This window comes from Pseudomonas sp. AB39(2026) (assembly GCF_059831485.1).
Genome location: NZ_CP195212.1, coordinates 3,081,996 through 3,137,382 on the forward strand (window position 1 = coordinate 3,081,996; position 55,387 = coordinate 3,137,382).

General features: G+C 60.2%; 55 protein-coding genes (2 of these 55 only partly in view). 29 read left to right on the forward strand and 26 right to left on the reverse strand.

Annotated elements, in window-relative coordinates; all coding sequences use genetic code 11:
* The 4 genes from argH to ACSAMW_RS14235 form a co-directional block, all read left to right on the forward strand.
* Positions 1-226, forward strand: the 3' portion of a protein-coding gene (gene argH / locus ACSAMW_RS14220) for an argininosuccinate lyase (RefSeq protein WP_500590844.1). The gene continues 1,169 nt to the left of window position 1, outside the view; 226 of the gene's 1,395 nt are visible here — the last part of the coding sequence; the start codon falls outside the window, past its left edge; the stop codon is at positions 224-226.
* A gap of 9 nt (positions 227-235) precedes the next feature.
* Positions 236-508 (forward strand): hypothetical protein, encoded by a 273-nt coding sequence (locus tag ACSAMW_RS14225; RefSeq protein ID WP_500590845.1) that lies wholly within the window; start codon positions 236-238, stop codon positions 506-508.
* Between the two features lie 76 nt (positions 509-584).
* The gene (locus ACSAMW_RS14230) at positions 585-830 is read left to right on the forward strand and encodes a TIGR02647 family protein (RefSeq protein ID WP_500590846.1); all 246 of its coding nucleotides are present in this window, start codon (positions 585-587) and stop codon (positions 828-830) included.
* Positions 831-903: 73 nt separating this feature from the next.
* Positions 904-3,738, forward strand: a complete 2,835-nt coding sequence (locus tag ACSAMW_RS14235; protein ID WP_500590847.1) for a class I adenylate cyclase — start codon at positions 904-906, stop codon at positions 3,736-3,738.
* Between the two features lie 56 nt (positions 3,739-3,794).
* Here the strand turns inward: ACSAMW_RS14235 and ACSAMW_RS14240 are convergent, their stop codons facing one another.
* Positions 3,795-3,992, reverse strand: a complete 198-nt coding sequence (locus tag ACSAMW_RS14240) for a DUF1289 domain-containing protein (RefSeq protein WP_500590848.1) — start codon at positions 3,990-3,992, stop codon at positions 3,795-3,797.
* A complete protein-coding gene (gene cyaY, locus ACSAMW_RS14245) occupies positions 3,992-4,324 on the reverse strand; it encodes an iron donor protein CyaY (protein ID WP_168083347.1) in 333 nt (110 codons plus the stop codon). The genes ACSAMW_RS14240 and cyaY overlap by 1 nt, the downstream gene beginning before the upstream one ends.
* A gap of 178 nt (positions 4,325-4,502) precedes the next feature.
* On the opposite strand from cyaY, the gene lptM reads away from it, so the two are divergent.
* From lptM to ACSAMW_RS14275, 6 genes are read left to right on the forward strand one after another with little or no spacing between them, the layout of a single operon-like run.
* Complete coding sequence (lptM, locus tag ACSAMW_RS14250) at positions 4,503-4,637, forward strand: LPS translocon maturation chaperone LptM (protein WP_168083349.1); 135 nt, start codon at positions 4,503-4,505, stop codon at positions 4,635-4,637.
* Between the two features lie 8 nt (positions 4,638-4,645).
* Entirely contained in the window at positions 4,646-5,893 is a 1,248-nt protein-coding gene (gene lysA, locus ACSAMW_RS14255) for a diaminopimelate decarboxylase (RefSeq protein WP_500590849.1), read from the forward strand.
* Positions 5,894-5,898: 5 nt separating this feature from the next.
* Positions 5,899-6,729, forward strand: a complete 831-nt coding sequence (gene dapF / locus ACSAMW_RS14260) for a diaminopimelate epimerase (protein ID WP_500590850.1) — start codon at positions 5,899-5,901, stop codon at positions 6,727-6,729.
* A 19-nt stretch (positions 6,730-6,748) separates the two neighbouring features.
* On the forward strand, positions 6,749-7,444 hold the full coding sequence (locus ACSAMW_RS14265; protein ID WP_500590851.1) for a DUF484 family protein: 696 nt from the start codon (positions 6,749-6,751) through the stop codon (positions 7,442-7,444).
* 2 nt (positions 7,445-7,446) lie between these two features.
* Positions 7,447-8,349 (forward strand): tyrosine recombinase XerC, encoded by a 903-nt coding sequence (gene xerC / locus ACSAMW_RS14270; RefSeq protein ID WP_500594044.1) that lies wholly within the window; start codon positions 7,447-7,449, stop codon positions 8,347-8,349.
* Complete coding sequence (locus ACSAMW_RS14275) at positions 8,346-9,041, forward strand: HAD family hydrolase (RefSeq protein WP_500590852.1); 696 nt, start codon at positions 8,346-8,348, stop codon at positions 9,039-9,041. Before xerC ends, ACSAMW_RS14275 begins: the two co-directional genes overlap by 4 nt.
* Before the next feature lie 53 nt (positions 9,042-9,094).
* On the opposite strand, the gene sutA is transcribed toward ACSAMW_RS14275, so the two are convergent.
* The 4 genes from sutA to glnK form a co-directional block, all read right to left on the reverse strand.
* Positions 9,095-9,421: a dormancy-specific transcriptional regulator SutA gene (gene sutA / locus ACSAMW_RS14280; RefSeq protein ID WP_500590853.1), complete on the reverse strand. Its 327-nt coding sequence runs from the start codon at positions 9,419-9,421 to the stop codon at positions 9,095-9,097.
* 94 nt (positions 9,422-9,515) lie between these two features.
* On the reverse strand, positions 9,516-9,938 hold the full coding sequence (locus ACSAMW_RS14285; protein WP_500590854.1) for a secondary thiamine-phosphate synthase enzyme YjbQ: 423 nt from the start codon (positions 9,936-9,938) through the stop codon (positions 9,516-9,518).
* 226 nt (positions 9,939-10,164) lie between these two features.
* The gene (locus ACSAMW_RS14290; protein WP_500590855.1) at positions 10,165-11,499 is read right to left on the reverse strand and encodes an ammonium transporter; all 1,335 of its coding nucleotides are present in this window, start codon (positions 11,497-11,499) and stop codon (positions 10,165-10,167) included.
* Between the two features lie 33 nt (positions 11,500-11,532).
* Positions 11,533-11,871 (reverse strand): P-II family nitrogen regulator, encoded by a 339-nt coding sequence (glnK, locus tag ACSAMW_RS14295; RefSeq protein WP_002555808.1) that lies wholly within the window; start codon positions 11,869-11,871, stop codon positions 11,533-11,535.
* 415 nt (positions 11,872-12,286) lie between these two features.
* Between glnK and ACSAMW_RS14300 the strand changes: the two genes are divergently transcribed.
* Positions 12,287-12,565: an accessory factor UbiK family protein gene (locus tag ACSAMW_RS14300; RefSeq protein WP_168083367.1), complete on the forward strand. Its 279-nt coding sequence runs from the start codon at positions 12,287-12,289 to the stop codon at positions 12,563-12,565.
* A 66-nt stretch (positions 12,566-12,631) separates the two neighbouring features.
* Positions 12,632-13,549, forward strand: coding sequence for a LysR family transcriptional regulator (locus ACSAMW_RS14305; protein WP_168083369.1), 918 nt, complete (start codon positions 12,632-12,634; stop codon positions 13,547-13,549).
* 10 nt (positions 13,550-13,559) lie between these two features.
* Here the strand turns inward: ACSAMW_RS14305 and yghX are convergent, their stop codons facing one another.
* Both yghX and ACSAMW_RS14315 read right to left on the reverse strand, forming a co-directional pair.
* Positions 13,560-14,444 (reverse strand): YghX family hydrolase, encoded by an 885-nt coding sequence (gene yghX, locus ACSAMW_RS14310; RefSeq protein ID WP_500590856.1) that lies wholly within the window; start codon positions 14,442-14,444, stop codon positions 13,560-13,562.
* A 123-nt stretch (positions 14,445-14,567) separates the two neighbouring features.
* Positions 14,568-14,975: an NUDIX hydrolase gene (locus tag ACSAMW_RS14315; RefSeq protein ID WP_500590857.1), complete on the reverse strand. Its 408-nt coding sequence runs from the start codon at positions 14,973-14,975 to the stop codon at positions 14,568-14,570.
* 239 nt (positions 14,976-15,214) lie between these two features.
* Here ACSAMW_RS14315 and ACSAMW_RS14320 point away from each other — a divergent pair, with 239 nt between their 5' ends.
* Together ACSAMW_RS14320 and ACSAMW_RS14325 are read left to right on the forward strand one after the other, a co-directional pair.
* Positions 15,215-16,060 carry a hypothetical protein gene (locus ACSAMW_RS14320; RefSeq protein WP_500590858.1) on the forward strand — a complete coding sequence of 282 codons (846 nt, stop codon included), beginning with the start codon at positions 15,215-15,217 and terminating at the stop codon, positions 16,058-16,060.
* Between the two features lie 127 nt (positions 16,061-16,187).
* Positions 16,188-17,681 carry a YifB family Mg chelatase-like AAA ATPase gene (locus tag ACSAMW_RS14325; protein WP_500590859.1) on the forward strand — a complete coding sequence of 498 codons (1,494 nt, stop codon included), beginning with the start codon at positions 16,188-16,190 and terminating at the stop codon, positions 17,679-17,681.
* Between the two features lie 100 nt (positions 17,682-17,781).
* On the opposite strand, the gene amaA is transcribed toward ACSAMW_RS14325, so the two are convergent.
* Complete coding sequence (gene amaA, locus ACSAMW_RS14330) at positions 17,782-19,074, reverse strand: L-pipecolate oxidase (protein WP_500590860.1); 1,293 nt, start codon at positions 19,072-19,074, stop codon at positions 17,782-17,784.
* Positions 19,075-19,106: 32 nt separating this feature from the next.
* On the reverse strand, positions 19,107-20,600 hold the full coding sequence (amaB, locus tag ACSAMW_RS14335; RefSeq protein ID WP_500590861.1) for an L-piperidine-6-carboxylate dehydrogenase: 1,494 nt from the start codon (positions 20,598-20,600) through the stop codon (positions 19,107-19,109).
* Between the two features lie 247 nt (positions 20,601-20,847).
* On the opposite strand from amaB, the gene hglS reads away from it, so the two are divergent.
* Positions 20,848-22,236, forward strand: coding sequence for a 2-oxoadipate dioxygenase/decarboxylase HglS (hglS, locus tag ACSAMW_RS14340; protein ID WP_500590862.1), 1,389 nt, complete (start codon positions 20,848-20,850; stop codon positions 22,234-22,236).
* A gap of 1 nt (position 22,237) precedes the next feature.
* On the opposite strand, the gene ACSAMW_RS14345 is transcribed toward hglS, so the two are convergent.
* Together ACSAMW_RS14345 and ACSAMW_RS14350 are read right to left on the reverse strand one after the other, a co-directional pair.
* Positions 22,238-24,220: a methyl-accepting chemotaxis protein gene (locus ACSAMW_RS14345; RefSeq protein WP_500590863.1), complete on the reverse strand. Its 1,983-nt coding sequence runs from the start codon at positions 24,218-24,220 to the stop codon at positions 22,238-22,240.
* 155 nt (positions 24,221-24,375) lie between these two features.
* Positions 24,376-25,296, reverse strand: a complete 921-nt coding sequence (locus tag ACSAMW_RS14350; RefSeq protein ID WP_500590864.1) for a LysR substrate-binding domain-containing protein — start codon at positions 25,294-25,296, stop codon at positions 24,376-24,378.
* A 170-nt stretch (positions 25,297-25,466) separates the two neighbouring features.
* Between ACSAMW_RS14350 and ACSAMW_RS14355 the strand changes: the two genes are divergently transcribed.
* Positions 25,467-26,855, forward strand: coding sequence for a NorM family multidrug efflux MATE transporter (locus ACSAMW_RS14355; RefSeq protein WP_500590865.1), 1,389 nt, complete (start codon positions 25,467-25,469; stop codon positions 26,853-26,855).
* Between the two features lie 4 nt (positions 26,856-26,859).
* On the opposite strand, the gene ACSAMW_RS14360 is transcribed toward ACSAMW_RS14355, so the two are convergent.
* Entirely contained in the window at positions 26,860-28,539 is a 1,680-nt protein-coding gene (locus tag ACSAMW_RS14360) for a putative bifunctional diguanylate cyclase/phosphodiesterase (protein WP_500590866.1), read from the reverse strand.
* 246 nt (positions 28,540-28,785) lie between these two features.
* Here ACSAMW_RS14360 and rep point away from each other — a divergent pair, with 246 nt between their 5' ends.
* Positions 28,786-30,795, forward strand: a complete 2,010-nt coding sequence (rep, locus tag ACSAMW_RS14365) for a DNA helicase Rep (RefSeq protein WP_500590867.1) — start codon at positions 28,786-28,788, stop codon at positions 30,793-30,795.
* 14 nt (positions 30,796-30,809) lie between these two features.
* Positions 30,810-31,385 (forward strand): xanthine phosphoribosyltransferase, encoded by a 576-nt coding sequence (locus tag ACSAMW_RS14370; RefSeq protein ID WP_500590868.1) that lies wholly within the window; start codon positions 30,810-30,812, stop codon positions 31,383-31,385.
* 2 nt (positions 31,386-31,387) lie between these two features.
* Here ACSAMW_RS14370 and ACSAMW_RS14375 read toward each other — a convergent pair whose 3' ends face one another.
* From ACSAMW_RS14375 to dadA, 6 genes are all read right to left on the reverse strand, one after another.
* Entirely contained in the window at positions 31,388-31,708 is a 321-nt protein-coding gene (locus ACSAMW_RS14375) for a DUF2845 domain-containing protein (RefSeq protein ID WP_500590869.1), read from the reverse strand.
* A 20-nt stretch (positions 31,709-31,728) separates the two neighbouring features.
* Complete coding sequence (locus tag ACSAMW_RS14380; RefSeq protein WP_500590870.1) at positions 31,729-33,627, reverse strand: acetyl-CoA hydrolase/transferase C-terminal domain-containing protein; 1,899 nt, start codon at positions 33,625-33,627, stop codon at positions 31,729-31,731.
* 183 nt (positions 33,628-33,810) lie between these two features.
* A complete protein-coding gene (locus ACSAMW_RS14385) occupies positions 33,811-34,359 on the reverse strand; it encodes a cupin domain-containing protein (protein WP_168083397.1) in 549 nt (182 codons plus the stop codon).
* 105 nt (positions 34,360-34,464) lie between these two features.
* Entirely contained in the window at positions 34,465-35,535 is a 1,071-nt protein-coding gene (gene alr, locus ACSAMW_RS14390) for an alanine racemase (protein ID WP_500590871.1), read from the reverse strand.
* Positions 35,536-35,607: 72 nt separating this feature from the next.
* Entirely contained in the window at positions 35,608-35,961 is a 354-nt protein-coding gene (locus ACSAMW_RS14395) for a RidA family protein (RefSeq protein ID WP_500590872.1), read from the reverse strand.
* Positions 35,933-37,234, reverse strand: a complete 1,302-nt coding sequence (gene dadA / locus ACSAMW_RS14400) for a D-amino acid dehydrogenase (protein WP_500590873.1) — start codon at positions 37,232-37,234, stop codon at positions 35,933-35,935. Before dadA ends, ACSAMW_RS14395 begins: the two co-directional genes overlap by 29 nt.
* A gap of 156 nt (positions 37,235-37,390) precedes the next feature.
* On the opposite strand from dadA, the gene ACSAMW_RS14405 reads away from it, so the two are divergent.
* Positions 37,391-37,879, forward strand: coding sequence for an Lrp/AsnC ligand binding domain-containing protein (locus ACSAMW_RS14405; protein WP_263261910.1), 489 nt, complete (start codon positions 37,391-37,393; stop codon positions 37,877-37,879).
* 61 nt (positions 37,880-37,940) lie between these two features.
* Positions 37,941-39,254, forward strand: a complete 1,314-nt coding sequence (locus tag ACSAMW_RS14410; protein WP_500590874.1) for an NAD(P)/FAD-dependent oxidoreductase — start codon at positions 37,941-37,943, stop codon at positions 39,252-39,254.
* A gap of 20 nt (positions 39,255-39,274) precedes the next feature.
* Here ACSAMW_RS14410 and ACSAMW_RS14415 read toward each other — a convergent pair whose 3' ends face one another.
* Positions 39,275-39,481 (reverse strand): DUF1127 domain-containing protein, encoded by a 207-nt coding sequence (locus ACSAMW_RS14415; protein ID WP_500590875.1) that lies wholly within the window; start codon positions 39,479-39,481, stop codon positions 39,275-39,277.
* A 159-nt stretch (positions 39,482-39,640) separates the two neighbouring features.
* Between ACSAMW_RS14415 and ACSAMW_RS14420 the strand changes: the two genes are divergently transcribed.
* The gene (locus ACSAMW_RS14420) at positions 39,641-41,068 is read left to right on the forward strand and encodes an aminotransferase-like domain-containing protein (protein WP_500590876.1); all 1,428 of its coding nucleotides are present in this window, start codon (positions 39,641-39,643) and stop codon (positions 41,066-41,068) included.
* Between the two features lie 72 nt (positions 41,069-41,140).
* On the forward strand, positions 41,141-42,694 hold the full coding sequence (locus ACSAMW_RS14425; RefSeq protein ID WP_500590877.1) for a phospholipase D family protein: 1,554 nt from the start codon (positions 41,141-41,143) through the stop codon (positions 42,692-42,694).
* On the opposite strand, the gene ACSAMW_RS14430 is transcribed toward ACSAMW_RS14425, so the two are convergent.
* Entirely contained in the window at positions 42,691-43,827 is a 1,137-nt protein-coding gene (locus tag ACSAMW_RS14430) for an MFS transporter (RefSeq protein WP_500590878.1), read from the reverse strand. The genes ACSAMW_RS14425 and ACSAMW_RS14430 overlap by 4 nt on opposite strands.
* A gap of 75 nt (positions 43,828-43,902) precedes the next feature.
* Positions 43,903-45,396, reverse strand: a complete 1,494-nt coding sequence (locus ACSAMW_RS14435) for an aldehyde dehydrogenase (RefSeq protein WP_500590879.1) — start codon at positions 45,394-45,396, stop codon at positions 43,903-43,905.
* Positions 45,397-45,626: 230 nt separating this feature from the next.
* On the opposite strand from ACSAMW_RS14435, the gene ACSAMW_RS14440 reads away from it, so the two are divergent.
* The gene (locus ACSAMW_RS14440; RefSeq protein ID WP_500594045.1) at positions 45,627-45,986 is read left to right on the forward strand and encodes a cupin domain-containing protein; all 360 of its coding nucleotides are present in this window, start codon (positions 45,627-45,629) and stop codon (positions 45,984-45,986) included.
* Positions 45,987-46,063: 77 nt separating this feature from the next.
* On the forward strand, positions 46,064-46,267 hold the full coding sequence (locus ACSAMW_RS14445) for an I78 family peptidase inhibitor (protein WP_500590880.1): 204 nt from the start codon (positions 46,064-46,066) through the stop codon (positions 46,265-46,267).
* An 82-nt stretch (positions 46,268-46,349) separates the two neighbouring features.
* Here the strand turns inward: ACSAMW_RS14445 and rpmG are convergent, their stop codons facing one another.
* Together rpmG and rpmB are read right to left on the reverse strand one after the other, a co-directional pair.
* Complete coding sequence (rpmG, locus tag ACSAMW_RS14450; protein WP_003457707.1) at positions 46,350-46,505, reverse strand: 50S ribosomal protein L33; 156 nt, start codon at positions 46,503-46,505, stop codon at positions 46,350-46,352.
* A gap of 11 nt (positions 46,506-46,516) precedes the next feature.
* Entirely contained in the window at positions 46,517-46,753 is a 237-nt protein-coding gene (gene rpmB, locus ACSAMW_RS14455; RefSeq protein WP_168083421.1) for a 50S ribosomal protein L28, read from the reverse strand.
* A 391-nt stretch (positions 46,754-47,144) separates the two neighbouring features.
* On the opposite strand from rpmB, the gene ACSAMW_RS14460 reads away from it, so the two are divergent.
* A complete protein-coding gene (locus ACSAMW_RS14460) occupies positions 47,145-48,731 on the forward strand; it encodes an ABC transporter substrate-binding protein (RefSeq protein WP_500590881.1) in 1,587 nt (528 codons plus the stop codon).
* Between the two features lie 12 nt (positions 48,732-48,743).
* On the opposite strand, the gene radC is transcribed toward ACSAMW_RS14460, so the two are convergent.
* A complete protein-coding gene (gene radC / locus ACSAMW_RS14465; RefSeq protein WP_500590882.1) occupies positions 48,744-49,418 on the reverse strand; it encodes a RadC family protein in 675 nt (224 codons plus the stop codon).
* Between the two features lie 159 nt (positions 49,419-49,577).
* Here radC and coaBC point away from each other — a divergent pair, with 159 nt between their 5' ends.
* From coaBC to argB, 4 genes are all read left to right on the forward strand, one after another.
* Entirely contained in the window at positions 49,578-50,789 is a 1,212-nt protein-coding gene (gene coaBC, locus ACSAMW_RS14470) for a bifunctional phosphopantothenoylcysteine decarboxylase/phosphopantothenate--cysteine ligase CoaBC (RefSeq protein ID WP_500590883.1), read from the forward strand.
* Position 50,790: 1 nt separating this feature from the next.
* Positions 50,791-51,246: a dUTP diphosphatase gene (gene dut / locus ACSAMW_RS14475; protein ID WP_500590884.1), complete on the forward strand. Its 456-nt coding sequence runs from the start codon at positions 50,791-50,793 to the stop codon at positions 51,244-51,246.
* 1,235 nt (positions 51,247-52,481) lie between these two features.
* Positions 52,482-53,900 (forward strand): phosphomannomutase/phosphoglucomutase, encoded by a 1,419-nt coding sequence (locus ACSAMW_RS14480; RefSeq protein ID WP_500594046.1) that lies wholly within the window; start codon positions 52,482-52,484, stop codon positions 53,898-53,900.
* Between the two features lie 16 nt (positions 53,901-53,916).
* Positions 53,917-54,822 (forward strand): acetylglutamate kinase, encoded by a 906-nt coding sequence (argB, locus tag ACSAMW_RS14485; protein WP_168083433.1) that lies wholly within the window; start codon positions 53,917-53,919, stop codon positions 54,820-54,822.
* 50 nt (positions 54,823-54,872) lie between these two features.
* Here the strand turns inward: argB and ACSAMW_RS14490 are convergent, their stop codons facing one another.
* Positions 54,873-55,387, reverse strand: partial view of a DUF4124 domain-containing protein gene (locus tag ACSAMW_RS14490; RefSeq protein WP_500590885.1) — the 3' portion only. The gene runs 79 nt beyond the window's last position; the window shows 515 of its 594 coding nt (coding positions 80-594); its start codon lies off the right edge, out of view; its stop codon occupies positions 54,873-54,875.

Here is a 55,387-nt window from a genome sequence, read left to right on the forward strand (position 1 = left end):
CGAAATCGTCGGCCATGCCGTAAAATATGGCGTAGACACTGGCAAGGACCTGGCCGAGATGAGCCTTGAGGAGCTGCGCCAGTTCAGCACCCATATCGATGACGATGTATTTGAAGTGCTGACGCTGGAAGGCTCGGTGAACGCCCGTGACCATGTGGGAGGCACTGCGCCTGCACAGGTAATGGCAGCTGTTATCCGTGGCCGCTCTCTGATCGCCCAACGCTAAGGCCTGACCATGAACGACGAACTCAACGATGAAGACTTTGCCGAGGCAACCCTGACCGAGGCCATCCGCAATCAGCTGGAAAACGGCGCCCCCCCGGCGGCCAAAGCCACTTTCAACAAACTCAAACTGGTGGGATACGAAGAAGACGATATCCTGAACCTCATGGCCCACGTGCTGGCGATCGAAATCGACAACATGCTCAAGGCCGACCGCCCCTTCGACGGGGCATGGTACGAGGCGGCGCTTCGTGCGCTACCTGAACTTCCTGAAGAGGAAGCCTGACCCGTCGAGTGGCCCAAGGGGCATGCCCAAAGTGGTCATGCCCTATCGACGACAACAACAATAGCGAGGCCGCTTCATGACTTACAGCCCGGAATTGATTGCCGAAATCGAATTGCTGTCCCTGTTCAACCTTGCCAATACCCAGGAAGGGTTGAAAGTCCATCATACGGCGGCCCCTGCCGCCATTGCAGCAGCGTTACGGCTGCACGACAAAGAGCTGCTCACCCAGCCCGATGGGGGCTACCTCACCAGCCTTGGCCTTGAAGCTGCCCGACATGCGCAAGCGCTCACCACCATACTGACAGCCACAGAAAACGCCTGACCACGCTCAACCCTGAGCCAAACCAGCCGATAACGCCTGTAGGTCGTTGTCGGCCTGATGGCCTGAGCATGAGATGACCCGTACTCGCGAGATCCGCCCTGACCTGGGTACAGGCATCGATCGCAAGGTGCTGGCCCATTTGCGCCAGCGTTTTCTTACGGTCAATGCTGGTCGCCTTGAGCGCGCCCTGGAAGGGTTCGGCAGCCGCCAGCAATCCGTGCTGCGCCTGTTGCCATTACTGTTCCACGTGAACCACCCCTTGCTGCCTGGCTATGTTTCGGGGTTTACCCCAGCAGGCCTGAGTGCGTACGAGCCCGACGAGGAGACCCTGGCCGAAGCACAGCGCCTTACCCGCTCTTTCAGCTACAAGCCACGTCGAGATAATGCCCCTACGCCTGTTCAGGGTCTCTTTCTGATGGGGAGCCTGGGCAGCCTGGCCCAGGAAGAAGGCAGCGACATGGATGTATGGGTGTGCCATGCCTCCGACCTTGACCCTCAAGCGTGCGACGAGCTGCGACGCAAAGGCCAGGCTATCGAGGCCTGGGCCGAGAGCCAGGGTGCTGAAGTACATTTCTTCCTGATCGACTGCGAGCGCTTCGTTCGGGAGGACCGCGACAACACCCTCAGTTCGGATGACAGCGGCACGACCCAACACTACCTGCTGCTGGACGAATTTTACCGTACCGCCATCTGGCTGGCCGGGCGCACCCCCCTGTGGTGGCTGGTACCCGCCTATGAGGAAGCGAATTATGCAGCCTTCACCCAAGCCCTGTTGAGCAAGCGGTTCGTTCGCCAACAGGACGTACTGGACTTGGGAAACCTGTCACGTATTCCGCCAGGCGAATACGTCGGTGCTGGCCTGTGGCAACTGTTCAAGGGCCTGGAGTCCCCCTACAAGTCCCTGCTCAAGCTGTTACTGACAGAGGTGTACGCCGCGCAGCATCCCGCCGTGCAGTGTGTGAGCCTGCAGTTCAAGCAGGCGGTGTATGCGGGCCGGCTGGCGCTGGATGAGCTGGATCCTTACCTGATGGTATACCGCCGTATCGAAGCGTACCTGCTCGCACGCAGCCAACACGACCGGCTGGAGCTGGTACGGCGCAGCTTGTATGTGAAGGTGAACCGGAAGGTCAGCCTGGCGCGCCCTGAGCGCACCAAGAGCTGGCAGCTATGCGTTATGCAGCAACTGGTGACCGAATGGCATTGGAGCGAGCAACAGATTCGCCTGCTAGACCACCGTAACCAGTGGAAAGTGACTCAGGTCATTTATGAGCGCCAGGCACTGGTGGGCGAATTGAACAACAGCTATCAATTCCTCACGCGCTTTTCGCATGTGCAACAGGCCAGCAGCCCGGCCAGTCGCAAGGACCTCAACGTGTTGGGGCGCCGCCTCTATGCGGCCTTTGACCGGCGTGCCGGCAAGGTTGAACGCCTGAACCCTGGCATTGCGCCCGACCTGGCCGAGCACACCCTTACCTTGGTGGAGGTGCCTGATCGCCGTGAGGCAGGAAAGCGCCTCTGGTGCCTGTATCGCGGCAACCTTGGCGCATTTGAGTACGAGTACCACACACCGTTGAAACGCAGCCATGAGCTGATCGCGCTGCTTACCTGGGGGCACCTCAACGGCATTATCGATACGGCTACCCGTATCGCGCTGCATCCGGGGGCGTCGGACCTGTCGGAGCTTGAGCTGTACCATGTGCTAGGCGCCCTGCAGCGCGCGGTCGCGCTGCCTATGCCGGCTGTCAGCGAGGCACAGTTGCTGCAACCTAGCGTGCCGGTCGAGGTGCTACTGATCGTAAACGTGGGCGTGGACCCGCTCAGGCATCACCGGGAACTCAACATTCTGATGACCACGGAGCGCACCGACTCGCTCAGCTACGCTGCCGCAGGTGACAACCTTGTACTGACCTTGGACCAAGTGACTGTGAACAGTTGGAACGAAGTGCTGTACCACCGCTATGACAGCCGCCACGCCTTGCTCGACTGCTTGCGCGATTACCTCAATGGGCTGTCGGAGCGCGAGGCGCCCAGGCTGCAGGTAGTCTGCTATTGCCACAACCGCGCCCACGCGATCAGCACACGGGTGCAGGACCTGTTTGACACCGCCGTGCAGCTGCTGGCCCGCGACCTGGGGCACCGTTACCTGATTCAGGTCCAGCAACAGTACCATGTGCTGGAGCTTGCGCCCGGCCATGTCCGTCACGTGCCGCTGCCAGGCCTGCCTGTGCTGCTTGACTACCTGGCCAGGCCTCTCAAGCGTTACAGCCCCCTGCATTTGGACACCTATGCCCTGGCCGGCCATGAGCTGTCACTGATATTGCCGCACGCTCACCCTGATTGCGTGCAGGTTTTCTACAGCCCGCAGGGAAACGAGGCGCTAGTGTACGTACTGGATGAATACAACAGCCTGTGGCTCCAGCCATTTGCATTCCATGATGAGGCTGGGCTATTGCTGCCACTGCAACGCTTTCTTCGCAGCGTGGCATATCGGCGCGAAACCCGAATGGCTGCCGATGGCCATCCTGCCCTTGGCACGTTGTACTACCGAATCAACAGCGCACCAGGGCAGCGCCGCACCGTCGAACGCCGCCATCTTTCAGAGCCTGACGGCAGCAGCGGCTTCTACGCCGTGCAAGCCATTCTGCACAAGAAGCCAGGAGGAGCGCCCCGTGTCAGCTTGTTCTGCAACCAGAAAGAATTCAGCGAGGCAGAGCACGGTGACAAGCTGTACCTGGAAGTAGCCCGCGTAATTCTGCAGCAACGGCACGGTACCGAGGGCTACCGCTGCTACATCACAGACCTGGATTTGTCTGGGCTGAGCGGCGACCAGCAACTGTCCAGCAACACCTACCTACGTTACAAGGCCACGTTGGAGGAAGCGTTGAATGGGGCCTTGAAGGGCCTGTGATCGGCCTGAGCTATGCCCAGCCCTACAGCCATGGAAACGTCTGAGCCTGTCACTTTCTAAACGTTGGCCTTGCGCTGCTCGGCCAATGCTCGAATCTCACGCCGGCGCTCGTCGCTGGCCGCACGCCATTCGCGGATATGCTCCACATGGCGATAGCAACCCTGACAATAGCGGTCTTCATCCAGCTTGCACAGGCTTACACAGGGCGACTTCACGGCCGTGCTGATATTGCTGTAGAGGGGTTTGGCGGCCATCAGATGTCGTCGAAGTCCAGTTTTTCGCCAGATTGTTCGAACACAATCCTCACCAGCATTTCATTGAGCAGCTCGTCCGAGGAATCGCACATCCACTGCCGCGACTCTTCGCTGTAATCGAAGTGAAAGCCCCCTGAACGGGCGGCCAGCCAGAGCTGGCGCAGGGGTGCCTGACGGCTGAAGATCAGTTGGGTGCCATTGTCGAAACGCACGGTCAGCACACCGCCGGAGCTTTCCACATCTACATCCAGGCCACTCTCGTCGAACACGTCTTCCAGGGCTTCCTGGGTCTTGTCCACCAGATCGTGGAAACGCGCTTCAGTCAAACTCATGAGCAACCTCAAGTATCGAACGGGCCAGACAACTGCGGCACGATACGAGCAGATCCAGGCGAATGCAAAGACTATCGGCCAATGGGCTGCCGCCCGGCGGGGTGGTCATTTCGTAGGCAAGCTGGCGGCTCGCCGGTATACTCGGGCGCAACTGACGGTTTATACAAAGGATTTCGCCATGAAGCGCCTGATCGCCTCATTCGCTGCGCTTGTCGCGGTTGCCTGCCTCGTGTCCGCCTGTGGCCAGAAGGGCCCGCTGTACCTTCCAGACGACGCCAAACACGACGGCCACAGCCAGTCGCAACACGAATAAGGGTCGATATGAACGCTTTTCAATACCGCGACGGTGAGCTGTTCGCGGAGGGCGTAGCGTTGTCGGCCATTGCCAAGCGCTTCGGCACCCCCACATACGTTTACTCACGGGCCCATATCGAAGCCCAGTACCGCAGCTACGCCGACGCCCTGCAAGGGGTGGATCACCTAGTGTGCTATGCGGTGAAAGCCAATTCCAACCTGGCCGTGCTCAACGTGCTGGCGCGCCTGGGGGCCGGTTTCGATATCGTGTCCGGTGGTGAACTGGAGCGGGTTCTGGCCGCTGGCGGGCGTGCCGACCGGGTCGTGTTTTCAGGCGTTGGCAAAACCCGCGCCGACATGCGGCGGGCGCTGGAAGTGGGCGTTCATTGCTTCAACGTAGAGTCCGCTGACGAGCTTGAGCGCCTGCAGGCGGTTGCCGCTAAACTGAACCTGCGTGCCCCTGTGTCGCTGCGTGTGAACCCGGACGTGGATGCCGGCACCCACCCCTACATTTCCACAGGCTTGAAAGAAAACAAGTTTGGTATTTCCATCGAGCAGGCCGAGGATGTGTACCTGCGTGCGGCGCAATTGCCCAACCTGGACGTGGTCGGGGTTGACTGCCATATCGGCTCTCAACTCACCACACTGGAGCCGTTCCTGGACGCGCTCGACCGTCTGCTGGCGTTGATGGACCGCCTGGGCGAGTGCGGCATTCACCTGCGCCATATCGACCTGGGCGGCGGCGTAGGCGTGCGGTATCGAGACGAAACGCCACCGCCGGTCAGTGACTATATCCAAGCCGTACGGGAACGTACCGCAGGCCGAGGCCTGGCGCTGCTGTTCGAACCTGGCCGCTACATCGTGGCCAATGCTGGCGTGCTGGTGACACAGGTGGAATACCTTAAGCACACCGAGCACAAAGATTTTGCCATCGTCGACGCGGCCATGAACGATCTTATCCGCCCGGCGCTATACCAGGCCTGGATGGACGTAGCTGCCGTGCAACCCCGCGAGGCAGGGAGCCGCGCCTACGACATCGTCGGCCCTATCTGCGAAACAGGTGACTTCCTGGCCAAGGACCGTGAACTGGCTCTGGCCGAAGGTGACTTGCTGGCCGTGCACTCCGCCGGTGCCTACGGCTTTGTGATGAGCTCCAACTACAATACGCGCGGCCGTTGCGCCGAGGTGCTAGTGGACGGTGACACAGCCCATGAAGTCCGCCGCCGTGAAACCATCACCGAGCTTTTTGCGGGCGAAAGCCTGTTGCCGGAGTAATAGCCATGCTCCTGCGCTTTACCAAGATGCATGGCCTGGGCAATGACTTCATGGTGATCGACCTGGTCAGCCAGCATGCGCACATTACCCCCAAGCACGCACGTCAGTGGAGTGATCGCAACACAGGTATCGGTTTCGACCAGCTGTTGCTCGTCGAAGCACCCACCAACCCGGACGTAGATTTCCGGTACCGAATCTTCAATGCCGACGGCTCCGAGGTGGAGCAATGCGGCAACGGCGCGCGCTGCTTCGCACGTTTCGTGCTGGACAAGCGCCTAACGGCCAAGAAGAAGATCCGCGTAGAGGTCAAAAAGGGTGTTATCGAACTGGACGTTCAGAATGACGGCCAGGTTCGCGTAGACATGGGCCCTCCCCGGCTGTCCCCGGCCCAGGTACCGTTCCAGGCTGAGCACGAGCAGCTCACTCATGTGCTTGAGGTAGACGGTGTGGCCCATGACATCGCGGCGCTGTCCATGGGCAACCCCCACGCCGTGATGCGCGTGGACGATGTGGAGTCCGCGCCGGTTCAGGTGCTAGGGCCGCGCATTGAACACCATTCGCGCTTTCCGGAACGCGTCAATGCAGGCTTCTTGCAGGTGATCGACCGTCAGCGGGGCAAGCTTCGTGTGTGGGAGCGCGGCGCAGGTGAAACGCGCGCCTGTGGCACCGGTGCTTGCGCAGCGGCCGTTGCGGCCATTGCCCAAGGCTGGATGGACTCACCCCTGACCCTGGACTTGCCAGGCGGCAGGCTTGCATTGGAATGGGCCGGGCCGGGCCAGCCTGTGTTGATGACTGGCCCTGCCGTCCGCGTCTACGAGGGGCAAGTACGCCTCTGACCATAGGAGCTCAACCACGATGAGTCACGAACCTGATACCAAGGGCGAGGTTGATGCCGCAGCTGTAGTGGCGTACCTGGAGCAACACCCATCATTTTTTGTTGACCATCAAGCGCTGTTGTCCACTTTGCATATCCCCCACCAGCGGGGAGATACCATCTCGCTGGTCGAGCATCAACTGGCCCTGCTGCGTGGTCGCAATACCGAACTGCGGCAACGCCTGGCACAGTTGATGGACGTGGCACGCGACAACGATCGCCTGTTCGACAAGACACGCCGGTTGATGCTGGAGCTGTTGGATGCCACCAGCCTTGAAGAGGTAGTGATGGCCATGGACGACAGCCTGCGTCAGTCGTTCAAGGTGCCTTTTGTAAGCCTTGTGCTGTTTACTGACGTGCCTACCTCAGTAGGCCGCTCGGTCACCCTTGGCGAAGCCCAGCATGCGCTAGGCGCATTGCTAGCCGACCCCCGGCCGGTGACCGGTGCGCTGCGTCAGCATGAGCTGGAATTCCTCTTCGGCGTGGAGCATCCTCAAGTCGCCTCCACCGCCCTTGCGCCGCTGGTCCATCAAGGTGTAATAGGCGTGCTCGCCATTGGCAGCAGTGACGCCGATCATTACAAGAGTTCGGTAGGCACACTGTTTCTGGCCCACATTGCTGAAGTGCTCAGCCGCGTGCTGCCGCGCTTCACAAATATGCCTAGGCCCGTGCGATGACCCTGCAGGCGCAATTGGCGGGCTATTACCACCATCTGCGCACTGAGCGGCAAGCGTCTGCGCACACGCTGGCGGCCTACCGTAACGATTTGGCCAAGGTGGTCGAATATTGTGAGCAAACGGGCGTAGCCACTTGGCCCGAACTCACTGCACCCTTGCTCCGCCGGCTGGTTGCCCGGCTCCATCAGCATGGGCAGGCACCCAAAAGCCTTGCCCGCCTGCTTTCAGCCGTTCGTGGTTTCTATGGTTGGCTATTGCGTGAAGCGCTATGCGATCACAACCCGGCAGTGGGGCTGGCCGCGCCCAAGGGTGAACGCCGGTTGCCCAAGGTACTGGATGCTGACCGTGCGCAACAGCTGCTCGATGGTGGTGTGGAGGATGACTTTCTCGGGCGGCGTGATCACGCCATGCTGGAACTCTTCTACTCTTCTGGCCTGCGCCTGTCAGAGCTGGCCGGGCTTGATCTGACCTCGCTGGACCTTTCCGAGGGCCTGGTAGAGGTACGGGGTAAGCGCAACAAGGCGCGTGTCGTCCCTGTGGGAGGCAAAGCCCGGGAAGCCGTGCGGCAATGGCTGACCTACCGTGGCCTAGGTAGCCCGGTGGACGATGCCCTGTTCATTAGCAAACGGGGAGAGCGGCTAGGGCCGCAAGCCATTCGCCTACGGGTACAGGCCGCTGGGCAACGAGAACTGGGCCAACGGTTACACCCTCACATGCTGCGGCACTCGTTTGCCAGCCATGTGCTCGAGTCCTCGCAAGACCTGCGTGCGGTCCAGGAAATGCTAGGGCACGCGGATATCTCCACCACGCAGATCTATACGCACCTGGACTTCCAGCACCTGGCCAAGGTGTACGATAGCGCGCACCCTCGCGCCAAACGTAACAAGGACACGGAACAACCATGACCATCACGCTGGTGACCTTTGACCTTGATGACACGCTATGGCACACCGCGCCGGTCATTCAGAGTGCAGAAATCGTTCTGCGCCAATGGCTGGCCACGCATGCGCCCCGACTGGGGCCGTTCCCGCCGGAACGCCTGCATGAAATCCGTCAGCGGCTGGTAACGGCTACACCGAGCCTTGCCCACCGCATCAGCTATCTGCGCGAGCAAGTGCTGTTCATTGCCCTGAACGAGGCCGGGTATCCGCAGGCCGAAGCACAAGCGCTGGCTCGCGAAGCCTTCGCAGTGTTTCTGGAGGCGCGCCACCAGGTCAGTTTCTTTCCCGACGCGCCCGCTACCCTTGAGGCTCTGGCACAGCGCTACACACTGGGGGCGCTCACCAATGGCAATGCCGATGTGAGGCGGTTGGGTGTGGCAGATTACTTCAGCTTTGCGCTATGCGCTGAGGACGTGGGCGTAGGCAAGCCAGACCCGCGCCCTTTCGAAGAGGCGCTACGGCGTGGTGGTGCCACTTCAGCCAACGCTGTGCATGTAGGCGACAACCCACATGACGACATTGCTGGCGCCAAGCAGGCCGGCTTCAGGGCCATCTGGTACAACCCGTCGCGACTGCCATGGGAAGGGCAAGCCCTGCCCGATGCAGAGATAGCGACCTTGGCAGAGCTGCCGGCGCTGCTGGCCAGCTGGGACTAACGGCCGGGCAATAAAAAGCCCGTAGCGACGACGGGCTTTTTACAGGGCCGGCTTCAGATAGGCCGGCTACCGTACTTGTTGTCCGGCTTCTTGGGCGGATCCGCCACTACATTGGGCTCCACTTCCTGTATCTGGCCGCCACGGGACAGGTACTCTTCCATGGCCCGGGCCAAGGCGTCTCGCTCTTTCTGCTTCGCTTCGACACTGGGCAGCTCATCCACGCTGACGGCGGCTTTCTTGCCCTTGCCGGCAGGCGCTGGGCTGTCGCTGGCACCACTGTCATCTTCGGCGACGTCTTCGGCAGCCGTTTCCAGGCCTTCCTCGGTGTCGTCCTCGTCACCTACTTCCAGGTCATCTTGTTCCAGATCGTCGTCGCTCATGGTCCTACCTCATGTGTTGCCGGAGCAGTTGTATATAGCCCAGCCGTACCGTTGAGTTCGGCGCGGCTGATAAAAATACGCTAGGCCTGGGCCCTTAGCCTTCGCCATGCAAGGTGGCGATCAAACGCCTGGGGCCACCATGGTCTCGGTGCTCACCCAGGTAAATCCCCTGCCAGGTGCCCAGCGCCAGGCGCCCAGAGCGCACTGGCAGGCTGAGCTGGCAACCCAGCAGGCTGGCCTTGAAATGCGCGGGCAGGTCATCATCGCCCTCGTCATTGTGTTCATAACCGCGAGCGCCGTCTGGTATCAATTGGTCGAAGAACCGCTCGAAATCCCGACGCACTGCGGGGTCGGCGTTCTCGTTAACCGTCAGTGAAGCCGACGTATGTTGCAACCAGAGGTGCAGCAGCCCTACCTTGCAAGCTGCCAGGGCAGGGATGCCCGCGAGTATTTCGCTGGTCACCAAATGAAAACCCCGGGGCCGCGCTGCAAGGGTAATCGGCGTCTGTTGCCACATAACGCTCTCCGCACATTTCGGGCGCATTCTAGCGCGCTCGAAAAAAAAGCAAAGTCCTGTATTAGTGTTGGCTTTTCCTACAGAGCTAGAAACCCTGTATTACGCCCAATAGATCCGGGACACGCCTGGCAGGCCGCTCAAAGCAGTGACAAAAAAGGATAAAAAAAATGCCCGGCGTGCCGGGCATTTTTTTACGAATGGCGTGCCTTAAGGTACGCCTACCGGCTTAAAGGTTGTAACCACGCTCATTGTGTTGAGCCAGGTCCAGGCCAACCGCTTCTTCTTCGTCCGACACGCGCAGCCCCATGAGCATGTCCAGCACTTTCAGGATGACGAAGGTCACCACGGCGGTGTAGATCAGGGTAAAGCCAACGCCTTTGGCCTGAATCCACAGTTGCGCGCCAATATCCTCTACCGTACCGAAGCCACCCATGGCCGGTGCTGCGAAGATACCGGTGAGCAAAGCACCAATGATGCCGCCGATGCCGTGTACACCGAAGGCGTCCAGGGAGTCGTCGTAACCGAGTTTGCGCTTGAGTGTCGTAGCACTGAAGAAGCACAGCACGCCCGCCACCAAGCCAATGATCAGCGCCCCCATCGGGCCCACCGTACCGGCTGCCGGTGTAATGGCAACCAGGCCTGCCACTACGCCCGAAGCGATGCCCAGTGCACTTGGCTTGCCGTGGCTGATCCACTCGGCAAACATCCAGCCCAAGGCCGCAGCGCCAGTAGCGATCTGGGTCACCAGCATGGCCATGCCTGCGGTGCCGTTGGCGGCGGCGGCGGAGCCGGCATTGAAGCCGAACCAGCCTACCCACAGCATGGCCGCGCCAATCAGGGTGTAGCCCAGGTTATGGGGCGCCATCGGGGTAGTGGGGTAGCCTTTGCGCTTGCCCAGCACCAGGCAGGTTACCAGGCCCGCAATACCTGCGTTGATGTGCACCACGGTGCCGCCAGCGAAGTCCAGCACGCCCCAGTCCCACAACAGGCCGCCATTACCGCTCCACACCATGTGCGCGATAGGCGCATATACCAGGGTGAACCACACGCCCATGAACACCAGCATGGCCGAGAACTTCATGCGTTCAGCAAAGGCGCCTACGATCAGGGCCGGCGTGATGATCGCGAAGGTCATCTGGAAGGTAACGAACACGGCTTCCGGGAACAATGCCGTGGCCGACGTGATACTGGCCGGCGTGATGCCTGCCAGGAAGGCCTTGCCCATGCCGCCCACGAAGGAATTGACGTTGATCACACCCTGTTCCATACCGGTCGTATCGAACGCCATGCTGTAGCCGTAGATGAACCACAGCACCGTCACCAGGCCTGTAATCGCAAAACACTGCATCATTACCGACAGCACGTTCTTGGAGCGCACCATGCCGCCATAGAACAGGGCCAGGCCGGGCACGGTCATAAACAGCACCAGCGCGGTAGAGGTAAGCATCCAGGCGGTGTCGCCAGAATTGAGCACAGGTGCCGCCGCCTCATCAGCCAAGGCCAGGCCTGGCATTATGAGAGACAACAGGGCGCCTAGCCCTGCGAATTGACGCAGAGTCATATTGTTTACTCCTGGGGCGTTTTTAGGGTCGGCTTAGATGGCGTCGGTATCGGTTTCGCCGGTACGGATGCGAATCGCTTGTTCCAGGTTGACCACGAAGATCTTTCCGTCACCGATCTTGCCAGTGTTGGCGGCTTTAGTGATCGCTTCGATCACGCGGTCCAGATCCTTGTCGTCGATGGCGACATCGATTTTTACTTTCGGTAGAAAATCCACCACGTATTCCGCACCACGGTACAGCTCGGTATGACCCTTCTGCCGGCCAAAACCCTTGACCTCTGTGACGGTGATGCCCTGCACGCCGATTTCCGACAACGACTCGCGCACGTCGTCCAGCTTGAACGGCTTGATGATGGCAGTGACTAGCTTCATGAAACTTTCTCCCGAATTGGTGGACTTGCCCCAGGAAAACAAACCCGACTCAAGTCTAAGCGCAGTGTCCGACTTTGTAACCCGGCGCAGGCGGCGCCGCTGTGTGTCGGATACCTGTCTTGGCAGAACACTTCCCCGTTCCGCCTATGCACTGTGTTCGCCGTTCAGGCCGCCATCAGTGCAGGGTCTTCTGCTGCCTCCAAGCAGAAACCTTGCCACCTTCGGCCGCTTGCCGAATTCAGCCAGCCCGAGGCAGTTTTTTGGGTTGGAAAGCAGGGCTTGGCGCCAAGCCACGCACATTATTGGTGCGTCACAGACGGGGGCACCGCCCAACAAGTGTGCAGCGTAAGGTCGCCAGCAGACGTCGGACCCCGTGTTACACTTTGGCCAGTCTTCTTTATTGGAACCTGCCCTCATGCTTGCGCCAAAAGCCTTCCTCGATGCCCTTACCGATCAAGCAAGCCGCTTGCTGGGTGGTAATACCCTGCCTCCTCGCCAGGAGTTCGAAAGCCAGTTCCGTACGCTGCTGCAAAGTGCCTTTGCCCGGCTAGACTTGGTAAGCCGCGAGGAATTCGATACACAGATGGCCGTGCTTGCCCGCACCCGCGCCAAGGTAGACGCCCTTGAAGCGCAGTTGGCCGAGTTTGAAGCGCGGCTGCCTGCAGCGCCGGCTACTACCACTCGGCAAGACTGAACACGGGCGCTATTGCAGCGCCCACTCACGCGTTTTCCCCCTTTCAACCCCCACCGATCCCTGCCGATGAATCGCAACGAACTGCGCAAGGCTGATATCAACCTGATGGTGGTGTTCGAAGCCTTGATGCTTGAACGTAATGTCACGCGGGTGGCAGAAAAGTTGTTTCTGGGCCAACCAACCATCAGCGCTGCGCTGAATCGGCTTCGCGTGTTGTTCAATGACCCTCTGTTCATTCGGGTGGGCCATCGCATGGAGCCCACCGCCCGCGCAGAAGCGCTGATCAAGCACCTCTCCCCCGCATTGGATGCGCTGTCCATTGCATTAAGCCTGAGCCACGACTTCGAGCCTGCCACCAGCAAGATGACGTTCCGGATCGGCCTGTCGGATGACGTGGAGTTCGGCCTGCTGCCGCCGTTGCTACGCGCGCTACGACAGGAGGCCCCGGACGTGGTTGTGGTGGTGCAGCATGTGGACTACTGGCGCATCCCCGACCTGCTGGCAGCGGGCGACATTACCGTTGGCATCAGCCAAACCCGTGGGCTGCCCGCCAATGCCAAGCGCAAGCTGCTGCGCAGAATGCATGCCCGCGTATTGCGCGCCGACGGTGCACAACACCCTTTGACCCTGGATGAGTACTGCAGCCGCTCCCATGTGGTGGTGTCCCATACGGCCAATACCCGCGGGATTGCGGACGAGTGGCTGGATGAAATTGGGCGCACTCGCAAGGTGGTGCTGTCCGTGCCCCAATTCAGTTCACTGCCTTCGATCCTGGCCGGTACTGACCTGCTCGCCGGTTGCCCGGATTATGCTGCTACGGCCATGGAGGCGTGGGGCAACCTGCACGCCGAACCTCTGCCGTTCGAAACCCCCGCCCTGGAATTGTCCATGGTATGGCTGAGCATCACCGACACAGACCCGGCGGAACGCTGGCTACGGGCGCGGCTGGAGCAGCATATGGGCGATGGTGGGTTGGCTCATTGAGCTTCAAGCTTCAAGCGAGATAGCGGGTGAACCAGTCGATTGTGCGTTGCCAGGCCAGGTCTGCGGCGGCCTTGTCGTAGCGAGGGGTAGAGTCGTTGTGGAAGCCGTGGTTGGCGCCTGGGTAGACGTAGGCTTCATAGGTTCTGTTATTGGCTTTGAGGGCTTTCTCATAGGCGGGCCAACCTTCGTTGATGGCTGTGTCTAGCTCACCGTAATGCAATAGCAGGGGCGCTTTGATGCGGGGCACGTCTTCGGCCTTGGGCTGGCGACCATAGAAGGGTACGGCGGCTGACAGCTCGGGGTAGGCCACAGCCGCTGCGTTGGCAACGCCACCGCCATAGCAGAAGCCAGTGATGCCGACTTTTCCGGTGGCTGCCGGGTGCGCCTTCATCCATTCGATGGCGGCGAAAAAGTCGTTCATAAGCTTTTGCGGGTCCACTTTCTGCTGCAGCTCCCGCCCTTTGTCATCGTTGCCAGGGTAACCGCCTACCGAGGTCAGGCCATCCGGCGCCAGGGCCACGAAACCGGCCTTGGCCACACGCCTTGCCACGTCCTCTATGTAGGGGTTCAACCCCCGGTTTTCGTGAGCCACGACCACCGCCGGGGCTTTTTCCTTCTTGGCAGGCTGCACCAAATAGCCTCGCACCTGGCCATGGCCCTGGGGCGAGGGGTACATCACGTATTCGGCCACGATGTCCGGGTCAGTAAACTCCACTTGCTGAGCCAGGGCGTAATTGGGGCTTAGTGACGCCAACAAGGCCGAAGCCGACAACCCTGCCACGGTAAAGGCCGCTGCGCGGTCCAGAAAGTCCCGGCGGCTGATGCGGCCATGGGCATAGTAATCGTAGAGTTCCAGCAACTCCGGGGCGAAATCCTTGGCAGTGAGGCGCAACATAAGGCGATTCCTGGCATTGAAGGCGTCGCAAGACTATAGCCGAGCGGTAGATAGCCTGCATTGAAGTGGCACCTTGTTCGCTGGCTCTGCCAGCTCCCACAGGGTTGTGTTGGAACCTACTGGCTATGATGCACGTTCGTTAAAGAACTGCGGCAGCACCCAATTCCTTGTCAGCGGCGCCAGGCATAAGGCCTCTGCCTGCTCTGCACTCACCCACACCGCTTCTTCGATTTCGGCAGCCGGCACCACCTGAGTGTCGATCACGACGTCGAACAACGTACAGTGCACCTGAAACCCTGGCTCGTTTGCAGCCGGTGCAGAAGAAGCCCCAAGGTAGGTGGCTTGCGAAGGCTGGATACGCACACCCAGCTCTTCCTCTAGCTCACGGGCCAAGGCTTGAACAGGTTGCTCGTGCGCTTCGATTTTGCCACCAGGTTGCATGAAAAAGGCCGTGCCGCGCTTGCGAACCAGCAGGGTGTGGCCTTCGTTGTTCAACAGGAGGGCAGCGGCGATGTGGAGGGTGTTGGGCATTGCGCATAAACCTTTGATAGAGGGTATGTATTGTGGCAGCCGATCATATCGCTACCTAGCCCATACATATCTTGCTTCACAATCCTTCCTCTCTCTTCAGACTCTTTGCTTAAACTTCACCTTTGCAAGGCCTTTATTGAATACCGATACGCATCCATAGGGTTTGAGCAAGATCCAGACAGCTAGGAAGCTTTACGGATCAGCAGGACATCTACTCCATTCAAATAAGCGTGTTGGAAATGGTTGATAGCGAAAATAGTACGTTTGCGGCCAAGTGGCTCTTGGCGCTGTCGATTGAAGAAGATCTGTTCTTCAACCCTAGATCCGGCGAGGATAACCTCAAGGAGATCATGGAGCGACTTATGCCTGGGTCAACCCTTGAAAGCATGAATGAATTGGATGATTGGCCTGATACCCTTCGATGGGATTTTGCCTACAGAACCGCACAGAAAGACATTTTTTTCAACGTGTATGTCAACGCTATCGAAACCTGGCTCGATGTATCCGAAAGCAGCCCAGGCCTTGGTGGCTCTGCTATCTACGCCGCCGTAGCCACTTTCGCTTATAACACCAAGCGTACGTTCGTTGGAGATCCCGATGGGTTGTCTGATTTGGCGCTCCGTAGGCGCCTTGACAATATGCTATGCTCCGCCGTCAAGCATCGCAGCACAGACCACCTTGCGCCTCATCCGGATCAGATCACTGGCTGTGAAAAGCTTGGCGTCCCTCCTCTCAAATGGGTCAAGGGGCATACACTGGGTAATATCCAGTACATGATTGACACTGTTATCGTATCTTTAGAAAACGTTGTGCCGGAGGTAGCTCATGCCTACTACGACTTCCAAGCAAAAGCTTTCTGCGACGCTGAAGGCGGACAGCTATTGGAAACAGTTTTTGGACGCTGGAGTGATTACCTTGCAGGAAGCAGAACGGCGAGCGCTGGGATCACTACGTTTAAAAGAGGCATACTCCTCCGATCCTTGGTACGCCAAGAAGGCAGCGCGAGACCCTTCCTTCTGGAGCAGGTTTTACGCCACCCGCGTGAATTCGTAGACGACGGCGACTTATCCGGTATTTTTTACTGATTTGGGCCACCTGCCGACCTCGCAGTTGCCTAGCGCCAAAACATTTTGCTTCACAATCCCCCCCTTCCCCTCGGCCTCCTGATTTAAGCTTTCCCCTTCGCAAGGAAGCGTATTCACAGGAGCCGTCATGTCGCTCGCTATCGTGTACAGCCGTGCCCAGGTTGGGGTTGGTGCACCCGCCGTTCTGGTTGAGGCGCATTTGGCCAACGGGCTGCCCGCCTTGACCCTTGTAGGGTTGCCTGAAGCTTCTGTGAAGGAGAGCAAGGACCGGGTGCGGAGCGCCATCGTCAATTCCGGGCTCACTTTCCCGCCACGGCGCATTACCCTCAACCTGGCCCCGGCGGACTTGCCCAAGGACGGCGGGCGGTTCGACCTGGCCATTGCGCTGGGTATCCTGGCTGGCAGTGGGCAGGTGCCGGTGGAGGCGTTGCGAGAGGTGGAATGCCTGGGGGAGCTGGCATTGTCTGGCGCGGTGCGGCCGGTGCAGGGCGTGTTGCCCGCCGCACTGGCTGCGCGGGACGCCGGCCGTACGCTGGTGGTGCCGCAGGCCAATGCCGAGGAAGCGTCACTGGCCAATGGGCTCACCGTGGTCGCCGTAAACACCCTGTTGGAGCTGGTGGGCCACTTCAATGGGCAACAACCCCTCAGCCCGTTCAAGGCCCAAGGCCTGTGCCTGGTGGCCCGCCCTTACCCAGACCTGAACGAAGTGCAAGGCCAGATCGCCGCCAAACGGGCGTTACTGGTGGCCGCTGCCGGTGCCCACAACCTGCTGTTCAGCGGGCCACCGGGCACGGGTAAAACCTTGCTGGCCAGCCGGCTACCAGGCTTGCTGCCGCCTTTGAGCGAACATGAAGCGCTGGAAGTGGCTGCCATTCACTCAGTGGCCAGCCATGTGCCGCTGAACAGCTGGCCACAACGGCCCTTCCGCCATCCGCATCATTCGGCCTCGGGTGCGGCGTTAGTGGGCGGCGGTGGCCGGCCGCAGCCAGGGGAGATCACGCTGGCGCACCATGGGGTGCTCTTTCTGGATGAATTGCCCGAATTCGACCGCAAGGTACTGGAGGTACTGCGCGAGCCGCTGGAATCCGGCGAAATCGTGATCGCACGTGCCCGCGACAAAATCCGCTTCCCGGCGCGCTTTCAACTGGTGGCCGCCATGAACCCCTGCCCCTGCGGCTACCTGGGCGACAGCACCGGCCGCTGCCGCTGCACCACCGAACAAGTGGACCGCTACCGCAACAAGCTGTCCGGCCCTTTACTGGACCGTATCGACCTGCACGTAACCGTGGCCCGTGAAACCACCACCTTGAGCCCCAACGGCCCACGGGGCGAGTCCACGGCTACCGTCGCAGACCAGGTGGCCAAGGCACGGGACAGGCAACTGGAACGGCAAGGCTGCGCCAATGCCTTTCTGGACCTCAACGCGCTGAGGGTTCACTGCCAGTTGCCAAAAGCGGATGAGGCCTGGCTGGAGCAGGCCTGCGAACGGCTTACGCTGTCGTTGCGGGCGGCGCACCGGTTGCTGAAGGTGGCCCGCACATTGGCCGACCTTGAAGAAGCGCCGGGTATCGAGCGGGCACACTTGGCGGAGGCGTTGCAGTATCGGCCGGCGGTAGGGTGAGAGGTATGAACGGTACATGTGAGGGCCCATTCGCCCGCGTTACACCCGCGCTTCGCCCGCTTCGCAGGCTCCTACATGCGCCTGGTCCAGGGTTCAACTATTACAACACTACTCTTAAGCATTGCCCGGCGTGGTACAGCGAAAACCCGGTTTCATAGAGGCCGGTGCGCAAACCAGGCAGGCTGACAGGCTGGTCTTGGGAGAACGGGATGGGCAAATCAGCCACGCGTTCGTTGATCACAAAATCTGCCATGGCCGCACCGAGCACCGTGCCAGTGGTATTGCCCCGGCCGTTGTACCCTGTCACGGCAATCAGGCCTGGCGCGGGCTCATACAGGCGCATCAGGTGGTCTGGGGTGAAGTCGATGGCGCCCGTCCAATGGCTTTCCCACTCCACGCGGCCCAGTTCGGGGAAGTAGTGCCGCTGGATGCGATCGGCCCAGCTGCGTACGAACCACGCAGGCTTGTTGTCCAGCCGGCCCATGCTGCCCAGCAACAGGCGGCCCTGGTCGTCCCGGCGGATGCTGCTCAGCACCATGCGGGTGTCCCATGAGCCTTGGGCATGGGGCAAAATCGCCTCTGCGGCCGGGCCGCTCAAAGGCACGGAGGCCACTTGCAGGTAATACCCACGGAAATAGTTGTTCTTGACCGTGTTCCAGTCGCCTTCGGTATAGGCGCCGGTAGCAATAACGACCTTGTCAGCCTCGACGTTGCCAGTGGCTGTCGTTACCCGCCAGGTGGCGCCCTCACGTTGCAGGCCGGTAACAGGCGCATTCTGAAACAGTAGGCCGCCCAAACGTTGGACGGTGGCGGCCAGGCCTCGGGTGTAGGCCATGGGGTTGATCGTACCCGCGCGGTGATCCAGCAAGGCGGTCGCCACCTTGTCGGTACCGCAGTATTCGCGGCAGCGGGCACCAGACAGCAATTCGATGTTGGCCCCTCGGCGGCGCCATTGGTCGTGGCGGGCCTGAAGGTCCTCCGCGCCTGCGGCACTGTGCGCCATGTGCAGTGTGCCTTGGTGGTGGGCCTGGCAATCGATGGCATAACGGGCAATGGTATCGAACACCTGGGCGGGTGCTTCGCCCAGTACTCTGTTCAGGCGGCCGCCCACCGCCGTGCCCAGCGTGGCCTCCACATCGTCCGGCTTGATCCAGGTACCCGCGTTCACCAGCCCCACATTACGCCCGGAACCGCCATGCCCTACTTCATGCGCCTCCAGCACGATGACCTGATAGCCCTGTTCCCGAAGGCGAATGGCAGCGCACAGGCCGGTGATACCCCCGCCGATCACACACACCTGGGTGCGCATTTGATCGGTAAGCCCCATGGCTGGGGCCGTCGGGGGTAATACACGTTCCCACAAACATTCCTGACGCAAGGGGCGATGCGGCATCGCAGGTTCTCAAGTTGGGTTAAGTACAGGGATCAGTCGAACACAATGCCCTGGGCCAGGGGCAACTCACGGGAGTAGTTCACGGTGTTGGTCTGCCGGCGCATATAGGCGCGCCATGCATCAGAGCCAGACTCCCGGCCACCGCCCGTTTCCTTTTCGCCACCAAAGGCGCCGCCGATTTCTGCACCGCTGGTGCCAATGTTCACGTTGGCGATACCGCAGTCACTGCCGCAGGCGCTCTGGAAACGCTCGGCTTCCCGTACATCTGTCGTGAAGATGCAGCTGGACAGCCCCTGCGGCACCTCGTTGTTCAGCGCCAGCGCTTGCTCGAACTCGTCATAGGCGATCACATACAAGATAGGTGCGAAGGTTTCATGGCGCACCACCGCGCTCTGGCCAGGCATTTCCACCACAGCCGGGGCAACATAGTAGGCGTCAGGGTACTGGGCCTGCAGCTGGCGCTCTCCTCCGAACACCACGCCGCCTTCGTTACGGGCACGGTCAAGGGCATCCTGCATGGCCTGGAACGCCTGCTGGTCAATCAAAGGCCCCACCAGGTTGTTTTCCCGTGGGTCGCCAATACGTACCTTGCCGTAGGCGGCTTTTACACGGGCGACCACGTCGTCCTTGATGGAGCGGTGTACGATCAGCCGGCGCAGAGTAGTGCAACGCTGGCCCGCAGTGCCGACCGCCGAGAACAAAATGCCACGCACGGCCAGGTCCAAGTCGGCACTGGGCGCAAGAATCATGGCGTTATTGCCGCCCAGTTCCAGCAAGCTGCGACCAAAGCGGGCGGCTACACGTGGCCCTACTTCGCGGCCCATGCGGGTGCTGCCCGTAGCGCTCACCAGTGCCACGCGGGTGTCATCCACCATGGCTTCACCGGCTTCACGGTCGCCCAGCAGCACCTGTGCCAGGCTCGGCGGCGCATCGCTGCCGAACTGTGCCAGGGTTTTTTCCAGCAGCGCCTGGCACGCCAGGGCAGTGAGCGGCGTTTTTTCCGAAGGTTTCCACACCACGGCATTGCCACACACCAGCGCCAGCGCAGTGTTCCAGGACCAGACGGCCACGGGGAAGTTGAAAGCGCTGATCACTCCGACCACACCCACCGGGTGCCAGCTTTCGCGCATATGGTGGCCAGGGCGCTCGGAGGCAATGGTTAAACCGTACAGCTGGCGGGACAGGCCCACGGCAAAATCACAGATGTCGATCATTTCCTGCACTTCGCCCAGGCCCTCCTGGGTAATCTTGCCGGCTTCCACAGACACCAGCTCACCCAGCAGCGCCTTGTGCTCGCGCAGTACCTCTGCGAATTGGCGCACCAGCTCGCCGCGGCGAGGCGCTGGCACATTACGCCAGGCCAGGAACGCTTCCTGTGCGGCGCCAATACGGGCAGCCACCTCGTCCTTGCCTTGCAGGGTGATCGAACCGATCTGGCTGCCATCAATAGGGGTGAATACAGGATGGTTACCGTTGCGATACGCCGTGGCAGGCACGCCCAGGCGTTCCAGCAGACCGTCGATCATGTGAAATCTCCAATAGGGTTCAGCCGCAATAGCGTTGATAGTCCACGGCACAGGCCGCCGCCCTCAAGCGATGATTTGGCAGCACATCATTCCTTAGGGGAATGACAGAAAAAACACACCTCTGTTAAAGGCCGTGACCTGAGCCTTTCGGAAAATAAGGAATGAAGCCCGCACTTTTTATCGCTTGCCCATAGGCCGTCGCTGCCGCTTGAATAAGCTCTGCCTACCCTCCGCCAAGGAACCCGCCATGCCTACCCCTGACTATGTGAGCCCAGACCATATCCGCGCCCGGTTCTCGCGCGCCATGTCAGCCATGTACCGGGCCGAAGTACCGCTGTATGGCGACCTGATGGAATTGGTGGCGCAGGTAAACCAAGCGACGTTGGCCAACCAGCCAGCCATGGCCGAAGCGCTTAAGCGAAGCGGCGGCCTGGCGCGCCTTGATGAGGAGCGCCACGGTGCCATTCGGGTAGGCACTGCCCAGGAGCTGGCAACCCTTGCCCGCTTGTTTGCGGTAATGGGTATGACACCCGTAGGCTACTACGACCTTTCTCCCGCCGGCGTGCCGGTCCATTCCACAGCCTTCCGTGCCGTGCATGAAGACAGCCTGCGCATCAGCCCCTTCCGTGTGTTCACTTCGTTGCTACGCCTGGAACTGATCGACGACGCGGGGCTACGCGAAATGGCGGCAGGCTTGTTGGCCAAGCGCCAGATCTTCACACCCGAAGCGCTGGCGTTGATTGAACAGTATGAAGCTCAGGGCGGCCTTACGGACAGCGAAGCGGACACGTTCGTGACCCAGGCGCTGGAAACCTTCCGCTGGCACCGCCAGGCCACGGTTACCCAGGCCCAGTACCAGCGATTGCATGACCAGCACCGGTTGGTCGCTGACGTGGTGGCCTTCAATGGCCCCCATATCAACCACCTTACACCCCGCACACTGGACATCGACCAGGTGCAGGCCTTGATGCCAACCCGCGCCATTCCGCCCAAGGCCGTGATCGAGGGGCCGCCACGGCGCCAGCAGCCGATCCTGCTTCGGCAGACCAGCTTCAAGGCTCTGGAAGAGCAGGTTGCCTTCACCGACAGTGAAGCAGCCAACCTGGGCACGCACACCGCCCGCTTCGGCGAAATCGAGCAGCGCGGCGCGGCGCTTACGCCAGCCGGCCGCGCGTTGTACGACCAACTGTTGGACAAAGCCCGCGCAGGGCTTGAAGGCGTGCCTGCCGAGCGCGACCCTGGTCGCTATCAGGCGCTGCTGGAACACGCATTCGCAGCGTTTCCAGACGACGCTCACGCATTGCGCCGTCAAGGGCTAGCGTGGTTCCGCTATACCCCTACAGCGCAAGGCCTGGCCGGTGACGCCTCAGGCAAAGGCCTGGACACGTTGATCGCTGCTGGCGATATCCAATGCGACCCCTTGGTGTACGAAGACTTTCTACCCGTCAGTGCAGCCGGCATCTTCCAGTCCAACCTGGGCGACGAAGCACGCACCCAATACGGTAGCAATGCCAACCGCACGCAGTTCGAGCAGGCACTGGGGCGGCCCGTGGTCAACGAAATGGAGGTGTATGAAAACACCCAACGGCGCTCGCTACTGGCGTGCGAGGCACAGTTGGGTGTGAAGCTGTTGTGAATCAGCCGCGAACCCGGAAACGGTCCACTTCACGGCTCAGGCCAGCTGCCACGCTCTCCAGGTCGCGTGCGGTGGTGGCCAGGTTGGAGACCACTTCACGCTGATCGCTGTTGGCGTGAGCAATGCTTTGCAGGTTGCTGCTCAACAACGTGGCGGTGTCACTTTGTTCCTGGGTCGCGGTAGCGATGGCTGCAAACTGCTGCCCTGCCATGCGGCTTTGCTCGTCGATCCGGGACAGGGCATCAGCGACCCTGGCATTGCGGGACAGGCCTTCCTGCATCAGCTGGTTGCCCTGTTCCATGGTATGGATCGCTTGGCCAGTCTGCTGCTGGATGCTGGCAATCATGGTGGAGATTTCATCCGTGGCCTGGCGCGTACGCGAAGCCAGGCTACGCACTTCGTCTGCCACCACGGCAAAGCCTCGGCCCTGCTCACCCGCACGTGCCGCTTCGATCGCAGCATTAAGCGCCAGCAGGTTGGTCTGTTCGGCAATGGACGTGATCACACCAACGATTCCGCCAATTTCCTGGGACCGCTGCCCCAGGGTGTCGATGACCTTTGCCGTGTCGCCCAAGGCGCCAGCGATCTGCTCCAGCGAGGAAGAGGCTTGTTCCATGGAAGCGCGACCCGTGCGGGTGTGCTCGGCATTCTGCTGGGCCACGCGCTCGGTTTCGCTCATGTTGTCCGCGATGTTCAACGACGTGGCACTGAATTCTTCCACCGCGCCCGCCATGCTGGTGATCTCGCCACTTTGTTGCTCCATCCCTTCATACGCACCGGCAGACAGGCCTGAAAGCGCTTGCGCACGATCGCTGACCTGTTCGGATGCGACGCGGATATGGCGCACCATGGTGGCCAGTGCCTCGCCCATGTGGTTGAAGCTACGCGCCAGTTGTGCGATTTCGTCGTTCCCCGCCACCGTCAAGCGCGCTTCCAGGTCTCCGGCGCCCAACGCTTCGGCCTGGTTCACCAGGTCACCCAGCGGCTTGAGCCGGCGGCGCAGCAGGATCATCGCAGCGCCCACAGCCAGCACCGTGGCCAGCAGGCTACCCAGCATCAACTTGGTGCCCACGTTCCAGGTCACGGCACGCAGTTCTTCAAGCGGCATGCTGGCCACCACGCTCCAGGGCCCTTGGGCGAACGGTTGTGCCAATGAGTAATACTCAGCCTGGCCGTCGTTCCAGAAGTGGCCTTTACCCGTATTGCCCGCTTCACGGATGGCCGTAGCCGCCGCTTCAAGGTTCTTCACACCGGCAGGCGCCACCAGCCACTGGTTCTGCGCATCCAGCAACGCCAGGGAGCCGCTTTTCCCAATGCGGAACTGCGCCAGGTTGTCGAACTGCGCTTTCTGCGCATCGGTGTAATCGAAGCCTACGAACAGCACCGCGATCACCTTGCCAGCCCCATCACGCACGGGCGTGTACTGGGTCATGTACGAGCGGCCGAACAGGCTGGCGGCCCCTACGTAGTTCTGCCCACTCAACAGCCGCTGGTAGGCCGGGTGAGCATGGTCGAGTGCGGTGCCAATGGCACGGGTACCGTCCTGCTTGGTCAGCGAAGTGCTGATACGTACAAAATCCTCACCGCTGCGCACGAAGACCGTGGCGACACCGGCGGTCATCTTGCGAAAATCATCCACTTCCCGGAAGTCGTTGTTCAGCACTTCTTCGCCCAGCCACAAACCCGGCGTCGCCAGGTTGGCAACCGTCACAGGCTGGTCGGGGTGAAGGCTCAAGCCTGCACTGAAGCGGGACTCGAACAGGCCGCTCAAACGCTGGGTACTCTCACGCAGGGTATTGTGGAACGTATCGAGCTGGTCAGACAGCAGCCGTGCCTCACTGGCCATGTGTTCCTGCCGTGTGGTCAGGTTGGCCTGGTCCAACGAGCGCAGGGCAAAAACGGTACTTCCGCTGATTACCACAACAAGTACAAGCGCAATCGCAATACCAAGTTGTCGGGCAATAAAGGCACGTGGTTGTTTCATTTCAGCTCCTGTTGGAAGTGCCAGCTTTGCCGGTCTCGATCGCTTCCAAGGGTATAGACAAAGGTCGTATGGATCCCTTGCCGCCGGATCCCTGTCATGACTTCGGCGGGGCAGGCGCATACTTGAGCGTCGGGCAGGGTTATTTGCTCAAGAGGCTAGCGAAGCAACGTGACCGCAGGTAGCTTCATGCCGGCGGCTTCGCTACGAAGAAATTCGCTGAGCCGGTGGACACGCTCACTGCCGGGCCGCGTGCCAGGCCACACCAGATAATAGCTCTCACCGCTGGCCACTGCCGTGGGCCAAGGCAAACTGAGACGACCGGCAGCTACGTCCTCGGCCACCATCAACAGATCCCCGATGGACACGCCATAGCCACGAGCCGCGGCGATCATGCCCAGCTCCAAGGTATCGAACACCTGCCCTCCCCGAATAGAAACCTTGTGGTCCAGCCCGGTACGCCGTAGCCAGCTGCGCCAGTCGCGCCGGTCCGGTGTGGGGTGCAGCAGTTCGGCATTGGCCAGTTGATCGGCAGTCCACGGCACCTGGGCTTGGAGCTCAGGCCCACCGACGGGAATCAGCAGCTCATCGAATAGCCACGTGGCCTCCCAATCAGAAGGAAATGTTCCATTGCTCAGCAACACGGCGCAGTCGAAGGGCTCCAGGTTGAAGTCCACGTCGTCGATATCCATCCAGGCACTGGTGAGCTGTACGTCGTTGCCACTTTGCAAATGACGAAAACGGCTCAGGCGGGCCAGCAGCCAGCGCATGGTCAGGGTTGACGGGGCCTTCATGCGCAAAATGCCATCTTCCCCGATAAGCGTGGCGCAGGCGCGCTCCAAGGAGGAAAAGCCTTCACGCACACCCGGGAGCAGCAGACGGCCAGATTCACTCAGGACCAGGCTGCGCCCTGCCCGCACGAACAGCTTGCAAGCGAAGTGTTCTTCCAAAGTGCGTACGTGACGGCTTACTGCGCTTTGGGTAATAGCCAACTCTTCGGCAGCGCGGGTGAACGAACTGTAGCGGGCGGCCGCTTCAAAGGCTCGCAACGCGTATAGCGGGGGAAGGCGACGGATCATGGGAGGGTCGGGCTCAGACAGCCAAAGGCGGTTTCAGGCTATAGGTTCAGTTGCCAAAGCAAAAGCCAGCATGATTAAAACTCATGTCATCGATCGCTATTATCCTTTTGTAGGCGAAGCCAGCAAGGCGCAGAATCACCGGCTGATTACAGTCGGATCCGTGTTTTCCCATGCCGCTTACTACCCGCTCTGAACTCAAAGCCCTGTTACGCCTGGCCGGCCCGCTGATTGCCTCCCAGTTGGCACACATGCTGATGATCCTGACCGATACCATCATGATGGCGCGTATCGGCCCTCAAGCCCTGGCAGGCGGTAGCCTGGGGGCAGCCAGCTACTCGTTCGTGTCCATTTTCTGCGTGGGTGTCATGGCTGCGGTAGGTACACTGGTTTCCATTCGCCAGGGCGCGGGAGACACGGCCGGAGTGACACGGCTGACCCAGGCAGGTTTGTGGCTGGCCTGGGGCCTGGCGATAGCCGCAGGCCTACTGCTGTGGAACCTGCCACCGGTGTTGCTCCGCCTCGGGCAAACACCGGAAAACGTGGCAGCTGCCAGTGAATTTCTCAAAGTACTGGCATTCGCCCTGCCCGGCTCGCTCAGCTTCATGGCACTGCGCGGTTTTACCAGTGCGGTAGGCAAGGCAACGCCGGTCATGGTGATCAGCATTGCGGGCACATTGCTGAACCTGGTGCTCAACCTGGCCATACTCAATGGCACCTTTGGCCTGCCGCCGCTGGGGCTTGCAGGCATTGGCATGGTCACGGCAACAGTGGCTACCGCCATGGGCCTGGCGCTGGCGTTTTATATCAATTGCAACCAAGGCTACGCGGCTTACCCCTTCCTCAATGGCCTGTCCCGGCCGTGTGGCGAGGCACTAAAAGAGTTATGGCGGCTGGGCCTCCCCATCGGCGGCACCTACGCCGTAGAGGTAGGGCTCTTTGCCTTCGCGGCCCTGTGCATGGGCAACATGGGGCAAACTCAACTGGGCGCGCACCAGATTGCGCTGCAGGTCGTGTCCGTGGCGTTCATGGTCCCTGCCGGGCTTTCCTACGCGGTAACGTTGCGCATTGGGCGCCATTATGGCGCGGGCCAACTGGGCCAGGTCCACAAGGCGGGTCGCTTGGGTATTGGTTTTGGGGCCATCATCATGCTCAGCTTTTCACTGGTGTTGTGGCTGGTGCCTGGCAAGCTGGTGGGTTTGTTTATTGACGGCTCAGACCCAGCCTTCATTGCCATTTTCCAATTGGCCATGCAGTTGCTGGCAGTGGCGGCCTGGTTCGAGTTGTTCGACGGCGTACAAACCATAGCCATGGGTGCCATTCGCGGCCTGAAGGACGCCCGCCTCACCTTTCTGGTGGGCCTTGCATGCTACTGGCTAGTAGGTGCGCCTGCTGCCTGGCTACTAGCGTTTCACTTCGGCCATGGCGCTGTGGGCGTATGGTGGGGGCTGGCGCTAGGGCTGGCCTGCGCGGCCGTCTGCCTGACACTGGCCTTCGAAGCCAAGGTGAAACGATTGAAGCCACCGCTTGTGCAGGCCGGAGCTGGCAGCGAACCCCTTTGACTGCCTAGCGCAGGCGGGCATCGCTGTGCCGGTTCAGGCCGGTTTGCAAGTAGGCCAGCAAGGGGCTCAAGGGCATGGGCCGGCTGATCAGAAAGCCTTGCGCCTGATCGCACCCGTAGGCCCTCAGCTCGTTAAGCTGTTCGGCAGTTTCCACACCTTCGGCCACAACCTCCAGGTGGAGGTTGTGGGCTAGGTTGACCATGGCCCGCACCAGTTGCCGGCTTTCGGCCCGCTCGTTCATGTGCGCGACAAAGCTGCGATCTATCTTCAATAGCGCAATAGGCAAGCTGCTGAGGTGTACGAAGGAGGAAAAACCGGTGCCAAAATCGTCCAGCGAGAAACGTACGCCCAGCTGGCGCAGTGCGTCCATGGTATGACGCACTTGGTCGTTACGGCGCATCACCGCTGTTTCCGTTAGCTCGAACTCAAGCCAGCTGGCATCGATTCCGCGGTCATTGATCAGGCGGCTGAGCGTGCCCAGCAACTGGCTGTCCTGGAACTGCCTGAACGACAGGTTGACTGCCATGTGCAAGGGCGCAACGCCCGCCTGCCGCAAGGCCTGCATGTCTTCAAGCGCACGGGCGAGCACCCAGTAGCCTAGGGGTACAATCAGCCCGCTCTGCTCGGCCAGCGGCACGAACTCGCTGGGGGCCAATAGCCCTCGCTCGGCATGGCGCCAGCGCACGAGGGCCTCAAGCCCTACGATTCGGCCGTTACCCAGGTCCAGCCGTGGCTGGTAATGCATCTCCAGCTCATCCCTGCGCAGTGCACGGCGGAGTTCACTTTCCAGGTCTACCTTGTTGCGTGCCTGGCGGTTGGCCTGCTCGTTGAAGACATGAAACGTACAACCCTGGATACTTTTTGCCTGGCGCATGGCCATGTGCGCATGCCACATCAGCGGGTCGGGGTCTGTACGTTGCCGGCCATGGGCGATGCCCAGGCTGCAGCCGATCAACAGGCTTTCCCCCTCTATCCAGTAGGGGTCTGCCAAGGCTTCGGTGATCTGCTCGGCCAGGCGCTCGGCGCGCGAGGGGTCGCGCTGCGTATCGATCAGCAAGGCAAACTCGTCACCGCCCAGCCGAGCCAATTGGTCACCCGGCGCAAGCTGCGCCTTGAGCCTTGCCACCACCTGGCGTATCAGCCCGTCCCCGGCTTGATAGCCCAGGCAATCGTTGGCATGGCGGAAGTTATCCAGGTCCAGGTGGCCAAGGGCCAGGCCGCGGCCGTCGCCGCTTGCCAGCCGGGCGGCCAACATGGCAAGAAAGCCCTGGCGGTTGGCGATGCCGGTGAGGGTATCCTCCTCCGCCAAGCGCTGCAACGTGCTCTGCAAAAGGTTACGCTCCTGCACATGGCGCAAGCAACGCCGTAACGCACTGGCGTCCAGGCCCTGCATCACAAGCCAGTCGCTTGCCCCGGCAGGCGGCTCTCCTGGCTCGGCTTCTAGCAGCAATACCTGGGGCCAACCGCACCGGCCTGCAGCAGGCTGGCACTCCGGCGTGGCCAATACCACCAGCAGGCCGGCTTCAGCGGTGACGGTTTCAAGGTCCCAGGGTGGCCCCCACGTGGTTGCCCGTGCCAGCGTCCATGGCCCCCCCAGCGTATCGAGGCAACTGCGCAACGCAGCCTCCCACGCATCCTGTTGCGAGATCAACAGCAACCGCAAGGGTTCGGTGAGCGTGGACAAGCGAGCTCCTTATGAGCGTGAAGACACTTAACGCAGGGGTAGCACGGGGATGCCCCCTGGAGATGATAATGATTTTCGCTGACACATACGCCACGATCTGCGTCATGGCTGTAAGCAGTGCTACGGCCACGACGTAAAAGTATCAAAATATATAGAAAATCTCAGGGGGTCGAGAGACGGTCGCGGCAGATCACGCACGCCCTGCTAAAATGCGCGACCTTTTTTCGGCAAACCTATCTGGAATTCATGTCTCGGCTCAACCCCAGGCAACAAGAAGCAGTGAACTACGTAGGCGGCCCGCTGCTGGTGCTCGCTGGCGCAGGCTCGGGCAAGACCAGCGTTATTACCCGCAAAATTGCCTACCTGGTGCAACAGTGCGGCGTGCGCGCTCAATACATCGTGGCCGTGACCTTTACCAACAAGGCGGCGCGCGAAATGAAGGAGCGCGTGACCAGCCTGTTGCGCGGCAGCGAAGGCCGCGGGCTTACCGTGTCAACCTTCCACAACCTGGGGTTGAATATCATCCGTAAGGAGTACGCCCGGCTAGGCTACAAACCAGGCTTTTCGATCTTCGATGAAAGCGATATCAAGGCGCTGCTCACGGATATCATGCAAAAAGAGTACGCCGGGGACGACGGCGCTGACGAAATCAAGCACATGATCGGCGGCTGGAAGAACGACCTGATCCTTCCGCCACAGGCACTCGAAGAGGCCCGCAACCCCCGTGAACAAACGGCGGCTATCGTGTACGCCGCCTACCAGCGCACGCTCAAGGCCTACAATGCACTGGATTTCGACGACCTGATCCTGCTACCGGTCAAGCTGTTCCAGGAGCATGCCGATATTCTGGAGAAGTGGCAGAACCGCGTGCGTTATCTGCTGGTTGACGAGTACCAGGACACCAACGCGAGCCAATACCTGTTGGTCAAACAACTAATTGGCACACGCAACCAGTTCACCGTAGTAGGCGATGACGATCAGTCCATTTATGCCTGGCGCGGTGCTCGGCCGGAAAACCTCATGCTGCTCAAGGAGGATTACCCCTCCCTGAAAGTCGTGATGCTGGAGCAGAACTACCGCTCCACCAGTCGTATTCTGCGATGCGCCAACACGCTGATCGCCAATAACCCTCACGCGTTCGAGAAGCAGTTGTGGAGCGAAATGGGCCACGGCGATGAAATCCGTGTGATTCGCTGCAAGAACGAAGACGCCGAAGCCGAGCGCGTCGCAATGGAAATCCTCACATTGCACCTGCGTACCGACCGCCCCTACCGGGATTTCGCCATCCTGTACCGTGGCAACTACCAGGCCAAACTGATCGAGCTCAAGCTTCAGCACCACCAGGTGCCCTATCGGTTGTCAGGCGGTACAAGCTTCTTTGCCCGCCAGGAAGTGAAAGACTTGATGTCCTACTTCCGCCTGTTGGTGAACCCGGACGACGACAACGCGTACCTGCGCGTGATCAACGTACCGCGCCGGGAAATCGGCTCAACCACCCTGGAAAAGCTTGGCAACTATGCCACCCAGCGCAATACCTCCATGTACGAGGCCAGCGCCGAGCTGGGCCTGGGCGAGCACCTGGACAGCCGTTTCGTAGACCGCCTGCAGCGCTTCAAGCGCTGGATGGATGGCGTGCGCCAGCAGGTATCCCAAGACGACCCCATCGCCGCACTCAAGGCCATGGTGGCAGACATCGACTATGAAAACTGGATTCGCCAGAACAGTTCCAGTGACAAGGCTGCGGACTACCGCATCGGGAACGTGGCCTTTCTGATCGAAGCCCTGAAGAATACCTTGGACAAGGATGAAGACGGCGGCATGACGATTGAGGATGCCATCGGTAAACTGGTGCTGCGTGACATGCTCGAACGCCAGCAGGAGGAAGAGGAAGGTGCTGATGGCGTGCAGATGATGACGCTGCACGCATCCAAGGGCCTGGAATTCCCCTACGTGTTCATCATGGGCATGGAGGAGGAAATTCTCCCTCACCGCTCCAGCATCGAGGCCGATACCATCGAAGAAGAGCGTCGGCTGGCGTACGTGGGCATCACCCGCGCACGTCAAAACCTAGCCTTCACCTTCGCCGCCAAGCGCAAGCAGTACGGTGAAGTCATCGACTGCGCACCTAGCCGTTTCCTTGACGAACTTCCCGCCGACGACCTGGCTTGGGAAGGTTTGCAAGACACCCCCGTGGAGGTGAAAGCCGCCCGGGGCAACCATGCATTGGCCGATATCCGCGCCATGCTCAAGCGCTGACCCAAGGAGCCCTCGTGGAAGCCCTGCATAACAAGATCCGTGAAGAAGGCATTGTATTGTCCGACCAGGTACTGAAGGTCGATGCCTTCCTCAACCATCAGATCGACCCCGCACTGATGCAGGCCATTGGCGAAGAATTCGCCCGCCGTTTCGGCGGCTTGGGTATCAACAAGATCGTCACCATCGAAGCGTCCGGCATTGCGCCCGCCGTGATGACCGGGCTATGCCTGGGTGTACCAGTGATCTTTGCCCGCAAGCATGCGTCGCTCACTTTGACTGAGCACTTGCTCACTGCTTCGGTGTATTCGTTCACCAAGCAAACCGAGAGCACCGTGGCCATTTCACCTCGGCACCTGCAGAAAGGCGACAAGGTGTTGATCATTGACGACTTCCTGGCCAATGGCCGGGCATCGCAGGCGTTGATTTCCATCATTCACCAGGCCGAGGCAGAAGTAGTTGGCCTGGGTATCGTGATTGAAAAGTCGTTCCAGACCGGCCGCGCGCAGCTTGAAGAACAAGGCTATCGCGTGGAGTCATTGGCGCGTGTTGCTTCGCTGGCCGGAGGCGAGGTGAGTTTTCTACCCAGCTGATCTCAGCGTGACGAGTCGATACTCACCAACGTGCCATCGATAAACTTCAGCTGGTAAGTCGCGCCATTGCGAGGCCCGTACACCCAGTGTTCAATGGTAGCCGCCTGGGCAAGCCGGGGACCATCAGCGGCCAGCGCTGCTGGGATCACTTCACGGTGCACGGGTGGGCCGCATTTTTTCTGCACGGCATAGGTGGACGCACCCTCGGATACAAGTGCCGTGCCACAGCGCAGGTCGGCCTGGGCCAAGCTTTGAACGCCTAGAACGACGTATCCTGCCATGAGCAGGCGCCGGGCATGCCTTGAAAACAGCGGTGTGTTCATGGGTGATACTTTTAAAAAGGTTACAGTCGGGTCGCCTGCAGCCCTGCCAGCAACAGCCGTTGCTCAAGCTGTTCACGCAGGCCTGAAGGCGCGTCCAGGCGCATGCGCGCCAGTTCCTCAGGGTACAACGAGGCGTCAGGCGCCTCCAGTGCAGCACGCCCAAGGTCCAGCAGTTCGGTGAAATGGAACTTGCTTTTTACCCAATTCAACGCTCGCAGCAGGTCCTTCTCGGTGGCGGTGAAATCGCTGCCCAACGGGTATTCGGGGAATACGTGAGGCTGCCGGGCACGGATGTCTTCCAGCCACTGCGGCGTATTATCGGTAAAACGTTGGTCCAGGCGAAAGTCGCGAGGCAACTTGCCTGCCATTTGCGCCTGGTCCAGCAGGGCGGGTTGGAAGCGCGAGTCAGCGATGTTCAACAACGCTTCTATCACCTGCGCATCGCTTTTGCCGCGCAGGTCTGCAATGCCGTACTCCGTGATCACGATATCGCGCAAATGCCGAGGAATCGTGCACTGCCCCTGCTCCCAGACAATGTTCGACGTTACCGTTCCCCCACTTTCGCGCCAACTGCGCAGCAGGAGAATGGAGCGAGCACCCTCCAGTTCGTGCCCCTGCACCACAAAATCGAACTGCCCGCCTACGCCGCTGAGTACACGCCCATCGGGCAACTGATCGGACGCCGCAGCGCCTAGCAGATTGACACTCAGCCCGGTGTTCATGAACCGTGCATGAACACGTTGCTGGCGCTTGAGTGTTTCGTCGCCATACAGCTTGTTTACGTAGCTGATGGCGGTCATGGCAAAGCGCGCCCGGGCCTCCATGGGCATTTCCCGCAAACGGGCATAGAACGACGAAGGCCCTAGGAAAAAGCCGCCGTGCAGCACCGCGCCTTCCGTGTCCAGTACAGGGTCGGGCCCTTCCGGCCCACCCAGCACACGGCGGCGCAGTATGCCTGCGTCGGCCAACACCAGCAGGCCGTTCACGAACATTTCGCTGCACCCGTACAGGCCTGTTGCGAAGGGCGCCAGCCCTCCTTCCTGGTGGATCAAGTCAGCCCACTGGCCCGTCTGGGCTTCATCGACCAGCGTACGGTACGCTGGGTTGTCGGCTTGCCGGGTAAGCAATGCAGCCGTGATCGCGTCGCCCAATGCGCCAATACCAATCTGTAGCGTGCCGCCATCCTGGACCAGGGTACTGGCGTGCAGGCCGATGAAATGCTCGCGAATACCTACTGGTTGATTAGGGGTGGAGAACAGCGTGCTGTGCTCGGGTGTATCAATCAGCAGGTCGAATTGCTCCCGGGGTAACTCGGCATCGCCAGGCATGTAAGGCAGGTCGGCATGTACCTGGCCCAGCACCAGAATGGCTTGGCCTTCCCAGCGCCGACGCTCCAGCATGGGTAGCAGGTCAAGGGTGATGTCAGGGTTGCAGCTCACGCTGAGAAAGCCTGAGCGTTCGGAGGCTTCGGCCACCAGCTGTGCAACCAGATTGATACCCTGGGCGTTGATATCCCGTGCCGCATGGCTGTAATTGCTGCTGACGTAGGCCTGCTGAGCCTGCTGGCTGCTCCCCGTAGCACCGGCCTGCATGAAAAACTGTTCGATGCGCACATTAGGCGGCAACGCATCGGCAGCCAGGTCTGCTACGAAGTCCAGTTCCAGGTAGTCGCCATACACGCGCTCGATGAAAGGCTCCAGGAAGCGGCGTTGCAGGCCATCGCCCAAAGACGGGCGGGTCAGGCACAGGGCGGTATAGACCGTGAGTTGCCGTTCAGGCAGTGCCTTGATGCGGGCGTACAGTGCATTCACGAAGCGGTTCGGCTTGCCAAGGCCCAGGGGAAGACCCAACCGGACATGTGCGGGCAGGCGTTCCAGCACCACATCAACCGCACGTTCCAGGCTTACCACTTCAGTCATCACAACCTCCCTTTCGGATGCTTTGGTGATTATGACCGCAGGGTGGCGGAATGTTTCGGTATTGCTGACGTAAGCACGGGGTGCCCGCTCAAACTAAGGGCCATGCCCACTACAGCATCCTGTGGGACCGGTTGCAGCCGAAGGCGCAGGCCGGGAACCCGCTGGAGTCTTTTGCTGCAGCTTCTAGAAATTCGCGGGCGTGGCTGCGCTGATCAGCCGTGCCGGAACATCGTAGGGGTTGCGGAAGCGATGCGGGCGCGAGCTCTCAAAGTAATAGCTGTCGCCGGCTTCCAGTACGAATGTGTCCAGGCCAACAACCAGCTCTAACCGGCCTTCAAGAAGAATGCCCGTTTCCTCGCCATCGTGGGTGAGCATTTCTTCGCCCGTGTCAGCGCCGGGTGGGTAGATTTCCGAAAGGAAGGCGATGGCCCGGCTGGAATGGCCACGCCCTACCAGCTTCATGGTGACTTCACCGTCCGAAATGTCGATCAGCTCATGGGCTTTGTACACAATTTGCGCAGAGCTTTCGGGCGCCAATTCTTCGGAAAAGAATTCCACCATCGACATGGGGATGCCACTTAACACCTTTCGCAGTGAACTGATCGAAGGGCTTACGCTGTTTTTCTCGATCATCGAGATGGTGCTGTTGGTCACCCCCGCACGTTTGGCCAGCTCCCGCTGGGACAGGCCTTTGAGCTTGCGGATGGCTTGCAATCGTTCACCGACGTCCAATGGCGGGACCCTCCCCGGGGTATCTGCTGGAAATAATGAACAGCATGATGGCAACAGCGTTCAGTATTTACAACAGCCGTACCAGACCAAGGGCTTGAGTGCGGGCTATTCGCTGTACACCAAGGGTACACGCTTGAGGTTGCAGAACAGCTGGTAAGGGATGGTGTTGGCCCATGTTGCCACTTCGCTAGCTAGCACTTGGCGGCCCCATAACTCCACTTGGCTACCAACCGTCGCCTCGGGCACATCTGTGAGATCAATGCATAGCATGTCCATGGACACCCGCCCCAGCAACTGGCTGCGCTTGCCAGCCACCACTACAGGTGTTCCGGTTGGCGCATGCCGCGGATAGCCATCGGCGTACCCCATGGCCACTACGCCCACCCGCATGGGCCGGTCTGTTACGAAATGCTGCCCATACCCGATGGGTTCACCTGCCGGTAGCTCGCGCACACTGATCACCCGTGACTCCAGAGTCATGACAGGCTTGAGCGCATCGGCATTGGCCTGGGCGTGCTCAAAGGGCGTGGCACCGTACAGCATGATACCGGGCCGCACCCAATCGCTTTGCACCTGGGGCCAACCCAATACCGCTGGGGAATTGCGCAGGCTTGTTTCAGCCTGTAGCCCTTCGATGGCTTGGGTAAACTGCGCCACCTGCTCCAGGCTGCGGAGGTTGTCCAGCTCGTCGGCGCTGGAGAAATGGCTCATCAGCACCACTTTCGCGACCTTGCCGGTGGCCAGCAGGCGCTGATAGGCCTGAGCATATTCAGCAGGGCTTACACCGACGCGGTGCATGCCCGAGTCCATTTTCAACCAGACGGTCAAAGGCCCCTGCAGCACCGCCTGCTCGATAATGTCGACCTGCCACAGCGCATGCACTACACACCACAGGCGATGCTCGACAATAAGCGGTAGCTCACTGGCCTCGAAAAACCCCTCAAGCAAAAGAATAGGCGCCTGAAGGCCTGCTTCGCGCAGCGCCAGTGCTTCTTCAATACAGGCCACGGCAAAACCGTCGGCGCTGTCTTCCAATGCTTGCGCGCACTGTACTGCGCCATGGCCATACGCATCGGCTTTGATCACGGCCAAGGCACGGGCGCCCGCCAGCTCGCGAGCAAACTGGTAATTGTCACGTAGGGCTTGAAGGTCGATGAGGGCACGGGCGGGGCGCATGGAAGTGCTCGTTCAAGGTTAAAACACAATAAAAAACCCGGCTGCTTCATAAGCAGGCCGGGCGAGGAAGCATTACTTAAGGGCAGCGGTAACCGACAACTCTACGAGAATGCCCGGCTCGCACAGCTTGGCTTCTACAGTGGCACGGGCCGGTGCTACGCCCTTGGGTAGCCATTGGTCCCAAACGGCGTTCATGCCTTCAAAGTGGGCATCAATGTCTTTCAGGTAAATGGTGACTGACAGCAAATGTTCCTTGCTAGAGCCTGCCAGGTCGAGCAAGCGCTCAATACTGCCCAAGGTTTCCCGGGTCTGCTGCTCGATGCTGGCGCTCAAATCATCGCCAACCTGCCCTGCCAGATACACCACGCCATTGTGGGTGACAATCTGGCTCATGCGCTCATTGGTGAGCTGGCGCTGGATGACCATGCCGGGCGTTCTCCTGTGAATGGGTGTAGCGGGATATATCAAGGCCTTGGGCGCTGATCTGGGGTTTCTTACGTGCCATCAGGTCCGCTAGCAAGCGGCCAGAGCCGCAGGCCATGGTCCAACCCAGGGTGCCGTGGCCGGTATTAAGGAACAGGTTGCGTAGGGCGGTGCCGCCTACGATAGGCGTGCCGTCCGGCGTTGTAGGGCGCAGGCCGGTCCAGAAGCTGGCTTGAGCCAAGTCACCGCCCCGAGGATAGAGATCATTCACGATCATCTCCAGCGTTTCACGTCGGCGCGGATTGAGTGACAGGTCAAACCCGGCGATTTCCGCCATGCCGCCTACACGAATCCGGTTGTCGAAACGTGTAAGGGCCACCTTGTAGGTCTCATCCAAGATAGTTGAGGCCGGCGCCATGGCAGGATCGGTAATAGGAACAGTCAACGAGTAGCCCTTGAGGGGATACACCGGTGCCTTGATACCCAGTGGCTTAAGCAGGGCTGGCGAGTAACTGCCCAGCGCCAGCACATACCGGTCGGCTGTTTCCAGCTTGCCATCTATCATCACGCCTTTAACCTCACCACCGGCCTGCACCAGGCGCTCGATGGTCTGGCCAAAGCGGAACTCGACACCCAAGGCCTGGGCCATTTGCGCCAGGCGAGTGGTAAACATCTGGCAGTCGCCGGTCTGGTCGTTGGGCAGCCGCAGCGCCCCAACCAGCAGATCGCCTGTGGCCGCCAAAGCCGGTTCCACGCGCGCGATGCCAGCACGGTCCAGCACTTCGAACGGCACGCCGGACTGCTCGAGCACCGCAATATCCTTTGCAGCGTTATCTAACTGTTCCTGCGTGCGAAACACTTGCGTAGTGCCCAGGGTGCGGCCTTCGTAGGCAATGCCTGTTTCGGCACGCAATTCATCGAGGCAATCGCGGCTGTATTCGGACAGCCGCACCATACGTTCTTTGTTGATGGCGTAGCGGCTGGCTGTGCAGTTGCGCAGCATCTGCGCCATCCACAGGTACTGGTCCAGGCTGCCGGTTGCCTTGATGGCGAGCGGCGCATGACGCTGGGCAAGCCAGGACAGGGCCTTGAGTGGAATGCCAGGGGCGGCCCAAGGCGACGCGTAGCCTGGAGACACTTGGCCCGCATTGGCAAAGCTGGTTTCCATGGCTACCGCCGGCTGGCGGTCTACCACCACCACCTCGAACCCTTGCCGGGCAAGGTAATACGCCGTGGTTGTGCCAATGACACCGCTGCCCAACACCAGAACTCGCATGTTCAACTCCTGGAACGCGGGCAGCCCGCAGTCCGACTGTATAGGTGGCGAAATAGCGGCAGTATAAGGAGTCAAAACCAGTGCTATTCACTGTATACGAGGCTATATTTGGAGGGAATTCTCGGCAGAATCGGCTTTTTCGGAGGGGCATCACCTATGCGCACCCAGCACCAGACCAAACGTGAGCTGGACAGGATCGATCGCAATATCCTGAGGTTGCTCCAGGCTGACGGGCGCTTGTCCTTTACCGAGCTGGGCGAAAAGGTGGGGCTGTCGACCACGCCTTGCACGGAACGCGTACGGCGCCTGGAGCGCGAAGGCATCATCATGGGCTACTACGCGCGCCTCAACCCACAGCACCTCAAAGGCAGCCTGCTGGTATTTGTAGAGATTAGCCTGGATTACAAGTCGGGTGACACCTTCGAGGAATTCCGCAGGGCCGTACTCAAGTTGCCGCACGTACTGGAATGCCATTTGGTGTCTGGCGACTTCGATTACCTGGTCAAAGCCCGTATTTCGGAAATGGCGTCCTATCGCAAATTGCTGGGCGACATTCTGCTGAAGCTGCCCCATGTGCGCGAATCAAAAAGCTACATCGTGATGGAAGAAGTAAAAGAAAGCCTCACCTTGCCAGTGCCTGACTGAATTCGCCGCCCGCGCGGCAAGCTGTTAAATTTAGCTAACACCCCTTCCACAGGACGTTCTCATGGTTGCCATGGCCCAGCGTGCACCTTACTCGCCAGCACATGTTGCTTCGTACTATGCCGCCAGTTGCCAGCCTCATACGGCGTACCCTGCGTTGCAGGGCGAGGTGAATGTCGATGTCTGTATCGTTGGGGGTGGCTTCAGTGGCCTGAACACGGCCATTGAGCTGGCCGAGCGCGGCCTGAGCGTAGCCGTGCTGGAGGCCCGGCTCATAGGCTGGGGCGCCTCGGGGCGCAACGGCGGCCAGCTGATTCGAGGCGTGGGCCACGATGTGGACCAGTTTGCGCCTGTGCTGGGGCACGAAGGCGTGCTTTCACTCAAGCACATGGGCCTTGAAGCGGTCGAAATCGTCCGCCAGCGCGTGGAGAAGTACGCTGTCGCTTGTGACCTGACTTGGGGCTACTGCGACCTGGCCAACAAACCTGCCCAGCTCGAAGCGTTTGCCGCTGATATTGCCGAGCTGCGGAGCCTGGGCTATCGCCATGCCATGGAACTGATCACACCGCACCAGTTGCCCAGCGTAGTCGGCTCAGACCGTTATAAAGGTGGGCTGGTGGACATGGGGTCAGGCCATTTGCATCCCCTGAACCTGGCCCTGGGCGAAGCGGCCGTGGCGCAGCAGCTGGGCGTGCAGGTGTTCGAACAATCACCGGTAACACGGATCGACTATGGCCCGAAGGTGAAGGTGCACGCCCAGGGTGGCACGGTATGCGCCAATACACTGGTGTTGGCCTGCAACGCTTACCTCAATGACCTGAACCCGGAACTGGGCGGTAAGGTGTTGCCAGCGGGCAGCTATGTGATCGCGACCGAGCCTCTGCCAGAGGCCTTGGCCCATGAACTACTGCCCCGGAATATGGCGGCCTGCGACCAACAGGTGACCGTGGATTACTTCCGGCTGTCTGCAGACCGCCGCCTGCTGTTCGGGGGCGCTTGCCATTACTCAGGTCGCGACCCACGGGACATCGCGGCCTACATGCGGCCAAAGATGCTCAAGGTGTTCCCTCAATTGCACAGCACTCGGATCGACTATCAATGGGCTGGCATGATCGGCATTGGCGCCAACCGCTTGCCCCAGATAGGCCGGCTGCACAGCCATCCCAATGTGTATTACGCACAGGCCTATGCCGGCCATGGGCTCAACGCCACGCACCTGGCCGGCCGCTTGCTTGGCGAGGCCATTACCGGCCAGGTAGGAGGCGGCTTTGACCTGTTCGCCAAGGTACCTCACATGACCTTCCCGGGCGGCAAATACCTGCGCTCCCCCCTATTGGCCATGGGCATGCTGTGGCACCGGTTGAAGGAGCTGGTATAGGGCTGGAAGCTACTTGAACGTCAAGTACGCCAAAACGGCTTCATGCCTTCCATACGCTGCTGCTGTACGGTCAATCCCACATCCGCCAGCTGTTGAGCAGACAGCCCCTGCAAGTGCTGCCTTGTCGTCCAGCGGTGCCAGAACAGGCTCCAGCGACCTATCCCCGCCGGTGCGTGAAGCGTCTGCTGCTGTGCTGATAACAACCGTATATCTGTAAAGCCATTCATGGTGCTCACCTCCGTGTATCAATGGAGAAAGCATGCCCTGATGGCGAAAACCATTACAGATTCAACTATTGGATATATTCTCCATACAGACAGGTTCATCCAGCAGCTGAATGCTGTATTTTGTCGCAATCTGTATTGTATTCATCCAAGGCTACGCTTATGAACCTGTACATGAACCTTGCTCGGCTGCTGGAAGATAGAATCGAGCAGGGCCTGTATCGCCCTGGCGATCGTTTGCCTTCCGTGCGTGCGCTCAGTACCGAACACGGGGTAAGCCTGAGTACCGTACAGCAGGCGTACCGCTTGCTTGAAGACAACGGCCTGGCGGTGCCCAAACCCAAATCCGGTTATTTCGTGTCCAGCAAAACCCTTCCTGCCTTGCCCGAGGTCGGTCGGCCGGCGCAGCGGCCTGTGGAGATCTCCCAGTGGGATCAAGTGGTAGAGCTGGTTCGCAACCCGCCTCGCAAGGATATTGTTCAGCTAGGGCGCGGCATGCCTGATATCACCAGCCCAACGCTTGCGCCGCTGATGAAGGGCCTGGCGCGGCTGAGCCGGCGGCAGGACATGCCTGGGCTGCACTACGACACGATCTATGGCACCGAGGCCCTGCGAGAGCAGATTGCCCGGCTGATGGTGGATTCCGGCTGCCGCCTGACCGCCGCTGACCTGGTGGTAACCACCGGCTGCCACGAAGCATTGTCCAGCAGCGTGCGGGCCATCTGCGAACCCGGAGACATCGTGGCAGTCGATTCGCCCAGCTTTTTCGGGGCCATGCAAACCCTCAAGGGCTTAGGCATGAAAGCCTTGGAAATTCCTACCGACCCCCTTACGGGTATCAGCCTGGAGGCCTTGGAGCTGGCACTTGAGCAATGGCCTATCAAGGTCATCCAGCTCACGCCCAACTGTAATAACCCTCTTGGCTACATCATGCCTGAGGCACGCAAGCAGCAACTGTTGACCCTCGCACAACGCTTCGACGTTGCCATCATTGAGGACGATGTGTATGGCGACCTGGCCTACACCTATCCCCGCCCGCGTACCATCAAGTCTTTCGACCTGGACGGGCGCGTATTGCTGTGCAGTTCGTTCTCCAAAACCCTGGCACCTGGCCTGCGGGTTGGCTGGGTGGCGCCTGGGCGCTACCTGGAGCGCGTGCTGCATATGAAATACATAAGCACCGGCAGTACGGCCACCCAGCCACAGTTGGCCATCGCAGGCTTTGTGGAGGGCGGGCACTACGAGCCGCACCTGCGCCGCATGCGCGCTCAATACCAACGTGGGCGCGACCAGATGACCGAGTGGGTAAGGCGGTATTTCCCGGCAGGCACCCGCGCCAGCCGGCCCCAGGGTGGGTTCATGTTGTGGGTCGAGTTGCCCGAGGGCTTTGATACGTTACGGTTGAACCAGATACTTCTAGCCCAAGGCGTGCAGATTGCCGTAGGTAGTATTTTCTCGGCTTCGGGCAAATTCCGTAATTGCCTGCGCATGAACTTCGCCTCTCGCCCTTCGCCTGCGGTGGAAGCTGCGGTTCGCAAAGTGGGCGAAACGGCAGGCGAGTTGCTGGCCAACCTGCAAGCGGCACAATAGTAACTTTCCAAGCCCAGCGGGTGTCACATACGCAATCGTAAATAACCCTGTGTAAACGGCAGCGAGAACCCTATGGCTTTACATGCCCGCCTGCTGGCCACGATGCTGCTCGGTGTGCTGCTGTGCGGTTGCGCGGGCCAAACAGTGCAGCCCGTACCTAGTGAGCGTATTCCAGCGAGCCAATCGGCCTTTGGCCGTTCCATTCTCCAACAGGCCAGCACCCACCCTGGCCTGTCCGGCTTTCGCCTGCTACCCAACAGTGGGGAAGCCTTCAGAGCGCGTGCCGAGCTGATCCGCAACGCCCGGACCAGCCTCGACCTGCAGTATTACATTGTGCACGACGGCCTCAGCACCCGTGCCTTGATGCGTGAGGTGCTGAATGCGGCTGACCGAGGCGTACGCGTGCGCATTCTGTTGGACGACACGGCCAGTGATGACCTTCAGGACCTGTTGGGTACTGTCGCCAGCCATCCTAACATCAAGGTCAGGCTGTTCAACCCCACCCACTTGGGGCGCGCAACAGACGCAACGCGTGCCTTCGGGCGCCTGCTGGATTTGTCCCAGCAGCACCGGCGCATGCACAACAAGGTCTGGATTGCTGACGACAGCGCCGCCATCGTGGGCGGCCGCAACTTGGGCGATGAATACTTCGACGCCAAGCCCAACCTCAACTTTACCGACATCGACCTGCTGGGCATGGGGCCTGTGGCCCGGGACCTAGGCTACAGCTTCGATCAGTACTGGAACCATCGGCTAAGCCGGCCGCTGCGGGAGTTGTATGATATTCCTGCCGCACGGAAGGCCCTGCCCGGCTTTCGTGAGCGCCTTGATGCTTCGTTGCGCAAGGCCAGCGTAAAGCAGAAAACCCTGTACGACAGTTTGATGAGCTACCGTAGCGAGCCTCGCCTGGAAACCTGGCGCCAGGAGCTGATCTGGGCACCCAGCACCGTCATGTGGGATGCGCCTGCCAAGATCCTGTCCAGCGGCGAACCCGACCCCCATTTATTGCTCACTACCCAGTTGGCCCCGGAGCTTCTCAGCGTTCAGCAAGAGCTGCTGCTGATTTCGGCCTATTTCGTACCCCGAGACCAAGGCCTGCTGTACCTGACCAGCCGGGCGGACGAAGGCGTGAAGGTGGCGCTGCTGACCAATTCACTGGAAGCCACCGACGTGCCAGCAGTTCACGGGGGCTACGCGCCCTATCGCAAGGCGTTGCTAGAGCATGGTGTGAAGCTGTTCGAGCTTCGGCGCCAACCGGGTGATGATGCAGGGTTCTCCTATCGCCTGCATGGCAGCTCGGCCTCTAGCCTACATAGCAAAGCGATGGTGTTCGACCAGCGAAAAGTCTTTATTGGCTCATTCAACTTCGACTCGCGCTCAGTATTGTGGAATACCGAAGTCGGCGTGCTGGTGGATAGCCCGGAACTGGCTGGCTACACCCGTGCGTTGGCGCTCGAAGGCATGTCACCCGCCCTGAGCTACCAGGTCGAACTTCAAGGCGATGGGCTTGAGTGGGTCACAGAAGACAACCATCAGCTGCACGTACTGCATAAGGAGCCCGGTGACTGGTGGCGGCGGTTCAATGCCTGGGTAAGCGAGCGTATCGGGCTTGAAAAACTGCTCTAGGCCTGCGCTGTCCACTGCGACTGCCTGCATGTCAAGATAACCAACCCTGCCGCGCCCACTGCCATCATCAGAGGCAAGGCATGCCCGGTAAGCCACTGGTTCCCTGCACCTGCAATCAATGGGCCTGCCAGGCACCCTACTCCCCAGAGCTGCGCCACATGCGCGTTGGCGCGCACCAATTCATCATGGCGGAAGCGTTCACCGATAAACACCAGCGATAGCGTAAACAGGCCACCCGCGCTCGCGCCGAACAGCACCCACAGCCCCCACACAACGGGATGATGAATCGCCAACGGGATCAACAGACTGCTGGCCGCCAGCGCCCCGGCACAACTTAGAAACAGCCCACGCCTGGGCAGGCGGTCGGCCAGGGCGCCAATAGGCAACTGCAACACCGCATCGCCCAGCACTACAGCGCTGACCATGTACAAGGCGGTGCGAGTGTCGTAACCCTGCTGCAGGCAATACACCGGTAGCAGCGAAAGAATAAGGGCTTCAAAGCCGGCAAACAGCGCAATGGCATAGGCGATCACAGGCAGGTGCTGGCAGAACACTACCAGGTCCCCCAAGGTCACTGTCACTGCCTCTGTAAGCGGCGCACCGCCACGGCCCAGCAATAAGAGCGGTGATACCAGCAGCAACCCGGTCGCCAGCCAGAACCCATAGTCATGCTCAGTGCCGATGCCTCCCAGCAACAGTGGCCCGGCCAGCTGGCTCAAGGCGTAGCAACAGCCGTAGAGCGCCACCAGCCGGCCGCGCCATTGCTCTACCACGAGTTGGTTGATCCAGCTTTCGCCTAGCACGAATACGATGGTCAGCACGCTGCCAATCAGCAGGCGCAGTACTACCCACAAGGCGTAACTGGGCCATAGGGCCAGCAGCCCGATGGATACCGCACCAGCCCACAGGCACAGCTGCATGGCGCGGCCGGTACCGAACCGCGCTGCAAGGCGGCTGGACACGCGCGCGCCCAGTAGCACACCGATTGCTGGCATGGCCGACATGGTGCCGATGGCGAACGTACCGTAGCCCCAGTACTCAAGGCGCAGCGATACCAAGGGCATGCTCATGCCCAGCGCCAGGCCCACGCTCAGCACCGATGCTAGTACTGCGAAATAGGTGCCCCACCGCATACATGTGCTCCTGCGACCACGATAAAAAAGCCCCCGGCCGGTGTCGGTCGGGGGCCATTGGACAGCCTGTCAGGTCTACAGCTTGATCCAGGTTGCTTTCAGTTCGGTGTATTTATCGAAGGCGTGCAGCGACTTGTCGCGGCCATTGCCCGATTGCTTGAACCCACCGAAAGGTGCCGTCATGTCACCACCGTCGTATTGGTTTACCCATACGCTACCAGCGCGCAAGGCGCGGGCAGTGTTGTGTGCCTTGGACAGGTCGGAAGACCAGACGGCAGCAGCGAGGCCGTAAGGCGTGTCATTGGCTATAGCCACGGCTTCCTCGGCGGAGTCGAACGTAATTACCGACAATACAGGGCCGAAGATCTCTTCTTTGGCGATGCGCATGGCATTGCTCACACCGTCGAAGATGGTCGGCTCTACATAGGTGCCACCTGTTTCCTGCAGAATGCGCTTGCCACCGGTCAGCAAGGTGGCGCCTTCGCTATGCCCGGCTTCGATGTAAGACAACACCGTGTTCATCTGCTGGGTGTCGACCAGCGCACCTACGTTAGTCGCTGGGTCCAGCGGGTTGCCGGGCTTCCAACCCGCCAGGGCCTCCACCACCATCGGCAGGAAGCGGTCTTTGATCGAGCGCTCCACCAGCAGGCGCGACCCGGCGGTGCACACTTCGCCCTGGTTGAAGGCAATGGCGCTGGCTGCAGAGGCCGCTGCGGCTTGCAGGTCCGGCGCATCGGCAAACACGATATTCGGGCTCTTACCCCCTGCCTCCAGCCACACCCGCTTCATGTTGGATTCACCGGCATACACCATCAGCTGCTTGGCAATGCGGGTAGAGCCGGTAAATACCACCGTATCCACATCCATATGCAAAGCCAGGGCCTTGCCTACGGTATGGCCGTAGCCTGGCAATACGTTCAGTACGCCAGCAGGAATACCGGCCTCGATGGCCAGCTGTGCGATACGGATAGCGGTCAGTGGGGATTTCTCGGAGGGCTTGAGCACCACCGAGTTACCCGTCGAAAGCGCAGGCCCCAGCTTCCAGCAAGCCATCATCAATGGGAAGTTCCAAGGCACAATGGCAGCCACAACACCCACTGGCTCGCGGGTTACCAGGCCAAGCTGGTCGTGGGGCGTGGCGGCCACTTCATCGTACAGCTTGTCGATGGCCTCACCGCTCCAGCTCAAGGCATTGGCAGCGCCCGGTATGTCGATGCCCAACGAATCGCTGATCGGCTTGCCCATGTCCAGGGTTTCAAGCAGTGCCAGCTCTTGAGCGTTGGCTTTGAGCAAGCCTGCGAAACGAATCATCACGGCCTTGCGCTTGGCCGGTGCAAGGCGTGACCAGGCCCCTGCATTGAATGCCTGGCAGGCATTTTCCACGGCCAGGTTGGCATCGGCTTCGTCGCAGCTGGCGACCTGGCCCAGCAGCCGACCGTCTACCGGGCTAAGGCATTCGAAGGTCGCGCCCGAGGCCGCAGGTGTGTACTGGCCATTGATAAAGGCACGGCCTTCGACTTTCAAGCCTTGGGCGCGCTGCTGCCAGTCAGCCAGCGTCAGATCAGACATAACGAACTCCTTTATAGGGATGGGCCAAGGGAGGTTTGCGGTTCATTCGCACTGCGCTCGCACTGCGTCCGCACTGCGTCCGCACTGCATTAGCGCTGCAACGGTAACCGGCTCCGAGCTCGACCAAGGGCATTTACCCTAAACCACCCCTGCACCGCTTTCAATATATTTGACAGGGCTAGGCCTGCGGCAGTCTCATGCCTGTTTTATTGAACAAATCGGAGGCCGCCATGGGCATTGAGCAGATCCTAGACTTCGCCGTTGCTACGCCTGACCCACTGCGCTATCGCCCTGCCGCTGAAAAAATCCTTTCGGGTGAGCCTGACCAAGCAGTGTTCAATCACTACAGCAGCCCTTGCGATCAGTTCTCTGCAGGTGTGTGGGAAGGAGCTGTAGGGCAGTGGACCGTCAGCTACAGCGAGCATGAGTATTGCGAAATCGTGCAAGGCGTTTCCGTGATACGTGATGAAGCCGGCAATGCCCGCACAGTTCGGGCTGGCGATCGCTTCGTGATACCAGCCGGCTTCAAAGGCACTTGGGAGGTACTGGAGGCGTGCCGGAAGGTGTACGTGGTGTTCGAGCCTAAATAAGTAGCACCATGGCCCACAGATTCCGCCGGATGATCGGCCTGCCTCGACCGAGGCATCCTATCTATAAGGAATTGATCATGACTAACGAAGAAGTGACCCAAGCCCTTCAGCACCTGATTGGCACACAGTACGCGGACAACGTGAAGGCTCAGATTACCCAGGCAACCGGCCGAGACCGGGTAGTAGGCCCCAACGAAGTGTCTACCAAAAACTATGACCCTATGCGCATCCATGTTCAGGCAGACAAACAGGGTGTGATCACCGGGTTCGCCTTCAACTGACCCCCGCATCGGCCTTGCCGTGTGCATAAAAAAACCCGCACCTTGAAATCAGGGTGCGGGTTTTTTCGTCAGCGCAGACCAATTACTTGATCTTGGCTTCCTTGTAGATCACGTGCTTACGAACCACTGGATCAAATTTCTTGATCTCGATCTTGTCGGGGGTAGTACGCTTGTTCTTGTCGGTGGTGTAGAAATGGCCAGTACCGGCGCTCGACACCAAACGGATCAATTCACGCATGATTCTCTCCCTTAGACCTTGATGCCATCGCGGCGGATATCAACCAGAACGGCATCGATGCCGCGCTTGTCGATGATACGCATGCCTTTGGCGGATACGCGCAGGCGCACAAAACGTTTTTCCGACTCAACCCAGAAGCGATGATGCTGCAGGTTCGGCAGGAAACGACGACGGGTTTTGTTATTTGCGTGGGAAATGTTGTTCCCGGTTACCGGACCCTTACCGGTAACTTGACAGACTCTCGACATGCCTCAGCCCTCTAAACCACATGCCCAACCCGGCATGGGTTGGCCGCTTTATCTCTCAGTCAAAATTGGCGCGAAGGCTCGAAACCCTTCAAACACCGTGTTTCGCAGGGGCGGACGGCTCGGCCATACAGGCTCGGCCACAAGCGTAAACGCTCTACCCCTAGAAAAGAGCGCTGCTTTATACCAGAAAGCCCGTGCCACAACAACCTTCAAGGGTAAAGGGAAACCGCGCAAGCGCACGCGGCGCTTGGCGTACAACGGTTGTAGCCACGGCACCATTCGTCGAGCCAATACGAAAATTTGAATGGCGCGAACGAAACAAGATCTCTAGGGTTAGGATTTTCCAGACTGCACCGGCAGATGGCCCACCTTAAAAGCCAAGGAATCGACCATGCGTCTTGCCTACACCCCTTTGCTGCTCGCGATACTGGGCGCTTGCGCCACAGCCCAGGCCAAACCACTGTCCGTGTGTACTGAAGCCAGCCCTGAAGGTTTTGACGTGGTGCAGTACAACTCGCTGACCACTACCAATGCGTCAGCGGATGTATTGATGAACCGCCTGGTGGACTTCGATGCGGCCGCCGGCAAAGTGATACCCAGCCTTGCTGAACGCTGGTCACTCAGTGATGACGGGCTTACCTACACCTTCAACTTGCGCAAAGGTGTGCATTTCCACAGTACCGATTACTTCAAGCCAACGCGCGACCTGGCGGCCGAAGACGTGGTCTTCAGCTTCAAGCGCATGCTGGACCCGGCCAACCCCTGGCATAAGGTGGCACAGAGCGGCTTCCCACACGCTCAGTCCATGCAACTGCCCGGGCTTGTGAAACAGATAGAAGCACCTGATGCCGCTACCGTGCGCTTTGTGCTGGACCATCCTGATGCCACGTTCCTGGCTACACTGAGCATGGGCTTCGCTTCTATTTATTCTGCCGAATACGCCGACCAGTTGATGAAGGCAGGTACGCCTGAAAAACTTAATACCGAGCCTGTGGGTACAGGGCCCTTCGTATTTGTGCGCTATCAAAAAGACGCCCAGGTTCGCTACAAGGCCAACCCGCAGTACTTCGGTGGCAAACCTGCCGTTGACCCGTTGATCTACGCTATCACCCCGGACCCGAATGCCCGCATGCAGCGCCTACGTGCAGGGGAATGCCAGGTCGCTCTGTCGCCCAAGCCGCAGGACATCGCCAGCGCCAAATCCGATACCAAGCTACAGACACTCGATACACCCGCCTTCATGACCGCCTTTGTGGCCATCAACAGCCAACACCCACCGCTGGACAAGCCACAAGTGCGTCAGGCCATCAACCTGGCGTTTGACAGAGTCAGCTACTTAAAAGCTGTATTCGAAGGCACTGCTCAACCGGCCAATGGTATCTATCCGTCCACCACCTGGGGCTATGCGGCAGACCCGCACCTGTACGACCATAACCCTGAGAAAGCCCGCGCACTGCTAGCCGAGGCGGGTTTGAAGGATGGCTTTAGCACCACGATCTGGACGCGGCCCGGCGGTAGCCTGCTCAACCCTGCACCGGCTGCCGGGGCACAGTTGCTTCAGGCCGACCTGGCGCAGGTGGGGATCAAGGCGGACATCCGCACCATCGAATGGGGCGAGCTTATTCGGCGCGCCAAGGCCGGGGAGCATGATTTGCTGTTCATGGGCTGGGCAGGTGATAACGGCGATCCCGACAACTTCCTTACACCGCAGTTTTCATGTGCGGCGGTCAAGTCTGGTACCAACTTCGCGCGCTACTGCGACCCCGCGCTGGATAGCCTCATTACCAAGGGCAAAACCGGCAACACCCAGAAAGCACGTACCGAGCTGTACCGCCAGGCCCAAGCGCTCATCCAAAAGCAGGCGCTTTGGCTCCCATTGGCTCACCCCCAGGTTACCGTATTGGCTAGCAAAAGCTTAAAGGGCTACCTGCCTAGCCCGTTCGGCCGCCAGGATTTTTCACACGTCAGCGTGGAATAGGCGCAACGCGCCCTACAACAACCCGTGCTCAGCCATGGACAAGGGTTCGCCGTCGCCCACAATGAAGTGGTCCAGCACCTGAACCTCAATGTGTGCCAAGGCGTCCTTGATCAAAGCAGTAAGGTCACGGTCCGCCTGGCTGGGCGCGCAAACACCTGAAGGGTGGTTGTGGCACAGGATAAGGGCTGCTGCATTGTGAGCCAGGGCACGTTTCACCACTTGCCGAGGGTAGACGCTGGCGCTGTTGATGGACCCTTGAAATAGCACTTCGAAGCCCAGTACTCGATGGCGCGAATCCAGAAACAGGCATGCGAACACTTCGTGAGGCTCATGGCGCAACATGGCTTTGAGGTAGTCACGCACGGCGGTAGAGCTTTCCAATGCAGAATCCCGCTTGAGCTGTTCAGCCAAGTGCCGCTTGGCGATTTCGAGCACGGCCTGCAACTGTGCGTACTTGGCCTGGCCAAGCCCCATATGCCCGCTGAAGGTAGGGAGGTCGGCCTGCAGCAGCCCCCGCAGGCCACCCAGTTCGTCTAGCAGCCGGCTGGCCAGCTCTACAGCATCACAGCCTTTTACGCCGGTGCGCAGGAAAATAGCCAGCAGCTCTGCGTCAGTCAGCGCCTGTGCGCCTCGGCTCAACAGTTTTTCCCGCGGGCGTTCTGCCACGGGCCAATCTCGAATAGCCATGATTCCCTCCTGGTAGGCATTGGCGCCGCTGCTCCGTTGCAAGCGCTGTGCTATCTTAGCCCAACTTTTCCGGCACGCCGGCTGGGCCTATCCAACCGGCGTGATGGGATTATTTCCAGTCGTAACTACCGTAACTTTTACCGAACAAAGGCAGGCTTAATGCAGCGGCTGTATCGAAAACGCATCGTTCTCGGCGTCGGCGGCGGCATAGCCGCTTACAAGAGCGCTGAACTGGTTCGGCGGCTTCTTGAGCAGGGTGCCGAAGTGCGTGTGGTGATGACGCGCGGTGGTAGCGAATTCATCACGCCCCTGACGATGCAAGCGCTCTCGGGCCACCCTGTGCACCTGGACCTGCTGGACCCTGCTGCCGAGGCCGCCATGGGCCATATCGAACTGGCGCGTTGGGCAGACCTCGTGCTGATCGCACCCGCCACGGCAGATTTGATAGCCCGTATTGCACAGGGCCTGGCCAATGACCTGCTGACCACACTGGTGTTGGCCACGGATGCCACCGTTGCGCTGGCCCCTGCCATGAACCAGGCCATGTGGCGCGACCCGGCCACACAAGCCAACCTCGACACGGTGCAAGCCCGTGGGTTGAAGCTGTTCGGCCCTGCATCTGGCAGCCAGGCCTGTGGCGACATAGGCTTAGGCAGGATGCTCGAACCTACGGACCTGACGCATTTGGCAGCCGACTGTTTCCAGCGCCAGGCGCTGACCGGCAAGCACGTATTGATCACGGCCGGCCCTACGCAGGAAAACATCGACCCGGTGCGTTACATCACCAACCATAGTTCCGGCAAGATGGGCTTTGCCCTGGCCGAGGCGGCCATAGAGGCTGGTGCCAGGGTAACGCTGGTAACAGGCCCCGTTCACCTGCCCACGCCTGACCGCGCCAGCCGTATCGATGTGGTTAGCGCGCGTGACATGCTGGCTGCCTGCGAAGCGGCGATGCCCTGTGACATTCTGATTGCCTCGGCCGCTGTGGCCGACTACAGGCCAGAAGTGATCGCTGCACAGAAGCTCAAGAAAGATCCTGCCACGGCAGATGGCATGCTACTACGCATGGTGCGCAACCCTGACATCCTGGCTACCCTGTCTGGCCGCCAGGACCGACCGTTCAGCGTAGGCTTTGCAGCTGAAACGGAAAACCTTCTGGATTACGCCGCCCGCAAGCTGCGTGACAAGAACCTCGACCTGATCGTAGCCAACGATGTCGCCAACCCCAGCATTGGCTTCAACAGCGAAGAAAACGCCTGTAGCGTCATTGATCGCCAGCTCAATGAAACGCTGCTACCCCAGACCAGCAAGGGCAAGATCGCACGACAATTGATTGCGCTCATTGCCACCCGCATTCACCAGGTTCAATAACATGCACGCTTTGCAAGCCCGTATTCTCGACCCGCGCCTGGGCAACGAATTTCCCCTGCCCGCCTATGCTACTCCCGGCTCTGCAGGCCTGGACTTGCGCGCCATGCTGCCCGCAAGCATCACCCTGGAGCCTGGCCAAACGGTGCTGATTCCCACCGGGCTTTCCATTTTCATTGCCGACCCTGCGTTGGCAGCACTGGTATTGCCGCGCTCGGGCCTGGGCCACAAGCATGGGATTGTACTGGGCAACCTGGTAGGCCTTATCGATTCGGATTATCAAGGTGAGCTGATGGTGTCGTGCTGGAACCGTGGGAATACCACGTTCGACATTGCAGTAGGTGAGCGCATTGCGCAATTGATCCTCGTACCTGTGGTACAAGCGCAGTTCGACATTGTAGAAGCGTTCGGCCAGAGCGAGCGTGGCGCAGGCGGTTTCGGGCACTCCGGGAGCCACTGAGTAGCGCAAGGCCTTTTCAAGGACAACGACAAGGAGCGGTTGTGAAAGGCACTACTGAGCAAGCCTCGAAAGTACCGTCCCCCAAGGAAGGTGCCACTGACCTGCAACTGTTGCGCCCAGGCCTGGTTGTCGCGGCAGTCGGCCTGCTGGTCGCGGCCTTGCTGCTATGGATCGGGCAGCCAGGGCCCTCGCAGCAGGCCTGGCGCTGGCAACTGGCGCAGTCGGCTGCGTCGGCACAGGCCGCTACCTTGCGCCAGGCATTTGCTCAAATCACTGCCGATACCCAAGCGGCGGCCAGCGACCCTGCCCTGGCGGCAGCCCTGCAAAGCGGTGACCCGGCCCGGTTGCGTAATGCCGAAGCGGGGCTACGTTTTCGCGACGCAGTCGTTGATGCCTTTGTCACGCCCACCAGCCAGGGTGAGCCCGACCCTCGGCGTGCCGCCCCCTTCACCTTCGCGGCGCTAGACCTGCTGCGGCGTGGCGAAACGGGCCCGACGCCCGCTCTTGAAGCACAGCAAACTGGCCAGCGCTGGCTGATCTACAGCGTGGCTGCCGTACGAGCGCCTGGCACACAAACCGTGGTAGGAACGGTATTGCTTGCTCTGGACATGCAGCGGGCACTGCGTGGCTTGCCTTCGCTACCTCCAGAAGCCGGCGAACTGCTGCTCCAGCAACGCTTTGGCGATGGCCCGGTACAAGTGCTCTACCAGGCAGGCACACCGGGAGCGGCGCGCCCCTACACGTTGGACCTGGGCAACCCCCACTGGACTCTTCGCTTTACACCCGGCAATGCTTACGATGCGCCCCTGCAGTGGATCTCGATTGTGCTAACCCTGGCTGCCCTGCTGATCGTGGCCGGTGCGTTCTGGGTAGCCTTGATAATGGTAGTCCGCGGGTTGCGAGGGCGATTGCGAGACGATGCGCAGCAATTGAACGATCTGCTGCACGAACTCTCAGGCGGAAAAGCCGTCAAAGCGTTCAGTTTGAGCCTCGCGGAATTGAACGGGTTGGCACAGGCCATGGCTCGCTTCTCTTTGCGTGACCGTCAGACCAATCCCGGCGCCCCAACGGCGCCTGACCCGAACAGTATTACGAATCGCAGCGCCTCGGTTGCCAACCCCCACCGCTCCACCGAGCCGGAGGGTGCGCGGCCGCCGTTTCAAGAGACTGACGTACTTGGTGTCGGGATTCTCGACGCCGACCAGGACTTTCTGCGAATGGAGCACTCCCCCGCTATGAACAGCAATGCACACGCCGTCCCCGCTAGCATTTTCCGCGCTTACGACATCCGCGGCATCGTGCCGGATACCCTGACTGCCGACACCGCCTACTGGATAGGTCGCGCCATTGGCACGCAGAGCCTGGCCCAGGGCGAGCCCCATGTGTCGGTAGGCCGCGACGGCCGCCTGTCTGGCCCAGAGCTGGTTAAACAGCTCATCCAAGGCGTGGCCGACAGCGGCTGCCAGGTCACCGATGTAGGCATGGTGCCTACCGGGGCGCTCTACTTCGCTGCCGCAATTGACCTCGATAACCTGGAAAGTGGCATCAAGGCACGGGCCGGTTCCGGCGTAATGCTCACCGGTAGCCACAACCCGGCCAACTACAACGGCTTCAAGATCATCATTGCGGGCGATACCCTGGCCAATGAGCAGATCCAGAAACTGTACGAGCGTATCCGTGACAATGACCTGGCCAGCGGCCAGGGCACTATCAAACAGGTAGATATCCTCGCCCAATACAGCGCCTACATCCAGAAAGACATCGCGGTACCGCGTAAGCTGAAAGTGGTTGTGGACTGCGGCAACGGCGTAGGCGGCGTTATCGCGCCACAGCTGATCGAGCAGCTCAATTGCGAAGTGATCCCGCTGTTCTGCGACGTAGATGGCAACTTCCCCAATCACCACCCGGACCCGGGCAAGCTGGAAAACCTCGAAGACCTGATTGCCAAGGTAAGGGAAACCGGCGCTGACCTAGGCCTGGCGTTCGACGGCGATGCCGACCGCGTAGGCGTCGTAACCAACGAAGGCGCCGTGGTATTCCCAGACCGCCTGTTGATGCTGTTTGCCCAGGACGTGCTATCGCGTAACCCAGGCGCCGACATCATCTATGACGTGAAATGCAGCCGCCGCCTCAAGGCACTGATCGAGGGCTACCAGGGCCGCCCGGTCATGTACAAGACCGGCCACTCGCTGATCAAGAAAAAAATGAAGGAAACCGGCGCCTTGCTGGCCGGCGAGATGAGCGGCCATGTGTTCTTCAAGGAACGCTGGTTTGGCTTTGACGACGGCATCTACAGCGCCGCTCGCCTGCTGGAAATTCTTAGCCAGACGAAAGAAACGGCCGAGGCTGTATTCGCCAAATTCCCGAACGACGTTTCCACGCCTGAGATCAATATCAAGGTGACAGAGGAAACCAAGTTCACCATCATTGACTCGCTGATCAGCGACGCTCAGTGGGGCGAGGCGAGCCTGAACAAGATCGACGGTGTGCGCGTAGACTACCCCAACGGCTGGGGCTTGGTGCGTGCATCCAACACAACGCCTGTGCTGGTGCTGCGCTTCGAGGCCGAAGACGAGGCCGAGCTGGAGCGCATCAAGGCGGTGTTCCGCGAACAACTCAAGCGTGTCGCACCTGACCTGAACATACCTTTCTAACTGCTAGGAGCCCTGCATGACCCTCGACCGCACTGCTGCCACCAATGTCGCCAAGGTACTGTCCGAAGCCTTGCCGTACATCCGACGCTTCGTCGGTAAAACATTGGTGATCAAGTACGGTGGCAACGCTATGGAAAGCGAGGAGTTGAAAACCGGTTTTGCCCGCGATGTTGTGCTGATGAAAGCAGTGGGCATCAACCCGGTGGTCGTGCATGGCGGCGGGCCGCAAATCGCGGACCTGCTCAAGCGCTTGAGTATCGAAAGCCACTTCGTCGATGGCATGCGCGTGACCGACGCGCAGACCATGGATGTGGTGGAGATGGTGCTGGGTGGGCAGGTGAACAAGAGCATCGTCAACCTGATCAATCGTCACGGTGGCAGTGCTATTGGCCTCACGGGCAAGGACGCAGAGCTGATCCGTGCGCGCAAGCTTACGGTGACGCGCCAAACCCCAGGCATGGACAAGCCTGAAATCATCGATATCGGCCTGGTAGGCGAAGTCAGCGGCGTAAATACCGACCTGCTCAATATGCTGGTGAAAGGCGACTTCATTCCGGTAATCGCCCCAATTGGCGTGGGTGCCGATGGTGAGTCGTACAACATCAATGCTGACTTGGTGGCTGGCAAGGTGGCTGAAGCACTAAAGGCTGAAAAGCTGATGCTGCTGACCAACATTGCGGGCTTGATGGACAAGGAAGGCAAAGTGCTGACCGGCCTTACCACGCAGCAAGTCGACGAGCTGATCGCCGACGGCACAATCTATGGCGGCATGCTGCCCAAGATTCGCTGTGCGCTGGAAGCCGTACAGGGCGGCGTGACCACCTCGCATATTATCGATGGGCGCGTACCCAATGCCGTATTGCTGGAAATCTTTACGGACAGCGGCGTGGGCACCTTGATCAGTAACCAGAAACAGCACTGACACCGCTCCACTGCAGGCGTGGGCGCAAGCCCACGAACGCTCCAAAGCCTCTAGGGCGCCATCAACTGTTGCAACCTGGCGCGATCAGTAGTGAAAGCGCGATCTATGTCCGCCTTCATCTGCTGATAGTGCTGCACCTGATCGGCCAATGCCGCCCGCTGCTGGCGCAGCGCTTCAAGCTGGTCCAATACCCCGGGCGACACTGGCTGGCCATTGCGCTCCTGATTGGCGGCTTCACCTTGCAGTGAAGCCTGCTGAGCCTGCAAGGTTTGCAGGTTTCCGTTGATTACGGAAATCTGCCCATCGAGTTCTGCCAGCTGGCGCTGCCGCGTGCGCTCCAGATCATCCACACCCGTATACCGAGCCCTTAGCTTGGCGTCCGCCTGGGCCTGTGCCTGTGCGGTAGCGGCGGCCTGCGCCTCCTGTGCGGTCAATGCGGGCGCAATGGTTTGCAGCACACGCCCCTGCGCATTGAGCACCTGGTAACCTTTGGACACGAACTCCGGGGGCACGCCTTGACGGTCCAGCACGGTCACCCCCTTGTCATCCGTATAGCGATAGAGCT

Excerpts from the sequence above, each read along its gene's own strand:
- ACSAMW_RS14225 (WP_500590845.1), top strand. The coding sequence starts at position 236 with ATGAACGACGAACTCAACGATGAAGACTTTGCCGAGGCAACCCTGACC.
- ACSAMW_RS14230 (WP_500590846.1), top strand. The coding sequence starts at position 585 with ATGACTTACAGCCCGGAATTGATTGCCGAAATCGAATTGCTGTCCCTG.
- ACSAMW_RS14235 (WP_500590847.1), top strand. The coding sequence starts at position 904 with ATGACCCGTACTCGCGAGATCCGCCCTGACCTGGGTACAGGCATCGAT.
- ACSAMW_RS14240 (WP_500590848.1), bottom strand. The coding sequence starts at position 3,992 with ATGGCCGCCAAACCCCTCTACAGCAATATCAGCACGGCCGTGAAGTCG.
- cyaY (WP_168083347.1), bottom strand. The coding sequence starts at position 4,324 with ATGAGTTTGACTGAAGCGCGTTTCCACGATCTGGTGGACAAGACCCAG.
- lptM (WP_168083349.1), top strand. The coding sequence starts at position 4,503 with ATGAAGCGCCTGATCGCCTCATTCGCTGCGCTTGTCGCGGTTGCCTGC.
- lysA (WP_500590849.1), top strand. The coding sequence starts at position 4,646 with ATGAACGCTTTTCAATACCGCGACGGTGAGCTGTTCGCGGAGGGCGTA.
- dapF (WP_500590850.1), top strand. The coding sequence starts at position 5,899 with ATGCTCCTGCGCTTTACCAAGATGCATGGCCTGGGCAATGACTTCATG.
- ACSAMW_RS14265 (WP_500590851.1), top strand. The coding sequence starts at position 6,749 with ATGAGTCACGAACCTGATACCAAGGGCGAGGTTGATGCCGCAGCTGTA.
- ACSAMW_RS14275 (WP_500590852.1), top strand. The coding sequence starts at position 8,346 with ATGACCATCACGCTGGTGACCTTTGACCTTGATGACACGCTATGGCAC.
- sutA (WP_500590853.1), bottom strand. The coding sequence starts at position 9,421 with ATGAGCGACGACGATCTGGAACAAGATGACCTGGAAGTAGGTGACGAG.
- ACSAMW_RS14285 (WP_500590854.1), bottom strand. The coding sequence starts at position 9,938 with ATGTGGCAACAGACGCCGATTACCCTTGCAGCGCGGCCCCGGGGTTTT.
- ACSAMW_RS14290 (WP_500590855.1), bottom strand. The coding sequence starts at position 11,499 with ATGACTCTGCGTCAATTCGCAGGGCTAGGCGCCCTGTTGTCTCTCATA.
- glnK (WP_002555808.1), bottom strand. The coding sequence starts at position 11,871 with ATGAAGCTAGTCACTGCCATCATCAAGCCGTTCAAGCTGGACGACGTG.
- ACSAMW_RS14300 (WP_168083367.1), top strand. The coding sequence starts at position 12,287 with ATGCTTGCGCCAAAAGCCTTCCTCGATGCCCTTACCGATCAAGCAAGC.
- ACSAMW_RS14305 (WP_168083369.1), top strand. The coding sequence starts at position 12,632 with ATGAATCGCAACGAACTGCGCAAGGCTGATATCAACCTGATGGTGGTG.
- yghX (WP_500590856.1), bottom strand. The coding sequence starts at position 14,444 with ATGTTGCGCCTCACTGCCAAGGATTTCGCCCCGGAGTTGCTGGAACTC.
- ACSAMW_RS14315 (WP_500590857.1), bottom strand. The coding sequence starts at position 14,975 with ATGCCCAACACCCTCCACATCGCCGCTGCCCTCCTGTTGAACAACGAA.
- ACSAMW_RS14320 (WP_500590858.1), top strand. The coding sequence starts at position 15,215 with ATGGTTGATAGCGAAAATAGTACGTTTGCGGCCAAGTGGCTCTTGGCG.
- ACSAMW_RS14325 (WP_500590859.1), top strand. The coding sequence starts at position 16,188 with ATGTCGCTCGCTATCGTGTACAGCCGTGCCCAGGTTGGGGTTGGTGCA.
- amaA (WP_500590860.1), bottom strand. The coding sequence starts at position 19,074 with ATGCCGCATCGCCCCTTGCGTCAGGAATGTTTGTGGGAACGTGTATTA.
- amaB (WP_500590861.1), bottom strand. The coding sequence starts at position 20,600 with ATGATCGACGGTCTGCTGGAACGCCTGGGCGTGCCTGCCACGGCGTAT.
- hglS (WP_500590862.1), top strand. The coding sequence starts at position 20,848 with ATGCCTACCCCTGACTATGTGAGCCCAGACCATATCCGCGCCCGGTTC.
- ACSAMW_RS14345 (WP_500590863.1), bottom strand. The coding sequence starts at position 24,220 with ATGAAACAACCACGTGCCTTTATTGCCCGACAACTTGGTATTGCGATT.
- ACSAMW_RS14350 (WP_500590864.1), bottom strand. The coding sequence starts at position 25,296 with ATGATCCGTCGCCTTCCCCCGCTATACGCGTTGCGAGCCTTTGAAGCG.
- ACSAMW_RS14355 (WP_500590865.1), top strand. The coding sequence starts at position 25,467 with ATGCCGCTTACTACCCGCTCTGAACTCAAAGCCCTGTTACGCCTGGCC.
- rep (WP_500590867.1), top strand. The coding sequence starts at position 28,786 with ATGTCTCGGCTCAACCCCAGGCAACAAGAAGCAGTGAACTACGTAGGC.
- ACSAMW_RS14375 (WP_500590869.1), bottom strand. The coding sequence starts at position 31,708 with ATGAACACACCGCTGTTTTCAAGGCATGCCCGGCGCCTGCTCATGGCA.
- ACSAMW_RS14380 (WP_500590870.1), bottom strand. The coding sequence starts at position 33,627 with ATGACTGAAGTGGTAAGCCTGGAACGTGCGGTTGATGTGGTGCTGGAA.
- alr (WP_500590871.1), bottom strand. The coding sequence starts at position 35,535 with ATGCGCCCCGCCCGTGCCCTCATCGACCTTCAAGCCCTACGTGACAAT.
- ACSAMW_RS14395 (WP_500590872.1), bottom strand. The coding sequence starts at position 35,961 with ATGGTCATCCAGCGCCAGCTCACCAATGAGCGCATGAGCCAGATTGTC.
- dadA (WP_500590873.1), bottom strand. The coding sequence starts at position 37,234 with ATGCGAGTTCTGGTGTTGGGCAGCGGTGTCATTGGCACAACCACGGCG.
- ACSAMW_RS14405 (WP_263261910.1), top strand. The coding sequence starts at position 37,391 with ATGCGCACCCAGCACCAGACCAAACGTGAGCTGGACAGGATCGATCGC.
- ACSAMW_RS14410 (WP_500590874.1), top strand. The coding sequence starts at position 37,941 with ATGGTTGCCATGGCCCAGCGTGCACCTTACTCGCCAGCACATGTTGCT.
- ACSAMW_RS14415 (WP_500590875.1), bottom strand. The coding sequence starts at position 39,481 with ATGAATGGCTTTACAGATATACGGTTGTTATCAGCACAGCAGCAGACG.
- ACSAMW_RS14420 (WP_500590876.1), top strand. The coding sequence starts at position 39,641 with ATGAACCTGTACATGAACCTTGCTCGGCTGCTGGAAGATAGAATCGAG.
- ACSAMW_RS14425 (WP_500590877.1), top strand. The coding sequence starts at position 41,141 with ATGGCTTTACATGCCCGCCTGCTGGCCACGATGCTGCTCGGTGTGCTG.
- ACSAMW_RS14430 (WP_500590878.1), bottom strand. The coding sequence starts at position 43,827 with ATGCGGTGGGGCACCTATTTCGCAGTACTAGCATCGGTGCTGAGCGTG.
- ACSAMW_RS14435 (WP_500590879.1), bottom strand. The coding sequence starts at position 45,396 with ATGTCTGATCTGACGCTGGCTGACTGGCAGCAGCGCGCCCAAGGCTTG.
- ACSAMW_RS14440 (WP_500594045.1), top strand. The coding sequence starts at position 45,627 with ATGGGCATTGAGCAGATCCTAGACTTCGCCGTTGCTACGCCTGACCCA.
- ACSAMW_RS14445 (WP_500590880.1), top strand. The coding sequence starts at position 46,064 with ATGACTAACGAAGAAGTGACCCAAGCCCTTCAGCACCTGATTGGCACA.
- rpmG (WP_003457707.1), bottom strand. The coding sequence starts at position 46,505 with ATGCGTGAATTGATCCGTTTGGTGTCGAGCGCCGGTACTGGCCATTTC.
- rpmB (WP_168083421.1), bottom strand. The coding sequence starts at position 46,753 with ATGTCGAGAGTCTGTCAAGTTACCGGTAAGGGTCCGGTAACCGGGAAC.
- ACSAMW_RS14460 (WP_500590881.1), top strand. The coding sequence starts at position 47,145 with ATGCGTCTTGCCTACACCCCTTTGCTGCTCGCGATACTGGGCGCTTGC.
- radC (WP_500590882.1), bottom strand. The coding sequence starts at position 49,418 with ATGGCTATTCGAGATTGGCCCGTGGCAGAACGCCCGCGGGAAAAACTG.
- coaBC (WP_500590883.1), top strand. The coding sequence starts at position 49,578 with ATGCAGCGGCTGTATCGAAAACGCATCGTTCTCGGCGTCGGCGGCGGC.
- dut (WP_500590884.1), top strand. The coding sequence starts at position 50,791 with ATGCACGCTTTGCAAGCCCGTATTCTCGACCCGCGCCTGGGCAACGAA.
- ACSAMW_RS14480 (WP_500594046.1), top strand. The coding sequence starts at position 52,482 with ATGAACAGCAATGCACACGCCGTCCCCGCTAGCATTTTCCGCGCTTAC.
- argB (WP_168083433.1), top strand. The coding sequence starts at position 53,917 with ATGACCCTCGACCGCACTGCTGCCACCAATGTCGCCAAGGTACTGTCC.